39 protein-coding genes and 1 pseudogene are annotated in these 43451 nt (G+C 68.3%); 22 read left to right on the top strand and 18 right to left on the bottom strand.

The genetic code is table 11. The annotated features are described in order from the left end of the window. The 8 genes and pseudogenes from sdhB to LWW96_RS12580 form a co-directional block, all read left to right on the top strand. Positions 1 to 142: pseudogene (gene sdhB, locus LWW96_RS12615) on the top strand (succinate dehydrogenase iron-sulfur subunit); the annotation flags it as partial. 31 nt (positions 143 to 173) lie between these two features. After that, positions 174 to 509 (top strand): succinate dehydrogenase assembly factor 2, encoded by a 336-nt coding sequence (locus LWW96_RS12610; protein WP_291487507.1) that lies wholly within the window; start codon positions 174 to 176, stop codon positions 507 to 509. Between the two features lie 63 nt (positions 510 to 572). After that, complete coding sequence (locus LWW96_RS12605) at positions 573 to 1883, top strand: citrate synthase (protein ID WP_291487504.1); 1311 nt, start codon at positions 573 to 575, stop codon at positions 1881 to 1883. Positions 1884 to 2121: 238 nt separating this feature from the next. Next, the gene (locus tag LWW96_RS12600) at positions 2122 to 2388 is read left to right on the top strand and encodes a metal/formaldehyde-sensitive transcriptional repressor (protein ID WP_291487502.1); all 267 of its coding nucleotides are present in this window, start codon (positions 2122 to 2124) and stop codon (positions 2386 to 2388) included. Positions 2389 to 2448: 60 nt separating this feature from the next. Beyond that, positions 2449 to 3564 carry an S-(hydroxymethyl)glutathione dehydrogenase/class III alcohol dehydrogenase gene (locus LWW96_RS12595; protein WP_291487500.1) on the top strand — a complete coding sequence of 372 codons (1116 nt, stop codon included), beginning with the start codon at positions 2449 to 2451 and terminating at the stop codon, positions 3562 to 3564. A gap of 182 nt (positions 3565 to 3746) precedes the next feature. Then, positions 3747 to 4604, top strand: coding sequence for an S-formylglutathione hydrolase (fghA, locus tag LWW96_RS12590; RefSeq protein WP_291487498.1), 858 nt, complete (start codon positions 3747 to 3749; stop codon positions 4602 to 4604). Between the two features lie 72 nt (positions 4605 to 4676). Beyond that, the gene (locus tag LWW96_RS12585) at positions 4677 to 6395 is read left to right on the top strand and encodes a phosphoethanolamine--lipid A transferase (protein WP_291487496.1); all 1719 of its coding nucleotides are present in this window, start codon (positions 4677 to 4679) and stop codon (positions 6393 to 6395) included. Positions 6396 to 6584: 189 nt separating this feature from the next. Further along, positions 6585 to 7010, top strand: a complete 426-nt coding sequence (locus tag LWW96_RS12580) for a hypothetical protein (protein ID WP_291487494.1) — start codon at positions 6585 to 6587, stop codon at positions 7008 to 7010. A 56-nt stretch (positions 7011 to 7066) separates the two neighbouring features. Here LWW96_RS12580 and LWW96_RS12575 read toward each other — a convergent pair whose 3' ends face one another. Then, positions 7067 to 7984, bottom strand: coding sequence for a LysR family transcriptional regulator (locus LWW96_RS12575; RefSeq protein WP_291487492.1), 918 nt, complete (start codon positions 7982 to 7984; stop codon positions 7067 to 7069). A gap of 111 nt (positions 7985 to 8095) precedes the next feature. Here LWW96_RS12575 and LWW96_RS12570 point away from each other — a divergent pair, with 111 nt between their 5' ends. Together LWW96_RS12570 and LWW96_RS12565 are read left to right on the top strand one after the other, a co-directional pair. Continuing rightward, the gene (locus tag LWW96_RS12570; RefSeq protein WP_291487490.1) at positions 8096 to 9133 is read left to right on the top strand and encodes a sodium-dependent bicarbonate transport family permease; all 1038 of its coding nucleotides are present in this window, start codon (positions 8096 to 8098) and stop codon (positions 9131 to 9133) included. Between the two features lie 260 nt (positions 9134 to 9393). Beyond that, on the top strand, positions 9394 to 11061 hold the full coding sequence (locus tag LWW96_RS12565; protein WP_291487488.1) for an IPTL-CTERM sorting domain-containing protein: 1668 nt from the start codon (positions 9394 to 9396) through the stop codon (positions 11059 to 11061). A gap of 118 nt (positions 11062 to 11179) precedes the next feature. Here the strand turns inward: LWW96_RS12565 and LWW96_RS12560 are convergent, their stop codons facing one another. Next, a complete protein-coding gene (locus LWW96_RS12560; RefSeq protein ID WP_291487486.1) occupies positions 11180 to 12403 on the bottom strand; it encodes a PA0069 family radical SAM protein in 1224 nt (407 codons plus the stop codon). 181 nt (positions 12404 to 12584) lie between these two features. Between LWW96_RS12560 and rnk the strand changes: the two genes are divergently transcribed. Beyond that, the gene (rnk, locus tag LWW96_RS12555; RefSeq protein ID WP_291487484.1) at positions 12585 to 12998 is read left to right on the top strand and encodes a nucleoside diphosphate kinase regulator; all 414 of its coding nucleotides are present in this window, start codon (positions 12585 to 12587) and stop codon (positions 12996 to 12998) included. A gap of 60 nt (positions 12999 to 13058) precedes the next feature. After that, on the top strand, positions 13059 to 13436 hold the full coding sequence (locus LWW96_RS12550; RefSeq protein ID WP_291487483.1) for a hypothetical protein: 378 nt from the start codon (positions 13059 to 13061) through the stop codon (positions 13434 to 13436). A gap of 61 nt (positions 13437 to 13497) precedes the next feature. Here the strand turns inward: LWW96_RS12550 and LWW96_RS12545 are convergent, their stop codons facing one another. Next, positions 13498 to 14616, bottom strand: coding sequence for an acyltransferase family protein (locus tag LWW96_RS12545; RefSeq protein ID WP_291487481.1), 1119 nt, complete (start codon positions 14614 to 14616; stop codon positions 13498 to 13500). Positions 14617 to 14804: 188 nt separating this feature from the next. Here LWW96_RS12545 and LWW96_RS12540 point away from each other — a divergent pair, with 188 nt between their 5' ends. From LWW96_RS12540 to LWW96_RS12530, 3 genes are read left to right on the top strand one after another with little or no spacing between them, the layout of a single operon-like run. Then, entirely contained in the window at positions 14805 to 15407 is a 603-nt protein-coding gene (locus tag LWW96_RS12540) for a GbsR/MarR family transcriptional regulator (protein WP_291487479.1), read from the top strand. A gap of 3 nt (positions 15408 to 15410) precedes the next feature. Continuing rightward, positions 15411 to 16799, top strand: a complete 1389-nt coding sequence (locus LWW96_RS12535) for a cytochrome ubiquinol oxidase subunit I (RefSeq protein WP_291487477.1) — start codon at positions 15411 to 15413, stop codon at positions 16797 to 16799. Then, positions 16787 to 17797, top strand: coding sequence for a cytochrome d ubiquinol oxidase subunit II (locus tag LWW96_RS12530; RefSeq protein ID WP_291487475.1), 1011 nt, complete (start codon positions 16787 to 16789; stop codon positions 17795 to 17797). Before LWW96_RS12535 ends, LWW96_RS12530 begins: the two co-directional genes overlap by 13 nt. A gap of 43 nt (positions 17798 to 17840) precedes the next feature. Here the strand turns inward: LWW96_RS12530 and LWW96_RS12525 are convergent, their stop codons facing one another. The 8 genes from LWW96_RS12525 to LWW96_RS12490 all read right to left on the bottom strand — a co-directional run bounded on the left by LWW96_RS12525 (position 17841) and on the right by LWW96_RS12490 (position 27221). Beyond that, entirely contained in the window at positions 17841 to 18983 is a 1143-nt protein-coding gene (locus LWW96_RS12525) for an ABC transporter substrate-binding protein (protein WP_291487473.1), read from the bottom strand. 179 nt (positions 18984 to 19162) lie between these two features. Continuing rightward, positions 19163 to 20116 carry a nitronate monooxygenase family protein gene (locus LWW96_RS12520; RefSeq protein WP_291487470.1) on the bottom strand — a complete coding sequence of 318 codons (954 nt, stop codon included), beginning with the start codon at positions 20114 to 20116 and terminating at the stop codon, positions 19163 to 19165. Positions 20117 to 20267: 151 nt separating this feature from the next. Next, positions 20268 to 22058 (bottom strand): acyl-CoA dehydrogenase, encoded by a 1791-nt coding sequence (locus tag LWW96_RS12515; RefSeq protein ID WP_291487468.1) that lies wholly within the window; start codon positions 22056 to 22058, stop codon positions 20268 to 20270. A gap of 75 nt (positions 22059 to 22133) precedes the next feature. Continuing rightward, a complete protein-coding gene (locus LWW96_RS12510; RefSeq protein WP_291487466.1) occupies positions 22134 to 23066 on the bottom strand; it encodes an FAD-binding protein in 933 nt (310 codons plus the stop codon). Position 23067: 1 nt separating this feature from the next. Beyond that, on the bottom strand, positions 23068 to 23823 hold the full coding sequence (locus LWW96_RS12505) for an electron transfer flavoprotein subunit beta/FixA family protein (protein WP_291487463.1): 756 nt from the start codon (positions 23821 to 23823) through the stop codon (positions 23068 to 23070). A gap of 167 nt (positions 23824 to 23990) precedes the next feature. Further along, positions 23991 to 25346, bottom strand: a complete 1356-nt coding sequence (locus LWW96_RS12500; RefSeq protein ID WP_291487461.1) for a mechanosensitive ion channel domain-containing protein — start codon at positions 25344 to 25346, stop codon at positions 23991 to 23993. An 11-nt stretch (positions 25347 to 25357) separates the two neighbouring features. Beyond that, entirely contained in the window at positions 25358 to 26152 is a 795-nt protein-coding gene (locus LWW96_RS12495; protein ID WP_291487460.1) for an enoyl-CoA hydratase, read from the bottom strand. Positions 26153 to 26315: 163 nt separating this feature from the next. Beyond that, positions 26316 to 27221: a histone deacetylase family protein gene (locus LWW96_RS12490; RefSeq protein ID WP_291487458.1), complete on the bottom strand. Its 906-nt coding sequence runs from the start codon at positions 27219 to 27221 to the stop codon at positions 26316 to 26318. Between the two features lie 107 nt (positions 27222 to 27328). On the opposite strand from LWW96_RS12490, the gene LWW96_RS12485 reads away from it, so the two are divergent. From LWW96_RS12485 to LWW96_RS12460, 6 genes are all read left to right on the top strand, one after another. Continuing rightward, the gene (locus LWW96_RS12485; RefSeq protein WP_291487510.1) at positions 27329 to 28249 is read left to right on the top strand and encodes a MoxR family ATPase; all 921 of its coding nucleotides are present in this window, start codon (positions 27329 to 27331) and stop codon (positions 28247 to 28249) included. A gap of 32 nt (positions 28250 to 28281) precedes the next feature. Then, positions 28282 to 29286 carry a DUF58 domain-containing protein gene (locus tag LWW96_RS12480; protein WP_291487508.1) on the top strand — a complete coding sequence of 335 codons (1005 nt, stop codon included), beginning with the start codon at positions 28282 to 28284 and terminating at the stop codon, positions 29284 to 29286. A gap of 109 nt (positions 29287 to 29395) precedes the next feature. Then, positions 29396 to 31420 carry a DUF3488 and transglutaminase-like domain-containing protein gene (locus LWW96_RS12475; RefSeq protein WP_291487457.1) on the top strand — a complete coding sequence of 675 codons (2025 nt, stop codon included), beginning with the start codon at positions 29396 to 29398 and terminating at the stop codon, positions 31418 to 31420. Between the two features lie 191 nt (positions 31421 to 31611). Then, a complete protein-coding gene (gene mltB / locus LWW96_RS12470) occupies positions 31612 to 32568 on the top strand; it encodes a lytic murein transglycosylase B (protein ID WP_291487455.1) in 957 nt (318 codons plus the stop codon). Between the two features lie 151 nt (positions 32569 to 32719). After that, positions 32720 to 33706, top strand: a complete 987-nt coding sequence (locus LWW96_RS12465; RefSeq protein ID WP_291487454.1) for an ABC transporter ATP-binding protein — start codon at positions 32720 to 32722, stop codon at positions 33704 to 33706. Then, complete coding sequence (locus LWW96_RS12460) at positions 33703 to 34473, top strand: ABC transporter permease (protein ID WP_291487453.1); 771 nt, start codon at positions 33703 to 33705, stop codon at positions 34471 to 34473. Before LWW96_RS12465 ends, LWW96_RS12460 begins: the two co-directional genes overlap by 4 nt. A gap of 172 nt (positions 34474 to 34645) precedes the next feature. Here LWW96_RS12460 and LWW96_RS12455 read toward each other — a convergent pair whose 3' ends face one another. Continuing rightward, complete coding sequence (locus LWW96_RS12455; protein ID WP_291487452.1) at positions 34646 to 35992, bottom strand: branched-chain amino acid ABC transporter substrate-binding protein; 1347 nt, start codon at positions 35990 to 35992, stop codon at positions 34646 to 34648. Between the two features lie 92 nt (positions 35993 to 36084). Between LWW96_RS12455 and LWW96_RS12450 the strand changes: the two genes are divergently transcribed. After that, positions 36085 to 36477, top strand: coding sequence for an Hsp20/alpha crystallin family protein (locus tag LWW96_RS12450; protein ID WP_291487450.1), 393 nt, complete (start codon positions 36085 to 36087; stop codon positions 36475 to 36477). Positions 36478 to 36615: 138 nt separating this feature from the next. Here LWW96_RS12450 and LWW96_RS12445 read toward each other — a convergent pair whose 3' ends face one another. The 6 genes from LWW96_RS12445 to LWW96_RS12420 all read right to left on the bottom strand — a co-directional run. After that, on the bottom strand, positions 36616 to 37821 hold the full coding sequence (locus LWW96_RS12445) for an ABC transporter permease (protein WP_291487448.1): 1206 nt from the start codon (positions 37819 to 37821) through the stop codon (positions 36616 to 36618). Further along, positions 37821 to 38591, bottom strand: a complete 771-nt coding sequence (locus LWW96_RS12440) for an ABC transporter ATP-binding protein (RefSeq protein ID WP_291487446.1) — start codon at positions 38589 to 38591, stop codon at positions 37821 to 37823. Before LWW96_RS12440 ends, LWW96_RS12445 begins: the two co-directional genes overlap by 1 nt. Continuing rightward, positions 38588 to 39982 carry an efflux RND transporter periplasmic adaptor subunit gene (locus LWW96_RS12435; protein ID WP_291487443.1) on the bottom strand — a complete coding sequence of 465 codons (1395 nt, stop codon included), beginning with the start codon at positions 39980 to 39982 and terminating at the stop codon, positions 38588 to 38590. The genes LWW96_RS12440 and LWW96_RS12435 overlap by 4 nt, the downstream gene beginning before the upstream one ends. A gap of 55 nt (positions 39983 to 40037) precedes the next feature. After that, entirely contained in the window at positions 40038 to 41552 is a 1515-nt protein-coding gene (locus LWW96_RS12430) for an efflux transporter outer membrane subunit (protein WP_291487440.1), read from the bottom strand. A gap of 134 nt (positions 41553 to 41686) precedes the next feature. Continuing rightward, on the bottom strand, positions 41687 to 42739 hold the full coding sequence (gene tsaD, locus LWW96_RS12425) for a tRNA (adenosine(37)-N6)-threonylcarbamoyltransferase complex transferase subunit TsaD (RefSeq protein WP_291487439.1): 1053 nt from the start codon (positions 42737 to 42739) through the stop codon (positions 41687 to 41689). 64 nt (positions 42740 to 42803) lie between these two features. After that, a partial coding sequence (locus LWW96_RS12420; RefSeq protein ID WP_291487437.1) for a methyl-accepting chemotaxis protein occupies positions 42804 to 43451 on the bottom strand: 648 nt, incomplete at its 5' end.

Raw genomic sequence — 43451 nt, 5'->3', positions numbered from 1 at the left:
GCGCCTGGACAACCTGGAAGACCCGTACCGCCTGTTCCGCTGCCACACCATCATGAACTGCGTGGACGTGTGCCCCAAGGGCCTGAACCCCACGATGGCGATTGGCAAGATCAAGGAACTGATGGTGCGCCGCGCCATCTGACCCAGATCAGGCCCGCAACGGCAGGACGGCCATGCAAGCCCCTCTTTCCACTCCCTCTCCCGCTGCACCGCTGGCGGCGGCCTCGCCGCTGCTGGACGAGCGGGAGCTGAGCAAGCTGCGCTGGCGCTGCCGGCGCGGCCTGCTGGAGAACGATCTGTTCATCGAACGGTTCTTCGCCCGCTTCGAGTCCACGCTGACCCAGCGCCATGCGCAAGGGCTGCGCAGCCTGATGGACCTGGCGGACAACGACCTTCTGGACCTGTTGCTGCGGCGGCGCGAGCCCACCGGCGATCAGAGCTCAGAAGAGGCGCACGAAGTGCTCGACATGCTCAGAGATTGCGCCGGCGCGCCACCCCTGCCCGCCTGACGCCCCCAGCGACCCGCGCCCCAGACCGGATTCACATCGGCAACCTACCCAAGGAAAGTAACAATGAAGCTAGCTGACAACAAAGCCACCCTGTCGTTCAGTAACGGCAGCCCCAGCGTGGACCTGCCGGTCTATCAGGGCAGCATCGGCCCGGACGTCATCGACATCCGCAAGCTGTATGCGCAGACGGGCATGTTCACCTACGATCCGGGCTTCCTGTCGACGGCAGCGACCCAGTCCGCCATCACGTACATCGACGGCGACAAGGGCGAACTGCTGTACCGCGGCTACCCCATCGAGCAACTGGCCACGCAGTGCGACTACCTGGACACCTGCTACCTGCTGCTCAACGGCGAACTGCCCAACGACGGCCAGCGCACCGACTTCCACAAGCTCGTGACCAACCACACCATGGTCAACGAGCAGATGCAGTTCTTCCTGCGCGGCTTCCGCCGCGACGCCCACCCCATGGCCGTGCTGACCGGCCTGGTGGGTGCCCTGTCGGCCTTCTACCACGACAGCACGGACATCAACAATCCGCAGCACCGCGAGATCGCCGCCATCCGCCTGATCGCCAAGATGCCCACGCTGGTCGCCATGGCCTACAAGTACGGCATGGGCCAGCCCTACATGTACCCGCAGAACCACCTGAGCTACGCCGGCAACTTCCTGCGCATGATGTTCGGCACGCCCTGCGAAGAGTACAAGGTCAACCCCGTGCTGGAACGCGCGCTGGACCGCATCTTCATCCTGCACGCCGACCACGAGCAGAACGCATCGACCTCCACCGTGCGCCTGTGCGGCTCGTCGGGCACGAATCCGTTTGCCGCCATCGCAGCCGGCGTGGCCTGCCTGTGGGGCCCTGCCCACGGCGGCGCCAACGAAGCGGCCCTGAACATGCTGCATGACATCCAGGCCCAAGGCGGCGTGGAGAAGATCGGCGAGTTCATCAAGCAGGTCAAGGACAAGAACAGCGGCGTCAAGCTCATGGGCTTTGGCCACCGCGTGTACAAGAACTACGACCCCCGCGCCAAGCTCATGCAAGAGACTTGCAATGAAGTGCTGGCCGAGCTGGGCCTGGAAAACGACCCGCTGTTCAAGCTGGCCAAGGAACTGGAGAAGATCGCCCTGGAAGACGAATACTTCGTCTCCCGCAAGCTCTACCCCAACGTGGACTTCTACTCCGGCATCGTGCAGCGCGCCATCGGCATCCCCGTGAACCTGTTCACCGGCATCTTCGCGCTGGCCCGCACCGTGGGCTGGATCGCCCAGCTGAACGAAATGATCGGCGACCCCGAGTACAAGATCGGCCGCCCCCGCCAGCTGTTCAGCGGCTCCGAACGCCGCGACGTGCCCCCGCTGGCCAAGCGCTGATCGCCGCGCAGGGGGACCGACAGTTTTCGCGCCGTCGGCCTCCCAACCCTCCCCAAAGCCCGCAGGCCCTGCCTGCGGGCTTTTTTCATGCGGCCAAGCGATCCATCAGAGGACGTGCATGCTTGTACCCCCCCCTAGTAACCATGGTTTTTTCCACGCTGGCGCACAAGACAAGCGCACTGCTTCGTTATACTGCCGCCCAGTACCCAGCGTTTTGCACGGACGCCGTCCTCCCGCCATGCCCCACACCGCCGAAGACAAGCAACGCGCCATCACGCGCCTGCGCCGCATCAAGGGCCAGGCCGAGGCGCTGGAGCGCGCCGTCGAGGCGGGCAGCGACTGCGCCCCCATCCTGCAACAGTTGGCCGCCCTGCGCGGCGCGGTGCACGGGCTGATGGCCGACCTGCTGGACAGCCACGTGCGCGAGACACTGACCGCCCAGCCGGCGCCCTCGCAGGCCGCCATCGACGAAACGCTGGCGCTGCTGCGCTCGTACCTCAAGTAGCGCCACCCGCCAGCCTGCCCTTTTTTCTCTTTACCGTCCCGACTTCCAAGGAGCCTCCCCATGAAATCCCGTGCCGCCGTCGCCTTCAAAGCCGGAGAACCCCTGCAGATCGTCGAGATCGACGTGGCCCCGCCCAAGAAGGGCGAGGTGCTCATCAAGATCACCGACACCGGCGTGTGCCACACCGATGCCTTCACCCTGAGCGGTGACGACCCCGAAGGCCTGTTCCCCGTGGTGCTGGGCCACGAGGGCGCGGGCATCGTGGTGGAGGTGGGCGAAGGCGTGACCAGCGTGAAGCCTGGCGACCATGTGATCCCGCTGTACACCGCCGAATGCGGCGAATGCCTGTTCTGCAAGAGCGGCAAGACCAACCTGTGCGTGGCCGTGCGCGCCACGCAGGGCAAGGGCGTGATGCCCGACGGCACCACGCGCTTCAGCTACAACGGCCAGCCCGTCTACCACTACATGGGCTGCAGCACCTTCAGCGAATACACCGTGGTGGCCGAGGTGTCGCTGGCCAAGATCCACCCCGACGCCAACCCCGAGCAGGTGTGCCTGCTGGGCTGCGGCGTGACCACGGGCCTGGGCGCCGTCAAGAACACCGCCAAGGTGCAAGAGGGCGACACCGTGGCCGTGTTCGGCCTGGGCGGCATTGGCCTGGCGGTGATCCAGGGCGCCCAGCTGGCCAAGGCCGGCCGCATCATCGCCGTCGACACCAACCCTGCCAAGTTCGACCTGGCCCGGGTGTTCGGCGCCACCGACTGTGTGAACCCCAAGGACCACGACAAGCCCATCCAGCAGGTGATTGTGGAGATGACCGGCTGGGGCGTGGACCACAGCTTCGAGTGCATCGGCAACGTCAACGTGATGCGCGCCGCGCTGGAATGCGCGCACCGCGGCTGGGGCCAGAGCGTGATCATCGGCGTGGCCGGCGCCGGGCAGGAGATCAGCACCCGCCCCTTCCAGCTCGTCACGGGCCGCAAGTGGCTGGGCACGGCGTTCGGCGGCGTCAAGGGCCGCAGCGAGCTGCCCGGCATGGTCGAAGACGCTATGGCCGGCAAGATCCAGCTCGCGCCCTTCGTGACGCACACCATGGGCCTTGCGGACATCAACCACGCCTTTGACCTGATGCACGAGGGCAAGTCCATCCGCTCCGTGGTCAAGTACGCAGCCTGACGCGCAGAGGGCCGCACGGCGTCAAAAAGCATAGCTGCCAGCGCTTGATAATGCTTGTCTTCAGATAGAAAACTCATTGAGAGCCAACAACACCAAGCGCAAGCAGCTATCAAAAGAAGAGTAGTCTCTTTGCCCCCGCTCCCGCCCTCTCCCCCTTGTCCCCTCTTTGGATCGGTATCGCCATGTCCACCCCGTTTGAACTCCTGGGCAGCCACGCCTGCTTTGGCGGCGAGCAGCGTTTTTACCAGCACGCTTCCACCACCATCGGCCTGCCGATGAAGTTTGCTGTGTACCTGCCGCCCCAGGCGCAGCAAGGCCCGGTGCCCGCGGTGCTGTACCTGGCGGGGCTGACCTGCACCGAAGAGACCTTCGTGGTCAAGGCCGGCGCCCAGCGCGTGGCGGCCGAGCTGGGCCTGGCGCTCATCGCGCCCGACACCAGCCCGCGCGGCGCCAACCTGCCCGGCGAGGCCGACAGCTGGGACTTCGGCGTGGGCGCAGGCTTCTACCTCGATGCCACGCAGCAGCCCTGGGCCCGCCACTGGCGCATGGAGAGCTATCTGCTGAACGAACTGCTGCCCCAGGTGGCCGCACAGCTGCCCGTCGACGGCGACCGGCTGGGCATCACCGGCCACTCGATGGGCGGGCATGGCGCGCTGACCCTGGCGCTGCGCCACCCCGGACGGTTCAAGTCGCTGTCGGCCTTCGCGCCCATCTGCGCGCCCACCCAATGCCCGTGGGGCGAAAAGGCGTTCACCGGCTACCTGGGCGCCGACCGCACCGCCTGGATCGAGCACGACGCCACCGTGCTCATGCAGCACCAGCCCGTGGCGCCCTACCCGGCCGGCATCCTCATCGACCAGGGTCTGGCCGACAAATTCCTGCCCGACCAGCTGCACCCGCACCTGCTGGAACAAGCCTGCGCCGCCCTGGGCCAGCCCCTGACCCTGCGCCGCCATGCGGGCTATGACCACGGCTACTATTTCGTGCAGACCTTCATGGCCGACCACCTGCGCCACCATGCTCAAACCCTGGGCCACTGAGGCCGCGGCGCAAAAAACCCTGCCCAGCGCGGGATAATTCGGCCTTAAGCCCCAACCCTGACACTGCGTCCCATGCCTTTGTTCCTGCAGCGCCTGCTGCGCATGCGCCCGGCTGCTGCGGACGCATCCTTCTCTCCCGCCTCGCCCGAAACCGCCCGCCACTGGCACCCCGCCTGGGTGGTGGTGCTCATCAGCGTCTGGCTGGCCACGGCCTGCAACGTGCCGCTGTGGCGCGAAGTGGCCCAGCTGCCCGGCCAGGGCAGCCTGCGCGGCTGGGGCTTCGCCCTGGCCTTCGCGCTCATCGTCGCAGCAGGCAATGCCGCGCTGCTCAGCCTGCTGGCCTGGCGCTGGACGCTCAAGCCCGCCGCCGCCGTGCTGGTGGTGATGGCCGCCTTCGGCGCGTACTTCATGCTGGCCTACGGCATTGCCATCGACGCCAGCATGCTGGTGAACGTGCTGCAGACTGACGTGCGCGAAGCCGGCGACCTGCTCAACTGGCGCATGGCGGCCACCGTGGGTGCCCTGGCCCTGCCGCCCCTGCTGTGGCTCTACCGCCGGCCCGTACAGCGCCTGGGCGCGCTGCGCCATGTGGCGCACAACGGCCTGCTGCTGGCGGGCAGCGTCGTGGTCATCGTGGTGAGCCTGCTGCTGGTGTTCCAGGACTTTGCCTCCACCATGCGCAACCACACCCGGCTGCGCTACCTCATCAACCCGCTCAACAGCGTGTACGCGCTGGGCAACATCGCCACCAAGCCCCTGCGCATGGACACCAGCAAGCTGCTGCCGCTGGGCCGCGACGCGCAACTGGGCGCCAGCTACGCCGGCCAGGCGCTGCCCCCGCTGCTGGTGCTGGTGCTGGGCGAGACGGGGCGCAGCGGCAACTTCGGCCTCAATGGCTACGAGCGCGACACCACCCCGCTGCTCTCGGCCCGCAAGGACCTGGCCAACGCCCGCAATGCCTGGTCGTGCGGCACCAGCACCGCGTCCTCGGTGCCCTGCATGTTCTCGCACCTCGGGCGCACGGGCTACGAGGGGCGCTCCGCCAACTACGAAAGCCTGATCGACGTGCTCCACCATGCCGGCCTGGCCGTGCTGTGGCTGGACAACCAATCCGGCTGCAAGGGCGTGTGCGACCGTGTGGGCGAAACCATCACCGGCAAGCTGGACGACCCCGCCCTGTGTCCGACCCCGGGCGAATGCCTGGACCGCATCATGCTCAAGGACCTGGACGCCCGCATCGCGGCCCTGCCGGCCGAGCAGCGCCAGCGCGGCACCGTGGTGGTGATGCACCAGATGGGCAGCCACGGCCCGGCGTACTCCAAGCGCTCGGCCGCCGAGCACAAGAAATTCCTGCCCGAATGCACCTCCAACGCCCTGCAGGAGTGCGACCGCCAGCAGGTGGTGAACGCCTACGACAACAGCATCGTCGAAACCGACGCCTTTCTGGATGGCGTGCTCCAATGGCTCTCAACGCAAGAGGGTAAAGCGCAGACAGCTATGATTTATGTAGCAGACCATGGTGAATCCCTGGGCGAGAACAACCTGTACCTGCATGGCCTGCCCTACAGCGTCGCGCCCGACGTGCAAAAGCACGTGCCCTGGATCACCTGGCTGTCGTCCGGCATGCAGACCCGTGCCGGCACGCCCACCGACTGCCTGCAGCGCGACCTGGCCGAGCGGCGCATCACGCACGACCACTATTTCCACTCCGTGCTGGGGCTGATGGACGTGAAGACCAGCGCCTACAACGCCGAGCTGGACCTGTTTGGCGCCTGCCGGAACAAGGGGTAGCGCGGCCTGGGGGCGGTCGGTGGGCGCGCCCGCCGCCAAGCCCACCTTCCGGCAGCGGCGCGCCCCCATGCTTCCCCCAATGCGCGCCTTTCGCGGCGGGCAGAAACTCGGCCATTGGACACTTCAACCGATGGATGGCCGCGTACCCGGCGCTTGTCGAGGGCCGGCCTTGCAAGGAGCTCGCAGACCATGTACGGCGCAATTTTCTTCACCGTGGCGCTCCTGGTGACCACGGCGTACTTCCTGATGGGCGGCGTTCCCCTGCTCACGCTCAAGCACGACATTCCGCTGGATGCCCGGTTTGTCCGCAGCTTCTTCAACGTGTACTACCGGGTGGCCCTGTGCGCCTCGCTCGGCGCGTGCATCAGCTACATGGTCTGGGGACGCTACGTGTTTGCCCTGGGCGCCGCACTGTTCGCCGCTGTCACGGCTGTCTTGCGTCCGCACCTGGTGTCGGCGATGGAACGGCTGGGCGGGAAGATCGAAGCCTGCGAGACATCGGCCATACGGAACTTCCGGCGAGTGCACTCGGCGGCGCTGGCCATCAACGTCGTGCAGCTGGTTTTCATCGTCTGGGGCATTCTTCGGCTGTCCCAGGAACTCACGCCTCGGTGAGCGGCCAGCCGGGGCTGGAGACGCCCCGCCCGCCACGGTCATGCCCGGGCTTTCCTTCAGCTGTTCGGGCGGTAGCCCGCTCCCGCAGACCATTCCTTCGCCTCCGCCATCAGGTGCTCGCGGAACACCTCCGCAATGGGTGACAGCTGCTTGCCCTTGGGCCAGACCAGGTGCCACTGCGACTGGATGGGAAAGCCCTGCACGTTCAGGATGCTCAAGCCCGCGGGGTGAGGCCCGAGGGCGTGGCGCGAGAGGATGGACACGCCCAGTTGCCCTTCCACCGATTCCTTGATGGCCTCGTTGCTGCCCAGCTCCAGCACGGAGCCCGGCACAAACGCCATGCGGCGCAGGTGCGCGTCGGTGGCCATGCGGGTGCCCGAGCCCTTTTCGCGCAGGATGAAGCGCTCGCCCTGCAGCTGGGCCAGGGTGGTGCGCTTGCTGGCGGCGAGCGGGTGGCCCGCGGGGGCGATGACCACCAGCGGGTTGGGCATGAGGATCTGGTCTTCCAGCGGCAGGTCGCGCGGCGGCATGGACATGACGTACAGATCGTCCTGGTTGCTCCGCAGGCGGTCGATGACGTGGTCGCGGTTGAGCACTTCCAGCGAGATGTCGATGTGCGGGTGCAGCTTGCAGAAGCTGCCCAGCAGGCGGGGCACGAAATACTTGGCCGTGCTGACCACCGCCACCTTGAGACGGCCGCGGGTGAGCCCCTTGGCGCCCGCAACCCGCTGCTCGAACACATCCCATTCGGTGGCGATGGCGCGCGCCGTCCGCGCCAGGGCCAGCCCCGCCTCGGTCAGGTGCACGCGACGGGACACCACTTCGTACAGCGGCAGGCCCACGGCCTGCGTGACCTCGCGCAGCTGCATGGACGCCGTGGGTTGCGTGACGTGCATGACCCGGGCGGCCGCGCTCACGCTGCCGGTCTCGGCCAGTGCCAAAAAGAGGCGAAGCTGGCGAAAGGTGATGTTCATAGATTTTATCTATACATTGCCACGTTCGAATCGATTTTACTTGCGCACCAGGGATGCCTACCATGGCTTCTTCAAACCACTTGACGCAGTTGCGGAGAAGAAAGAAGAGCCATGCAAAGCCTGCTGGACCCGGCGATCCTGTTTTTTGCCCTGGGCGTGTTCGCGGGGGTGGTGCGTTCCAACCTGGAGATGCCCGCCGCCATTTCCCGGTTCCTGTCGATCTACCTGTTGATGGCGCTGGGGCTGAAGGGGGGCTTCGCGCTCGCGGCTTCGGGCTTCACGGCCAGCGTCGCGAGCAGCCTGGGGCTGGCTGTGCTGCTGGCGGTGGTGGTGCCGCTGGCGGGGTTTGCCGTGCTGCGCCGCGTGCTCTCGGGTTTCAACGCCGCGGCCGTGGCGGCCACCTATGGCTCGGTCAGCGCGGTGACGTTTGTGACGGCCACGCAGTATCTGGAGTCGCAACACATTGCCTATGGTGGCTACATGGCGGCTGCGATGGCGCTGATGGAGTCGCCCGCCATCCTTCTGGCCGTGCTGCTGGCCAACGCGTTGCGGCAAAAGCAGGCCCTGGCCACCGGTGCCCCGCCCTTCGTGGCGATCACGGGGTCCGGCGCCGCCACCCTGGGTGGGCAAGGTCCGGGCAAGGGAGGGCCGCACCTGTCGATAGGCAAGATCCTGCACGAGTCGTTTACCGATGGCACACAGCTGTTGCTGCTGGGCGCCATGGTGATCGGCATGGCCACGGGCGATGCGGGCAAGGCGGCCATGCAGCCGTTTTCTGGCGACCTGTTCAAAGGCATGCTGTGCCTGTTCTTGCTGGACATGGGCCTCGCCACCGCCCGCAACCTGCCCGCGGTGCGGCAGCAGTCGCCCTGGCTTGTGGCCTATGCGGTACTGGGCCCCATCTGCCATGCCACGCTGGCCCTGGGCCTGGCCTGGCTGCTGCAAGTGCCGGCCGGCGATGCGACGCTGCTGATGGTGCTGGCGGCCAGCGCGTCCTACATCGCCGTCCCGGCCGTGGTGCGGTATGCCATTCCGGAAGCCCATCCGTCGCTGTACGTCAGCCTGTCGCTGGGGGTGACATTTCCGCTCAACATCGTGCTGGGGATTCCGCTGTACACGCAGGTGGTGCAGGGAGTTTGGGCGGGTTGAGGGGCCGCAAGGGCTCGTCTGTTCACCACACTCCTGTTCGCAGGTGGGTGGGCCACAGGACGGAACGTGGAATGCTGAATGCGGACATTTAAAAGTTGCAGAAAGCTTTTCCTGCAGATAACTTCCTGCCCAGCAAGTTGCTGGCGGTACTTCGTCTCAGTTCAGTTCAGTTCACTCCGCCCCCGCACATCTTGCTGCCCGGGCCTCCGGCAAGCGCTGCCGAGAGTGCTATTCCACTCCCTCGCTGCACGACTGATCGCATGTCTCGAATCTCGTCACTTCCGCTTGTGCTCACCGCACTGCTCGGCTTTGCCGCTCAGAGCCAGGCCCAGACCGTTCTTTACCAGGAAAATTTCGGAACTGCCTGCTCTCCTCCTGCGGCCGTGCCAGCGCCTTTGACCACACACAATGTTGATGGGCGCACACCAGACGCCATGGTTTCCTATGTCAACAATGCGTGGATCGTGCGCGATGACTTTGGACGCGAAATCGGTAACTGCGCCGCTTTCAGCACCTCCTGGTATGTCCCGTCTGGCACTGCGGATGACTGGCTGGTCCTCCCACCGGTCGCCGCAACGGCCGGCACGCGACTGTCTTGGAGAGCGGTCACTTACGACCCCGACTTCCGCGACGGCTATGAAGTTCGCCTTTCCACTGGAGGCAGCAATCCGAGCGACTTCACGGCCGTGCTGCTGACAGTTGGGCAAGAAGAAGCGACCTGGACCCCACACGAGTTGTCACTGGCTGCGTATGCTGGCCAGACAGTGCGCATCGCGTTTCGCAACAACTCCAACGACAAATTTCTGTTGCTGCTGGACGATCTGCTGATTCAGGACCTTCCAACAGGGACCTGCGGCGCAGCGCAAGGCGGACTCTTTTCATCGGCGCCGGCAGCCGATCTCTGCGGTGCAGGGACGGCATCCGCCGTCACGACAAACCTGGCGACCTACAGTTGGACCTGTGGCGGCGCAGGGATGGCGGCTGCGAGTTGTTCCGCAGACAAGGGCTATGACGTGGTCTTGACCGCCTCGCCGCCCGGTGGCGGTTCTGCGGCATGTGCCAGCAACCCGGTCATCCACGGCGGCACGACGACCTGTACACCCGCGGCATCCCCGGGCTATTCATTCACCGACTGGTCGGGCGACTGTTCCGGATCGACCTGCGTGCTGGGCAACGTCACCAGTGCGCACAGTGTCCAGGCCAATTTCGCGCTGAACACTTATGGCATCGGTACCGAAGTGCTGCCTCCTGGGGCAGGCACCGTGAGTTGCACCAACAACCCCGTGACTCATGGGGGCAGCACGGCCTGTACCTACACCCCCCATCCAGGCTACACGTTCACCCACTGGAGCGGGGATTGCTCCGGTGCCACCTGCAGCATTGCCGCAGTGACCAGTCCCAAATCGGTGACTGCCAACTTCATCACCCAGTCGCAGACTCTCAGCACCCCGCACGGGGACGTGGTCCTGGCGGTCGGCGGAACCTGGAGTATCACCAGCACCCACCAGACACCTGCAGCCGCCCCTCCCCCCGGCGAGAGCGCCTATCCGTATGGACAAATGGGATTCCGGGCTGAGGGGCCCGCGGGCGGGTCTGTGACCGTGACACTCACCTTCCCATCCCCGATCCCGCCGGGGTCGAAGTTGCTCAAGTACACGGGTAGCACCTGGGTGGCATGGCCGACGACGCCTGTCGGTCCGAATGCGCTGAGCTTTACTGTCAGCGATGCACAGAATGTGGGCAGCACAGGAGCCTCCACGGGGGACATCAACGCAGCGCCGGGAATCATTGATGACCCAGTGGCGCTGGCGGTTCCATTGGGAGCTGGAGCGGCAGCGATCCCTGTGCTGTCTCCGTGGGCCCTCATGGCGCTGTCTTCTCTTGTCGGGATTTGCGGATTTGCCTGGATGCGACGACGCGAAACCTGACCAGGCAAACCGTCCGGGGGCCGTTGGCGCATGCGGCCGGGGCAGCTCTGCTGGCCCCCTCGGTGGCAGCGCACGACTCTGCGCCTTGTGGCGCGGCGCACCCAGACGCTGGCGGTGGTCAAAACAGGCTGCTCTGGCCCCGCAGGTGCCCGGGCCGAAACAGCCCCAGGTCCAGTTCCTCGCGCTCGCGGTTCAGCCCCAGGCGCCGGCAGGTGGCGGCAAACCGCTGGCGCAGCAGGTCGGCCCACAGGCCGCTGCCTTTCATGCGGGTGGCAAAGTCGCTCTGGTAGGCCTTGCCAGCCGTGCGTTCCGACGGGCTGAGGTTGTGCAGGTCCTGCACGCGCGCCATCACGCGAGCGGCGCGCTGCGGGTAGTGCACCTGCAGCCATTCCTGGAACAAGGCGTTCAGCTCCCAGGGCAGCCGCAGCACGGTGTAGAAGGCAGTGCGGGCGCCGGCTTCGCGGGCGGCCTCCAGCACCTGCTCCATGTCTTCGGTGACGAAAGGAATCTGCGGCGCCACGCTCACCCCCACCGGCACCCCGGCCTCGGCCAGTGCGCGAATGGTCCGCAGGCGCCGGTACGGCGCTGCAGCGCGGGGCTCCATGCGCCGCGCCAGGTCGGCATCCAGCGTGGTGATGGTGACGTACACGGCGGCCAGCCGCTGCGCGGCCAGCGGGGACAGCAGGTCCAGGTCGCGCTCCACCCCGCTGGATTTGGTGATGAGCGAGAAAGGGTGCCGCGCTTCGCGCATCACCTCAATGACAGCGCGGGTCAGGCGCAGGTCGCGCTCCACCGGCTGGTAGCAGTCGGTGGCGGAGCCGATGTTGATCAACCGGGGCACATAGCGCGGCTGCGCCAGCTCCTGCCGCAGGATGTGGGCAATGTTGTGCTTGGCGACGATCTGCGTCTCGAAGTCCAGCCCGGGCGAGAAGTTGAGGTAGCTGTGGGTGGGCCGCGCGTAGCAGTAGATGCAGCCGTGCTCGCAGCCCCGGTACGGGTTGACCGACGATTCGAAAAAGATGTCCGGCGAGTCGTTGGACGTGATTGCGCTGCGGGCGGTCTCCAGGTGCACGCGCGTGGCCGGTGCGGGCGCGCCATCCTCGTCGTCCGGCGGCGGCGCGCTGCCATACGGGGCGCCGCTGGCGTCCTCGGCATGGGGTGGCACGGGGCCGGGCGCGGTGCGGCCCCAGCCGTCGTCCAGGGCCTCGCGCTGGTCCCGGGCAAACCGGTGGGGCATGGCGCTGGCTGCCCCCCGGCCCCGCACCGTCTGCAGGGGAATGCGGACGGGTTCGGGTTCGGCCGGAAGGTCGGAGCGGTCGGTCGTGGTGGCAGGGCGCGGCATGGACGCAGGGCGAGGGAAGCCAAATTAAACTGTACATATATACAGTATCACAATCGCGCGCAGGCGTCCATCTGCCACCGCGCGGCGGGGGGCCGGCAGGGTCCATAGACCGCGCGTGGCAGTGCGACATTGCCGATCGTCTACAGTCCCGCGCTTTGCCCCCCATCCGAAGAGGTACCCCATGGCGCGCAAGCCGCAAATCACCCTGTCATCGCTCGACGTAGAACGCATTGAAGCCCTGCTGGCCGCCCTCCCCGCCAGCGTGTTCCCGGGCAAGGCCGATCTGCAGGCAGAGCTTGACCGGGCGGATGTGGTGGCGCCCGAAGAGATACCGCCCAACGTGGTCACCATGAACTCCACCGTGCAGTTCTCCATGCTGGAAACGGGCAAGGAGTTCTGCCTGACGCTGGTGTACCCGCGCGACGCCGACGGCACGGCGGACCGCATCTCCGTGCTGGCCCCCGTGGGCAGCGCGCTGCTGGGCCTGGCCGTGGGCGACGAGCTGGCTTGGCCGGGGCCTGGCGGAAAGTCGATGACGGTGCGCGTGAAGGACATCCTGTTCCAGCCCGAAAGCGCCGGAGAACTGCACCGCTGAAGCGGCGCGGCCGTGGGGGGTTGGCGCGCAGCCGCGTGTGCCGCGACAATGGCCTCCGCCATGAACACGCCGCCCCCCGAGACCCCGCAGCCGCCCGAGGCCTTCGACCCCGACTCGACCGTCGCCTTCCAGCGGCGCATGGAGCGCGCTCCCGAGTGGTTCTGCTCGTTCCTGGCCGGCAACAGCCGGGAAAAAAGCCGACTCAAGCGCGAGATGGCCACCCTGCGGGGATCGGTGGTCTGGCTGGTACAGCAGCGCCGGCAGGGCAACTGGGACGCGGCCGAGCGGACCCATCTGCGGGAAGTGATGCGCTCAGCGTCCTCCGTGAGCCCCTATCTGCTGGTCTGGGTGGTCCCGGGGTCCATGCTCATCCTGCCGTTCATGGCCTGGTTCCTGGACCGCCAGCGCAAACGGCGCGAGCGCAAACAGCTGGATTGACGGCGCGCCTCCGACGCTGCGCACGCGCCGGGCCCGCACGGAAGCGGGCAACCGCAGTGGCTCAGGCCCAGTTGCTGGACAGCGCCACGAGCATGCCCGCGCCCACCAGCCCCGCCTGCCACCGCAGCGCGGTGGACCAGGATGGCACATGCTGCTCCACGCGCAGATAGAGCTGGCGCCCCGCCGCGAGCGAGAGGCCAAAGGCCAGCAGCATCCCCAGCGCATTGAGTTCCTGCGACGCGGGCCACAAGTGGCTGACCACGGCGTTGACCAGCAGGCACACGGCAAAGTGCACGAGGAACACGGAGTACGACATGCGCCCGATCTCCACCAGGGGAGCAAAGCCGCGCACCGCCTTCAGCGACTCCGAGCGCAGGGCGGCCACCAGGCACAGCGCCGTCACCAGCGCCACCAGAATGCGCCCGCGGAAGTCCAGCGCCAGCGCCATGCCCCCCAGCAGCAGCATCACCGCCGTCCAGGCCCAGGGCCGGGACGAGTGCACCGCCCAGTAGGCCAGCATGCCCAGGCCGTAGGCGCCAAAAAAGTAGACCGCCCACATGTCCAGCCCGGGCAGGCGGTTGAAGATCCAGAGCGACGCCGCCACGCCCACCACAACCAGCGTCTGTATCAGACGGGTCGCGTGCTGGCGGACCCAGGCCCCCGGGCACGCCCGGACTGCGGCCCAGATCAGCACGCCCAGGGCAAACAGCTGGAAGTCAATGGCCACGTACCACACCCCGGCGGACAGCGCCCCCGCGCCCACGATGTCCTGCAGCAGGAGGGCGTTGGCCAGCAGCTGCGACAGCGTGGGCTCGTCCGGCACGGAGGGGTGCGCCAGGAACGGCCGCACCAGCGCCGCCACCAGCACCGTCAGCAGCAAGGCCACGGCGTACGGCACCACCAGGCGGACAAACCGCTTGGCCACGGCATTGCCCGCGTGCCCGAAGCGGGGCACGCCCTGGGGCGCCAGGCTGGCGGTGGCCAGGTAGCCGCCCAGCACCAGAAACACCTGCACGGCCATGCGCCCGTAGTCATAGAGCCAGCCGATCAGCCCGGGTGCCAGCGGCTGGGCGATGTCGGACATCGGTCCGTAAAAAGCCAGGTGGTGCCAGACGATGGTGACGCATGCCAGGCCCTTGACCATGTCGATCAAGGGCATTCGGGAAGGTGTGGAGGACATCGCGGAGCGGGCGGCGGGCAGGAGCTGCGGCAGCCGTACTTCAGGAAAAACCCCTATTGTCGCCCGGTCTTGCCATTTTGGGGAGTCCCCGTGTGCGCCCCCGGCCCGAACGGTGTTTATTCCCCGTAATTTTCTGAAATTTCAGTAATTACTGAAATTTCAGAAAATTTGGCGCACAATGCCGCTTCATGACCTACATCAACCCTTTGCCACCTTTGAACCGCCAATTCGTGGCGCACTTTGGCGAGATGGGCAGCCGCTGGGGCGTGAACCGCACGGTGGGCCAGATCTACGCGCTGCTGTTCCTGTCGCCACGCCCGATGGCCGCCGACGAGATCGCGGACACGCTGGCGTTCTCCCGCTCGAACGTGAGCATGGGGCTCAAGGAGCTGCAGGCCTGGCGGCTGGTCAAGCTCAGCCACCAGCCCGGGGACCGGCGCGAATACTTCGAGGCGCCGCAGGACATCTGGGAGATTTTCCGCGTGCTTGCCGAGGAGCGCCGGCGCCGCGAGGTCGAGCCCACGCTGTCGATGCTGCGCATGGCCCTGCTTGAAAAGGCCGCAACGGACGAAGAGCGCCACGCCCAGGAACGGATGCGCCAGATGCACGATCTCATCGACCGGCTGATGGCCTGGTTCGACGACGTGCAGCGCCTGGCACCCGACACCGCGCTGCAACTGATGGGCATGGGCGCCGCAGTGGCCCGGGTGCTGGAGTTCAAGGACCGCGTGACCGGCAAGGCCGCAGGGGCAAGCACCGCCGCCCCTGCCGCCAGCACCCCGGGGGCCTGACCCATGGACACCTTCACCCTGTCGCGCCTTCAGTTCGCGGCCAACATCAGCTTTCACATCCTGTTCCCGACCATCACGATCGCGCTGTGCTGGTTCCTGGTGTTCTTCCGGCTGCGGCATACGGCCACCCAGGGCACGCCGGCCGCGCAGGGCTGGGAGCAGGCCTACTACTTCTGGACCAAGGTGTTCGCGCTCACCTTCGCCCTGGGCGTGGTCTCCGGCATCACCATGAGCTTCCAGTTCGGGACCAACTGGCCCGGCTTCATGGAGCATGCGGGCAACATCGCCGGGCCGCTGCTGGGCTACGAGGTGCTCACGGCGTTTTTCCTGGAGGCGACGTTCCTGGGCATCATGCTGTTCGGGCGCCAGCGCGTGTCCGAGCGCATGCACCTGGTCGCCACGCTCATGGTGGCGCTGGGCACCACGCTCTCGGCCTTCTGGATCCTGAGCCTGAACTCGTGGATGCAGACGCCCGCGGGCTACGAGATCATTGATGGCAAGTTCCACGCGGTGGACTGGCTGGCCATCGTGTTCAACCCCTCTTTCCCCTACCGCCTGGGCCACAAGCTGCTGGCGTCCACCCTCACCGCCGGGTTCCTGATCGCGGGCGTGAGCGCCTGGCAGCTTGTGAAGGGCGCAGCCAACGACGGAACGCGCCGGGCCTTGCGCACCGCCATCACGGCCGTGGCCATTGCGATACCGCTGCAGATCTTCATGGGAGACCTGCACGGCCTGAACACGCTGGCGCATCAGCCCGCCAAGATCGCCGCCATTGAAGGCATCTGGCACACCGAAAAAAGCGCGCCGCTCACGCTGTTCGGCTGGCCCAACGAAAAGGAAGGGCGCACCGACTACGCCCTGCAGATTCCGCACGCGGCCAGCCTGATCCTGGCGCACGATAGCAACGCGGAGCTGAAGGGACTGAACGAGTTTCCGGGCGCCCATCCGCCCGTGGCACCCGTGTTCTGGGGCTTCCGCGTGATGGTCGGCATGGGCCTGTTGATGCTGGCCGTGGCCTGGACGAGCGCGTGGCTGCTGCACCGCCATCGCACGCGCGACCTGGCCACCCTGCCCCGCGCCCTGCTGTACACGCTGGTGGGCATGACGTTCTCGGGCTGGGTCGCCACCCTGGCCGGTTGGTACGTGACCGAAATAGGCCGCCAGCCGTACCTGGTCTATGGCCTGCTCCGCACGGCCGATGCCGTGGCCGCGCACGCCCCCGCCATGGTCGCGGGCACGCTGGCGGCCTACCTCACCGTGTACGTGCTGCTGCTGGCCGCCTACGTCGGCGTCATCAAGTACATGGCCGAACACCCGGCGGTGCCAGCCCCCGCCGTTCCCGGGCGCGAGCACGGCCCAACCACCCCCGAGGAGGCACCATGGAAGCAATGAACTGGGCCACTGCCCTGCCGCTGGTCTTCATGGCCGTGATGGGCCTGGCACTGCTGGCCTATGTGGTCCTGGACGGCTACGACCTGGGCGTCGGCATTCTGCTGCCCTTTGCCACCGATGCGGAGAAGGACGTCATGGTGTCCAGCATCGGCCCGTTCTGGGACGCCAACGAGACCTGGCTGGTGCTGGGCGTGGGCGTGCTGCTGGTGTGCTTTCCCATCGCGCACGGCGTGGTGCTCTCGGCCCTGTACCTGCCGGTGGCGGTGATGCTGGTGGGGCTGGTGCTGCGCGGCGTGGCCTTCGACTTCCGGGTCAAGGCCCGGGATGCGCACAAGACCACCTGGAACCGCCTCTTCGCCGCAGGCTCGCTGGTGGCCACGCTGGCGCAGGGATGGATGCTGGGGGCCTACATCACGGGGTTCCAGAACGATCTCTGGGGGCTGCTGTTTTCCACCGGCATCGCCATCACCCTTCCGGCCGCCTACGCCATGCTTGGCGCCGGCTGGCTGCTGATGAAGACCGATGGCGCCCTGCAGCGCAAGGCCGCACGCTGGGGCCAGGGCGCACTGTGGCCCATGGGGTTCGCGCTCATGGGCATCTCGCTGGCCACGCCGCTGGTCAGCCAGACGGTGTTTGCCAAATGGTTTGCGCTGCCGGAGCTGTTTGCGCTACTGCCCATTCCGCTGGCCTGCGTGGCGGCTTTCTTTGCCATCCGCCATGTGCTGGTCACGCCGCGGGTGGTGAACGCGGGCTACGGCTGGGTCGTGTTTGCCGCCACGGTGCTGATCTTCGTGCTGGCCTTCTTCGGACTGGCCTACAGCATCTATCCCTACATCGTGATCGACCGGCTGACCGTGTGGCAGGCGGCCAGCGCCACCGAGTCGCTGGTGGTGGTGGGCATCGGCGTGGCCATCACGCTGCCCGCGATCATTGCCTATACGGTCTTCATGTACCGGGTGTTCTGGGGCAAGGCGCGCGAACTGACGTACGGGCTTTGACAAGGGGCGCGGTCCAACGGCCGCGGCGCCCCAGGAGGCACGTTCAATACCGCAAGCTGCCCTCGGCGTCCACGATGGCCAGCTCCACATAGCTGGACCCGTTGTGGCTCTTGGGCGAGTACTTGACGCTGAAGCGGCCGAACGCAATCTCGCCAGCGTCCTCCAGCGTCTTGGTGAACGATTCGGTGGTCAGGTTGCGCCCCGTGCGGCGCAGCCCCTCCACCAGCAGCCGCGCGTGCACGAAGCCTTCAAACTGCGATGCCGACGGCTGGGCCGCAGGCGACTTGGCGCGCAGCAGGGCCAGGTATTCCGCCACCACCGGCACGGTGGTGTTGCGCAGCGACGGCATGATCTGCGCCAGGATGATGCCGCGCGCCTTGTCCTTGAGGTCGCGCTGGATCACGTCCATGCTGGCCACCGAGAAGCCATAGAAGGCCGGCCGCGCCGCGGTGGCCTGCACCGCCTTGACGTAGCTGGTGAAGGTGGCGCCCGCGGTCGCCAGGATCACGGCCTGGGGCTGCGCGGCTTCGGTAGCGCGGGCCGCGGCGGTGAAGTCGGGCTGCTTGGCATCCACCTTGATCTCCGCCACAAAGGCCAGCTTTTCTTCGTCCGAGGCCTTTTTCAGCTCGGCCAGCAGCGTCTTGCCCAGGCCGTCGTCCGGGTAGAACACCGCCACGCGGGTGATGCCCTGCTGGCGCAGCTGCGAGACGATCTTGGTCGCCTCCGCGGCGTAGCCCGCGCGGACGTGGAACACATAGGGGTTGAAGGTTTCGCGGAACGCCGAGGCGCCGGTGACCGGCCCGAACAGCAGCGTGCGGTGCTCCTTGACCAGCGGCAGGATGGCCGCCGTCTGGGCCGTGCCGGTGCTGTGGAAGATCATGAAGACCTTGTCGTTCTCCAGCAGCTGCCGCGTGTTCTCCACCGCCTTTTGCGTGTCGAACCCGTCGTCCAGCGTGGTGTAGCGGATCATGCGGCCGTGCACGCCCCCCTGGGCATTGACCGCATCGAACAGAAGCCGCGAACCCTCGCCGTACTGCGCCGTCTGCGGCCCCAGCGGCCCGGACAGCACGGCCGAGGCGCCCAGCCGGATCTCGTCGGCGGTCACGCCCTCGTTGCGGGCCAGGGCCAGGCCTGCGGCGCCCAGGGCGCCCACGGCCAGCGCCAACGCCAGTAGCTTGCGAAGCATTGCGAATTCCCCCAAGGATGGTTGAACCGGCACGCCTCGCCGCAAAGCCCGGCGCCCAGTTAGTTATGGGTCATCATCGCTTTGCAGGGGCCGTACCGTCTATTGGGGGTTTGCCCTGTCGCGCTGAATTGACAGCGGGGGCAGGGCCTGCCACCCGCGCGCCGTGCGGCCGGCGGGGCTCAGAGCTTCAGGCGCGCGCGGGCCGCCTCGTACTCGGCGCGGAATTTGCCCACCAGTTCGGCCGTGCTGGTCACTGCGTTGATCGCGCCAATGCCCTGGCCGCAGCCCCAGATGTCCTTCCACGCCTTTTGCGCACCGCCGCCGAAGTTCATCTTGCTCGGGTCCGATTCGGGCAGGTTGTCCGGGTCCAGCCCCGCCGCGCGGATGGAGGGCGCCAGGTAGTTGCCGTGCACGCCGGTGAACAGGTTGCTGTACACGATGTCGTCCGAGTTGCTGTCCACAATGGCCTGCTTGTACGCATCCACGGCCCGCGCCTCGTGCGTGGCGATGAAGGCCGAGCCGATGTAGGCAAAGTCCGCACCCATGGCCTGGGCGGCCAGGATGGCGCCGCCCGAGGCAATGGAGCCCGACAGCGCCAGCGGGCCGTCAAACCACTGGCGGATTTCCTGAATCAGCGCAAACGGGCTCTTGGTGCCCGCGTGGCCGCCCGCGCCCGCCGCCACGGCGATCAGCCCGTCCGCGCCCTTCTCGATCGCCTTGTGCGCGAACTTGTTGTTGATGATGTCGTGCAGCACCACGCCGCCCCAGCCGTGCACGGCCTGGTTCACGTCTTCGCGCGCGCCCAGGCTGGTGATGATGATCGGCACCTTGTACTTGGCGCAGACCTGCATGTCGTGCTCCAGCCGGTCGTTGCTCTTGTGCACGATCTGGTTGATGGCGAAGGGCGCCGCCGGCTTGTCGGGGTTCGCTTTGTTGTAGGCCGCAAGGGTCTCGGTGATCTCGGCCAGCCATTCGTCCAGCAGCTCGGCAGGACGCGCATTGAGGGCGGGCATGGAGCCCACCACGCCGGCCTTGCACTGCTCGATCACGAGCTTGGGATTGCTGATGATGAACAGCGGCGAGCCGATGACGGGCAGCGACAGATTTTGCAACACGGGGGGCAGTTTGGACATGGTGACGACTTCCAGGACAGGTTTTGAATGAAATAGCCCTCTAGCGCTTATCCATCAAGCGCGAGCAGCTATTATTTTTATAGTAAGGCCTGCACCCTGCACAGGCCTTGTCTCACTCCTCAAAAGACGGGGGACGCCCGTTCAGAACGCTTCAGAAGGCTTCCAGCGCCAGCTCGGTCACGCTGGCCGCGCCTTCCACGATGCTGTCGCGCAGGCCGGGCGCCTTCACCAGGATGTGCTCGGCATAGAACTGGGCCGTGGTGATTTTTGCGCGCATGAAGGCCGCATCCTGTCCCTTTTGCAACAGGTCCTGGGCCACCAGCAGGCTGCGCGCCAGCTGCCAGCCGGCCACCACATTGCCCGCGAGCATCAGGTAGGGCACGCTGCCCGCGAACACAGCATTGGGGCTGGCCTTGGTGCCGCCGGCCACGAAGTCGATCACGTCCACCAGCGCCTTGCGCGCGGCCGCCAGGCGCTTGGCCACCGCCTGCGCGGCGGGGGTGCCGCTGGCCAACAGCTCGCCTTCGGTCTTCTCGATCTGCGCGGCAATGCCCTTGGCCACCTGGCCGCCGTCGCGCGCCGTCTTGCGGCCGACCAGGTCGTTGGCCTGGATGGCGGTGGTGCCTTCGTAGATGGTGAGGATCTTGGCGTCGCGGTAGTACTGTGCGGCGCCGGTTTCTTCGATAAAGCCCATGCCGCCGTGCACCTGCACGCCCAGGCTCGTGACCTCCTGGCTCATCTCGGTGCTGTAGCCCTTGACCAGCGGCACCATGAATTCGTAGAAGGCCTGGTTCTGCTTGCGCGTGTCGGCATCGGGGTGGTGGTGCGCGGCGTCGAACGCGGCGGCGGCCACGGTGGACATGGCGCGGCAACCCTCGGTGTAGGCGCGCATGGTCATGAGCATGCGCTTCACGTCGGGGTGGTGGATGATGGGCGCGCTGGCGGCGATGCTGCCGTCCACCGGGCGGCTTTGCACGCGGTCCTTCGCGTACTGCACGGCCTTCTGGTACGCGCGCTCGGCAATCGCGATGCCCTGCATGCCCACGGCGTAGCGGGCGGCGTTCATCAGGATGAACATGTATTCAAGGCCGCGGTTTTCTTCACCGACGAGGTAGCCCACGGCGCCGCCATGGTCGCCAAACTGCAGCACCGCCGTGGGCGATGCCTTGATGCCCAGCTTGTGCTCGATGCTCACGCAGTGCGCGTCGTTGCGCGCACCCAGCGTGCCATCCTTGTTCACTAAAAACTTGGGCACCACGAACAGGCTGATGCCCTTGACGCCTTCGGGCGCGCCCTGCACACGGGCCAGCACCAGGTGCACGATGTTCTCGGCCATGTCGTGCTCACCGTAGGTGATGAAGATCTTGGTGCCGAAGACCTTGTAGGTGCCATCGGGCTGGGGTTCGGCGCGGGTGCGCACCAGGGCCAGGTCCGAGCCCGCCTGGGGTTCGGTCAGGTTCATGGTGCCGGTCCACTCCCCGGTGACCAGCTTCTCCAGGTACGTGGCCTTGAGCTCGTCGCTGCCGGCGGTGAGCAACGCCTCGATGGCGCCGTCGGTCAGCAGCGGGCACAGCGCGAAGCTCATGTTGGCGCTGTTGGTCATCTCGATGCAGGCCGCGCCGATCGTCTTGGGCAGGCCCTGGCCACCAAAGTCGGCCGGGTGCTGCAGGCCCTGCCAGCCGCCCTCGGCGTACTGGCGGAAGGCTTGCTTGAACCCGGGGGTGGTGGTGACCACGCCGTTGTTCCAGCTCGACGGGTTCTTGTCGCCTTCCCAATTGAGCGGGGCCAGCACACCCTCGTTGAACTTCGCGCACTCTTCCAGCACAGCGGCGGCGGTGTCCAGGCCGGCGTCTTCAAAGCCGGGAATCTGCGCGATCTGTTCGATGTTGGCCAGGTGCTCGATGTCGAACAGCATGTCCTTGACGGGGGCGGTGTAGCTCATGGGGGTCTCCGAGAAAGCAGAAATTCGTCAAAAAAAAGGCATCGCAAGCGATGCCTTTGTGCAAGCCGCAGGGCCTTACAGGGCCTTGACCAGTTCCGGCACGGCCGTGAACAGATCGGCTTCCAGGCCGTAGTCGGCCACGCTGAAGATTGGGGCCTCCGGGTCCTTGTTGATCGCCACGATCACCTTGGAGTCCTTCATGCCCGCCAAGTGCTGGATGGCGCCCGAGATGCCCGCGGCGATGTACAGCTGCGGCGCCACGATCTTGCCGGTCTGGCCCACTTGCAGGTCGTTGGGGGCGTAGCCCGCATCCACCGCGGCGCGGCTGGCGCCGATGGCGGCGCCCAGCTTGTCGGCCAGCGGGGTGATGACTTCGTCGAACTTTTCCTTGCTGCCCAGGGCCCGGCCGCCGGAGACGATGATCTTGGCGGCGGTGAGTTCGGGGCGGTCGCTCTTGGCGATTTCGCTGCCCACGTAGCTGCTCTTGCCGGCGTCGGCGGCTGCGGCGGCGGTTTCCACGGCGGCGCTGCCACCGGTAGCGGCTGCGGCGTCAAAGCCGGTGGTGCGCACGGTGATGACCTTCACGGCATCGGCGGACTGCACGGTGGCGATGGCGTTGCCAGCGTAGATGGGGCGCTCGAAGGTGTCGGCACTCACCACCTTGGTGATGTCGCTGATCTGGGCGACGTCCAGCTTGGCGGCCACGCGGGGGGCCACGTTCTTGCCGCCAGCGGTGGCGGGGAAGACGATGTGGCTGTAGTTGGACGCAATGGCCAGCACTTGGGCGGCCACGTTCTCGGCCAAGCCGTGTTCCAGGCCGGCTGCGTCGGCGTGGATCACCTTGCTCACGCCAGCGATCTGGGCTGCGGCCTGTGCTGCAGCGCCGGCATTGTGGCCGGCCACCAGCACGTGCACGTCGCCACCACAGGCGGCTGCAGCGGTGACGGTGTTCAGCGTGGCGCCCTTGATGGACGCGTTGTCGTGTTCAGCAATAACGAGTACCGACATCTCAGATCACCTTTGCTTCGTTCTTGAGTTTTTCGACCAGGGCGGCAACGTCGGCCACCTTCACGCCAGCACCGCGCTTGGCGGGTTCGCTCACCTTGAGGGTCTTCAGCCGGGGCGCCACGTCCACGCCGAGGTCTTCGGGCTTGACGGTGTCGAGCTGCTTCTTCTTGGCCTTCATGATGTTGGGCAAGGTCACGTAGCGGGGCTCGTTCAGGCGCAGGTCGGTGGTGATGACGGCGGGCAGCGTCAGGGCCAGGGTTTCCAGGCCGCCGTCGATTTCGCGGGTCACGTTGACCTTGTCAGCGGCCAGCTCGACCTTGCTGGCGTTGGTGGCCTGGGGCAGCTCGGCCAGGGCGGCGAGCATCTGGCCCACCTGGTTGGCGTCATCGTCGATGGCTTGCTTGCCCAGGATGATGAGCTGGGGCTGTTCCTTGTCCACCAGGGCCTTCAGGAGCTTGGCCACGGCCAGGGGCTGCAGGTCCAGGTCGGCCGGGGTTTCCACCAGGATGGCACGGTCGGCGCCGATGGCCATGGCGGTGCGCAGGGTTTCCTGGCACTGGGCCACGCCGCAAGAGACTGCGATGACTTCGGTCACCAGGCCCTTCTCCTTCAGGCGCACGGCCTCTTCGACGGCGATTTCGTCAAAGGGGTTCATGCTCATCTTCACGTTGGCGATGTCCACACCCGTGTTGTCCGACTTCACGCGGACCTTCACGTTGTAGTCCACCACGCGCTTGACAGGGACCAAGACCTTCATTGCAGCGGCTCCTCGATAGAGTTGGTTGAATTGACGTTTACGTAAACTGAAACATTCTATGCCGCACTGCAGCGAAACCGCTACGGAGCCGGGGCACAGACCACACGATTGCAAAAAAAGAACGATCGTGCTTTTTCTGAATTATAGGGCAGCGCGTCGCCCCGGTGTCAGGCCGCGCTGTCGCCTGCGGCACCCTGCCGGGCGGACGCCTGGGCTGGCGCGGCGGCCAACGCTTCGGCCAGGGTGGGCGCAGCGCCGTCGACCTGCACGTGCATGACCCGCTGCGGATAAGGGATTTCGATGCGGTGGGCGCGCAAGGCCTTGAGGATGGCGCGGTTGATGTCCGAGCGCAGGCCCAGCGAACCGTTCTCGGGGTCCGCGATCCAGAAGCCCACCGTGAACTCCAGCCCGTCGGCACCAAAGGCCGACAGCGATGCGCTGGGAGCGGGGTCGCGCAGGACGCGCGGGCTGGCCAGGGCCGCTTCGGTGAGCAGCTGCGCGACCTGGTCCACATCGCTTTCGTAGGCCACGCTCACGGTGGTGGACATCCACACGCGGGGGTCGGACAGCGACAGGTTCTCCACGCGCTGGGTGATAAGCAGCTCGTTGGGCACGATGGATTCGCGCCCCGCGGGCGAGCGGATCACGGTGTAGCGGGCGTTGATCTGGGTGATGCGGCCTTCAAAGCTGTCCAGCCGTACGTTGTCCCCGATGCGCATGCTGCGCTCGGCCAGGATGACGAAACCGCTCACGTAGTTGGCCGCCAGCTTCTGCAGGCCGAAGCCGATGCCCACGCCCACCGCGCCGCCCAGCACCGACAGCGCCGTGAGGTCGATGCCCGCCGCCGACATCGCCGCGATGAGCCCCACGAAGACCAGCACGGCCCGCAGTGCGTTGCTGATGGCCTTGCGCAGCGAGAGCTCGCCGCCCGTGGCCGAGCGCAGCAGCCGCGCCTCGATGGCGGCCGACACCCACAGCGCCACCAGCAGCACTGCGCCGGCGGTGAGCGCGCCTTCGATCATGGTGCGCACGGACAGCGTGGACGCCCCCACCTTCCAGGTGATGCGGTCCAGCTCGTCCAGCACGCGGGGCAGCAGCCCCGTGACCCACAGCACCATGGTCAGCCAGGCCAGCCAGGAGATGGAGCGTTCGATGGGCCGCACCCAGGCGGAACGGGGAAACGCCGCCTGCAGCACCTTGGCGCCCAGGCGGATCACCACCAGCGAGGTGAGCACGGGAATGATGACCTTGAACGCAGCCACCGGCCACCAGGTGAGGATCAGCGTGCGCGCCAGATAGCCCAGGCCCAGCAGCACCAGCGGAAACAGTGCACCGTCCAGCACGCGCTCGCCGAACAGGATCGAGCGCGGATCGCGCTGGTCCAGGGCGCGGCGCAGCACGGACACCGCACCCCATGCGAGCGCCGCGCACAACGCCAGCGCGCCCAGCTCGATCAGCACCGAGGGCTGCACGAACGCGGCCAGCCAGCCGCCCACGTCCTCCAGCATGGGCGTGGAATCCATGCGCACCGCCATCAGGGTTGCTTCCAGGCGGGGCGGCGCTTCTCGGCGAAGGCGCGGGCGCCCTCCTGCGCGGTTTCATGGACCATGTTGGCGGCCATGGTCTGGCCCGCCAGCTGGTAGGCGGCGTCCAGCCCCAGCTCGCGCTGCTGGTACACCAGGGCCTTGCCCATGGCCACCGCCACGCGCGGCTTCTGCAGGATGGACTGCACCAGCGCCTCCACCTCGGCGTCCAGCGCAGCGGCCGGCACCACGCGGTTCACCAGCCCCTCCTCGCGCGCCGTGGCGGCGTCGATGAAGTCGCCGGTGAGCAGCATCTCCATGGCCCGCTTGGCGGGCACGTTGCGCACCAGCGGCACGCTGGGCGTGGCGCAGAACAGGCCGTAGTGGATGCCGCTGGTGGCAAACGTGGCCGTGTCGGCCGCCACCGCCAGGTCGCACTGCGCCACCAGCTGGCAGCCGGCCGCCGTGGCCATGCCGTGCACGCGCGCAATCACGGGCACGCTGAGCTTGTGGATGCTGAGCATCACGCGGCTGCACTGGGCGAACAGCTGCTGGTAATACGCCAGCTCAGGGTTGGCCGCCATGTCCTTGAGGTTGTGCCCCGCGCAGAACGCCTTGCCGGCCGCAGCCAGCACGACCACCCGCGCCGTGTCGTCCCGCGCCACCCCGTCCAGCGCCTGCTGCAGCGCCGCCAGCATCTCGGTGCCCAGCGCGTTGAAGCGCGAGGGGTCGTTCAGGGTGAGCGTGACCACGCCCCGCGCGTCGCGGGCCACCTGCAGCAGGGAATCGGTGCTTGAACTTGTCATGTCTTTCTCTCGTACTTCTGACCTCGGCACATCCGCAGAAACTGGCGCGGCCCCGTGGGGGCCGCCGCGCAAGGGCCGCCCCGCCGCGCTGGCGGCGTCCCCCTTCCGCAGCGCGCAGCGATGCAAGAGAAGGGGGAAGCGGCGAAGCCGCTCAGGGGGATGCTCACAAGTCCGCCAGGATCCGCAAATGCGCCTCCACGCTGCGCGACAGCGGCCCCATCACGTAGCCGCCTTCCAGGCACGACACGATGCGCCCCTTGGCAAAGCGCCGCGCCACGTCCTTCACCCGCTGCGTGATCCAGGCGTAATCCTGCTCGGTCATGCCCAGCTGGCCCATGTCGTCCTCGCGGTGGCCGTCAAAACCGGCGCTCACAAAGATCATCTCGGGCTTGAAGGCCTCCAGCCGGGGCATCCACATCATCTCGATGATCTCGCGGATGTCCATGCCGCGGGTGTAGGCCGGTACGGGCACGTTCACCATGTTGGGGGCCGGGTTCTGGTCGCCGCTGTAGGGGAAGAACGGGTGCTGAAAGATGCTGACCATCAACGCGCGCTCGTCGTTCGCCAGGATGTCCTCGGTGCCGTTGCCGTGGTGCACGTCAAAGTCCACGATCGCCACGCGCTCCAGGTTGTAGCGCTGCAGCGCGTACTTGGCGGCCACGGCCACGTTGTTGAAGAAGCAAAAGCCCATGGCCTTGTCGCGGCAGGCGTGGTGGCCGGGCGGGCGCACCGCGCAGAAGGCGTTTTCCACCTCGCCCGCCATCACGGCGTCGGTGGCGGCCAATGCGGCGCCGGCCGCACGCAGCGACGCCTTCCAGGTGTGGGCATTGATGGACGTATCGGTGTCGATCTGCGCATGGGCGGGGCCGCCCGCCAGCAGCTCTTCGTTGAGCCGGTCGGACAGGCCGCGCAGCGCCGCGATGTGCATGCGGCCATGGGCCAGCTCGATGTCGGCCAGCGAGGCCTCGGGGGCCTCGTAGCGCTCCAGCGCGTCGGCCACGCCCGTGGCCAGCAAACGGTCTTCAATCGCGTCCAGCCGCTCGGGGCACTCCGGGTGTCCCGGGCCCATCTCGTGCTTCCAACAATCCCGGTGGGTGAAATAGCCCGTTTTGCTCACAGTCTTGCCCCCGCTTGTCCCATTTCTTGGAATTTTTCGGATAACGTCGCGCCATGATGATGAACACACAGCACAAGATCAAATCGCTTCTGGATCAGCTTAACACGGTGATTGTGGGCAAAGAGGCCCAGGTCCAGGACTGTGTGGCCTGCCTGCTGGCGGGGGGGCACCTGCTGATCGAGGACGTGCCCGGCGTGGGCAAGACCACGTTGGCGCATGCGCTGTCGCGCACCTTCGGGCTGCAGTTCTCGCGCGTGCAGTTCACCGCCGACCTGATGCCCAGCGACCTCACGGGCGTGTCGGTGTACGAGCGCGGCAAGGAAGCCTTCGTGTTCCACCCCGGCCCCGTGTTCGCCCAGGTGCTGCTGGCCGACGAGATCAACCGCGCCAGCCCCAAGACGCAAAGCGCGCTGCTGGAGGCCATGGAGGAAAAGCAGGTGTCGGTGGAGGGCGAAACGCGCGCCCTGCCCCACCCCTTCTTCGTGATCGCCACGCAGAACCCGCACGACCAGCTGGGCACGTTTGCGCTGCCCGAATCGCAGCTGGACCGCTTCCTCATGCGCATCTCCATCGGCTACCCCGACCGCGCGGCCGAGCGCCTGCTGCTGGCCGGCACCGACCGCCGCGACATGGTGGACAGCATGCTGCCGCTGCTGTCGGACGACGAGCTGGCCGAGCTGCAGCGCCAGGTGCAGGCGGTGCACACGGCCGAGCCGCTGCTGAACTATGTGCAGGACCTGATCGCCGCCACGCGCTCGGGCCGCTGGTTCCTGCAAGGCCTGTCGCCGCGCGCGGGCATTGCGCTGGTGCGCGCGGCCAAGGCCCAGGCGCTGATCAGCGGGCGCGACTACGTGGCCCCCGACGACGTGCAGGCCGTGCTGCCCCAGACCATCGCCCACCGCCTGGTGCCCGTGGGCGACGCCGGCCGCGGCGCGGTGGAGCAGGTGCGCGCCATGGTGGACGCCACCCCGCTGCCGTGACCGCGCCCTCCGAACCGGCCGCGGCGCCGGCCCTGTCCCGCGCCGCCGCTGCGATCAACCCGCTGGCGCTGCTGCGGCGGCGCTTTCAGCGCTGGTGGCAGGCCCGGCTGCCCCTGAGCGACACCCTGGTGCTCACGCAGCGCAATGTCTACATCCTGCCCACGGGCGCAGGCTGGATGCTGGCGCTGACCCTGGCGGTGCTGCTGGTCGCCTCGATCAACTTCCAGCTCAACCTGGGCTATCTGCTCACCTTCCTGCTGGCGGGCAGCGCGGTGATCGGCATGCACCTGTGCCATGCCAACCTGCGGGGGCTGACGCTGCACCTGAAGGCCCCCGAGCCCCACTTCATGGGCACCAGCACGGCGTTCGAGGTGCAGCTGTCCAGCGAACGCGCCACGCCGCGCTACGGCGTTGCGCTGGCCGTGCACGGCGCGGGCCGCAAAGAGCCGCACCACTGGGCCTGGACCGACGTGCCCGCCCAGGGCCAGACCAGCGTGCAGGTGGCCTTCCGGCCCGAGCGACGGGGCCTGCACAGGGTGCCCACCCTCACGGCCGAAACCCGCTTTCCGCTGGGCACCTTCCGCGTGTGGACCTACTGGCGCCCGGCCGCCCAGGTGCTGGTGTACCCGGCGCCCGAAACCCCCGCCCCGCCGCTGCCGCCCGGCGAGCCGCGCGCCAGCGGCACGGGCAGCGCTTTGTCGCAAGGCATTGGCGAGTTTGACGGCGTGCGGGCCTACCGCCGCGGCGATCCGCTCAAGCTGGTGGTCTGGAAGAAGGCCGCCAAGTCGCTGGCCACGGGCACCGACGACCTGGTGAGCCGCGATGCCCAGCAGGCCCAGCGGCACGAGCTGTGGCTGGACCCCGCCCGCACCGGACTGGCCGACCCCGAGGCCCGCATCTCCCGCCTCACCGCCTGGGTGCTGCAGGCCGACCGGCTGGGCCTGGACTACGGCCTGCGCCTGCCGGGGGCCGAGATCGCTCCCGACAGCGGCGCCGCCCACCGCCGGCGCTGCCTGGAGGCGCTCGCACTGTGCTGATTCGTATCAAAATGCCTTCCAGCGCTTGCTGCATAAGCGCAAGAAGCTATCTTTTTAATAGCAAACTCACGGCCAGCCATCCCCACCCTCACGGCATGACCTTCCCGCAATGACCCTGCGACAGACCCTTGCCTCTCTGCCCCGCGAAGCGCGCGACACGCTGTTTTTGCTGTTCGTGATCGCCTGGGTGATCGCGCCCCAGATGGCCCATCTGCCGCCATGGACCAGCGCGCTGGCGGGCGGCCTGCTGCTGTGGCGTGGCGTGCTGGCGTGGCGGGGCCGTCCCCTGCCCGGCCGCTGGACGGTGGGCGCCCTGCTGACGGTGGCCGTGGTCGGCACGCTGGTCACGCACCGCACCATCCTCGGGCGCGACGCGGGGGTGACGCTGATCGTGGTGCTGCTCGCCCTCAAGATGCTGGAGCTGCGCGCGCGCCGCGACGCCATGGTCGTGTTCTTCCTGGGCTTCTTCACGATGCTCAGCAACTTCTTCTTCTCGCAATCGCTGGTCACGGCGGCGGCCATGCTGGTGGCGTTGCTGGGGCTGCTCACGGCGCTGGTCAACGCCCACATGCCGGTGGGGCGGCCGCCGCTGGCCCAGACGTTCCGCATTGCCGGCAGCATGGCGCTGCTGGGCGCCCCCATCATGGTGGCGCTGTTCATGCTGTTCCCCCGCATCGCGCCGCTGTGGGGCATGCCCAGCGACGCCATGAAGGGCAGCACCGGCTTGTCGGGCGCGATGAAGGTGGGCTCCATCGCGGAACTGGCCCTCAACGACGCGGTGGCCCTGCGCGTGCGGTTCGAAGGCGCGGCGCAGGACATTCCGCAGCAGTCGGCCATGTACTTCCGCGGCCCCGTGCTCTCGGGATTCGACGGGCGGGAATGGCAGGCGGAGCCGTTCCGCGAAGACAGCGCACTGGCCGCGCGGATCGGCCTGCCCGCCAACCTGCAGGTACAGGGCCCGGCCGTGCGCTACGAAGTGACGATGGAGCCGCAAAAGCGCCCCTGGCTCATGGTGCTGGAAGCCACCCCCAACGCCCCCGAGCTGCCCAACATGCAGGCCTACATGACGCAGGACCTGCAGTGGATGACCAGCCGCCCCATCATGGACGTGATGCGCTACCGCGCCGAGAGCTACCCCACGTTCCGCCACGGCCCCGAGACCGCCGTGCGGCAGCTGCACGTGCACGAGGAACTGCCGCCCGGCTTCAACCCCCGCACCCTGGCGCTGGCCGCGCAGATGCGCGCCGACCCCGCGCTCAGCGCCGGGGGCACGCCGGCGCTGGTCAACGCGGCCCTGCAGCGGCTGCGCACCGGCGGCTACACCTACACGCTGGAGCCCGGCGTCTACGGCGAGCACACGGCGGACGAATTCTGGTTCGACCGCAAGGAAGGCTTTTGCGAGCACATCGCTTCGGCCTTCGTGGTGCTGATGCGCGCCCTGGACATCCCGGCCCGCATCGTCACCGGCTACCAGGGCGGCGAGATGAACTACTTCGACGGCTACTGGACCGTCCGCCAGAGCGATGCCCACGCCTGGGCCGAAGTCTGGATGGAGGGCCGCGGCTGGGTGCGGGTAGACCCCACGGGCGCCGTTTCGCCCGGCCGCGTGGGCCAGTTCCAGCGGCTGCGTGCCCCGCAGGGCGCCTTTGCCGCTGCCATGGGCACCCTCAGCCCCGGCCTGGCGCAGAACCTGCGGGCCGCCTGGGAGGCCGTCAACAACCGCTGGAACCAGTGGGTGCTCAACTACACGCAAACCCGGCAGATGGACCTGCTCAAGGCGCTGGGCTTTGAATCCCCCAGCTGGCAGGACCTCACCACCGTGATGGGTTTCCTCGTGATTGCCGCGGCCCTGGGCGGCATTGCCTGGAACCTGTGGGAGCGCAGCCAGCACGACCCCTGGCTGCGGCTGCTGGCCCGCACGCGCGAGCGCCTGGCCCGCGCCGGCCTGGAGCTGCCCGCCACGATGCCCCCACGCGCCATGGCCGCCCAGGTGCAGGCCCGGTTTGGCGCCGGCGCCGCCACGCTGGCCGACTGGCTGCTGCGCCTGGAACGGCTGCGCTACGCTCCCCACCCGGACACCGAACTGGCCGCCCTGCGGCGCGAATTCCGCGGGCTGCCCTGGCCGAAAAAATGACACCGCGGCGCCAGCGGGCCGGCTCCTGGCCTCCCGCGCCGCCCCCAATGAAGAAGACTGTGGAACTGACCGTGAAAAAGCCTGCCCAACGGGCTGCAATTGCTCTTTTTTTGATAGCTTCTTGCGCAATACCCGCCTTCGCAAACCCCAAAAAAGGCCCCAAAACCGGCGCTGCGCCCGCCCGCGCGGCGGTGTACTACGCCGCCCGCCCTGAGGCCCTGGAATTCGCCGACGACCTGGCCGCGCGCCGCAACCTGGACCGCGAGTGGGTGCGCCAGGCCATCGGCCAGGCGCAGTTTCTGCCGCAGATCCCGCGGCTCATGCTGCCGCCGCCCAAGGGCGCGCCCAAGAACTGGCGGGCCTACCGCAGCCGGTTTGTCGAACCGGTGCGCATCCGCGCGGGCCTGCGGTTCTGGGAAGAGAACCAGGCCGCCCTGGAGCGCGCCGAGCGCGAGTACGGCGTGCCCGCCGAGATCATCGTGGGCATCCTCGGCGTGGAAACCATCTATGGCCAGCAGATGGGCAATTTCCGGGTGATGGACGCGCTGGCCACGCTGGCATTCGACTTCCCCGCCGCGCACCCGCGGGCCGCCGAGCGGGCCGCCTTCTTCCGCCGCGAGCTGGAGCAGTTCCTGAGCCTCTCCGACCGCAGCAACACCGACCCGTTCGGGCCGCGCGGCAGCTACGCGGGCGCCATGGGCCTGGGGCAGTTCATGCCGTCCAGCTGGGTGCGCTACGCCGTGGACTTTGACGGCGACGGCCGCATCGACCTGTTCCACAGCGCGGCCGATGCCATTGGCTCGGTGGCCCACTATTTCCAGGGCCACGGCTGGGTCCCCGGCATGCCCACGCACTACGCGGTGCAGTTTGACAACGCCCGGCTGCAGCTGGACGCGCTGCTGGCCCCCGACATCCTGCCCACTTTCAGCGCCGCCAGCCTGCAGGCCCAGGGCGTGGTGCTGGACGACGCCGCCGCCCGCCACACCGGACCGCTGGCGCTGGTGGAGCTGCAAAACGGCGGCGACGCCCCCAGCTACGTGGCCGGCACGGAGAACTTCTACGCCATCACGCGCTACAACTGGTCCAGCTACTACGCCATGGCCGTGATCGAGCTGGGCCGCGAAGTGGCGGCCGCCCGCGCACGCTGATCCGCCGACGCGCGCCGCCCCCGCAGCGGCCAGCCCCGCGCCGCGGCGGGGATTGGCGCCCTCCCACGGCGTGAGAGCGCAAGTCACGCCACAATGCGGCGCTTCGGCCGCGTGCGCGGCAGTCCTCCTCCCCAACCCCACCCTTTCGCCCATGCCAGCAGCAGCACCACCGCCCACCGCCTCCTCCCCGGACGCCATCGTTCGCGTGCGCGGCGTCAGCAAGACCTACGCGGGCGGGTTTCAGGCGCTCAAGCACATCGACCTGGACATCCGGCGCGGCGAGATCTTTGCCCTGCTCGGCCCCAATGGCGCGGGCAAGACCACGCTGATCAGCGTGATCTGCGGCATGAGCAATGCCACGGCCGGCACCATCACCGCCGACGGCCACGACACCGTGCGCGACTGGCGGGCCGCGCGCGCAGCCATCGGCCTGGTGCCGCAGGAGCTGCACACCGACGCGTTCGAGACCGTGTGGGCCACCGTCACCTTCAGCCGCGGGCTGTTCGGCAAGGCGCCGGACCCGGCGTACATCGAAAGGATCCTCAGGGACCTGTCGCTGTGGGACAAGAAGGACACCAAGATCCTGGCCCTCTCGGGCGGCATGAAACGCCGCGTGCTGATCGCCAAGGCCCTCTCGCACGAGCCCAAGATCCTCTTCCTGGACGAGCCCAGCGCGGGCGTGGACGTGGAGCTGCGCCACGACATGTGGCGCCTGGTGCGCAAGCTGCGCGACGCCGGCACCACCATCATCCTGACCACGCACTACCTGGAAGAAGCCGAGGACATGGCCGACCGTATCGGCGTGATCCGCAAGGGCGAGCTGATCGTGGTGGAAGACAAGGCCGTGCTGATGCGCAAGCTGGGCAAGAAGCAGCTTGCGATCACGCTGCAGCAGCCGCTGCAACAGGTGCCCGCCGCGCTGGCCCGCTGGCCGCTGGCGCTCAGCCAGGGCGGCGCCACGCTCACCTACACCTTCGACTCGCAGCAGGAAGACACGGGCATTGCCGCGCTGCTGCGCGCCCTGCAAGAGCACGGCATCGACTTCAAGGACCTGCACTCCAGCGAAAGCTCGCTGGAAGACATCTTCGTGAGCCTGGTGCACCAGGCCCCCGCCGAACGAAAGGCAGACCCCGCATGAACGGCCCCAACCTGCATGGCGTGCTCGCCATCTATCGCTTCGAGATGCACCGTGCGTTCCGCACCTGGATGCAGAGCCTCATCGCCCCCGTGCTCACCACGGCGCTGTACTTCATCGTCTTCGGCTCGGCCATCGGCTCGCGCATGGGCGACATCGGCGGCGTGAGCTATGGCGCCTACATCATCCCCGGCCTGCTCATGCTGTCGCTGCTGTCCGAGAGCATCTCCAACTCCGCCTTCGGCATCTACATGCCCAAGTGGTCGGGCACCATCTACGAACTGCTGAGCGCGCCGGTGAACTGGGTGGAGGCGCTGCTGGGCTACGTGGGCGCGGCGGCCAGCAAGTCGCTGCTGGTGTCGGTGCTCATCCTGGCCACCGCCCGCGTGTTCGTGCCGTACCAGGTGGCCCACCCGGTGTGGATGGTGGGCTTCCTGGTGCTCACCGCCGTCACGTTCTGCCTGTTCGGCTTCATCATCGGCCTGTGGGCCGACAGCTTTCAAAAGCTGCAGGTCATCCCGCTGCTGGTCATCACGCCGCTCACCTTCCTGGGCGGCGCGTTCTACAGCATCAACATGCTGCCGCCGCTGTGGCAGGCGGTGTCGTTGTTCAACCCGGTGGTCTACCTCATCAGCGGCCTGCGCTGGGCCTTCTACGGCCAGGCGGACGTGCACATCGGCGTGAGCACGGGCATGACGCTGGTGTTCATGGCGCTGTGCCTGGCCGTGGTGTGGTGGGTGTTCAAGACCGGGCACCGCATCCGGCGCTGAGTTCTTTCCGAACCATCCGTTCGGGCTGAGCTTGTCGAAGCCTTGCGCAGCGCTTCGACAAGCTCGGCGTGAACGGTTCGGAGCCGCATCTCGCATCGCCATCACGCACAGGCCGTTCGGGCTGAGCCTGTCGAAGCCTTGCGCAGCTTCGACAAGCTCAGCGGCCGAAGGCTCAATAGCGCTGCATCTGGCAGCTGTGCGGCTGCTGGGCCTTGGCGGCCGGAATCTGCCGCACCACGCGGAAGCCGTAGCCCGAGCCTTCCACGTCGAACTTGACGCCCGGCGCGCCCTTCTTGTCCATCACGCCCACCACCAGCGCCTGCTGGAACTGGTGGTCCGCCGCGCGCATGCTGCCGCCCTGGCCGGACAGCTGCACCTGCGCGCTCTCCAGCTGCCGCGCCACCACCGTCGCCTCGGTGCTGCCCACGCGTTCGATGGACTGGGCCAGCGCCTCCACCATCAGCTGCATGCGCATGTGGACGTAGTCGTCCTGCGGCTTGGGAAAGCGCGTGCGGAAGGATTGGTAGAACGACTCGCTCTGCGCGCCGGGCACGTTGGGCAGCCAGTCGGCCACGGCCACCACCTTGCCGATGCCGGCGTCGCCCATGGCCGCCGGGGCACCCAGCGCATTGCCGTAGAAGGTGTAGAAGCTGCCCTCGTACCCCACCTCGCGCGCGGCCTTGACCAGCAGGGTGAGGTCGTTGCCCCAGTTGCCGGTGACGACCGCCTGCGCGCCGCTGGTCTTGATCTTCACGGCGTAGGGCGCGAAGTCCTTCACGCGGCCGATGGGGTGCAGCTCTTCGCCCACGATGGCAACGTCGGGCCGCTGCGCCCCCAACTGCTTGCGCGCCTCGCGCAGCACGGCCTGGCCGAAGCTGTAGTCCTGGCCGATCAGGTACACGCTCTTCAAGGCCTTGTCCTCGCGCATCACCTCCATGAGCGCGGCCATGCGCATGTCGGCATGCGCGTCAAAGCGGAAGTGCCAGAAGCTGCACTTCTCGTTGGTCAGGATCGGGTCCACCGCCGAGTAGTTCAGAAAGACCACGCGCTTGCCCGGCTCGCGCTCGTTGTGCTTGTTGATGGCCTCGATCAGCACCGCAGCCGTGGCCGAGGAGTTGCCTTGCAGGATGACCTGCGCGCCATCGTCGATGGCCGCGCGCAGGGCCGACAGCGCTTCCTCGTTCTGGCCCTTGCTGTCGTAGCGCTCGAGCACCAGCGGGCGCGGGCCGCCCGCCGCCGCGGGCAGCTGCACGCCGCCACGCGCGTTCACGCGCTCCATGGCCCAGAACACATTGCGGTAGACGGCCTCGCCGGTGTTCGCAAAGGCACCCGACAGGCTTTCGATCAGCGCGACCTTGATGGGCTTGCCCTGCGCCACCGCAGCCCCGGGCGCCGCGGCCCGGGCCGGGCCGGCCGGCAGGGTAAGCAACGCGCAGGCCAGCGCGGCGGACGCTGCCAAAACGGTGTGACGTAATGCCGCAGCGCCAGTTTTCAAGCCCACGGAACGCAATTTATTCATGCCACTTTTTCCCTTGAAATGCACCGTGGCCGTACACACCTCCTTGGCATGCGGCGACCACGTCGAGAGCCGCGCAGTGTATAGGAGTCCCCATGATCTTCGCCCCCGTGATCCGCCGCGCCGCGTATGCCCAAGCCCCCCGTTCTGCCGACATGGCGCTGCAGCGTTTTTTGATGGGTGCCCTGGCGCAACCCGCTGCCGCAGCACCTGCCGCCGGCTGCACCGTCACGCAGGATGAAAAGGCCACCACGCTGCAACTGGATGTGCCGGGCCTCACCCGAGAGCAGCTCACGATCAGCATCGAAGGCGCCGTGGTGCGCGTGCAAAGCGTGGAAGGCGCCCCGCGCCAGGTGCAGCGCGCCTGGGAGCTGGCCGCCGAGGTGGACGCCAGCGCCAGCACCGCCAAGCTGGAAAACGGTGTGCTCACCCTGACGCTGGCCCGCGTGGAGCCCGCCAGCAAGGCCACCACGCTGACGATTCACTGAGCAAGCGCCCCGCGCGCCCGCAGGGCACCTGCCGTGCGGGCACCGAGGTAGCTATCTTTTCAATAGCTTCCAGCGCCCGCCCCGCAAGGGCTGCGGGCTTTTTTTATTTAGATTTCCTTCTGCGCGCTGGCCGCTGGCTCATTCATGCCGCAGCGCATCGATGGGGTCCATGCGGGCCGCACGGCGGGCGGGGAAATAGCCGAAGACCACCCCGATCCCGGCCGAGAACAGGAACGACAGCAGGTTGACGCCCGGGTTGAACAGGTAGGGCACGCCCATCAGGCCCGACAGCGCCAGCGACGCGCCCATGGCCAGCACGATGCCGATGAGCCCGCCCAAGGCGGCCAGCACCACGGCCTCGATCAGGAACTGCAGCAGCACCTCGCGCTCCAGCGCGCCAATGGCCAGGCGCAGGCCGATCTCGCGGGTGCGCTCCGTCACGCTCACCAGCATGATGTTCATGATGCCGATACCGCCTACCAGCAGGCTCACGGCGGCCACCGCGCCCAGCAGCGTGGTCAGCACCTTGGTGGTGCCCGACAGGGTGTCGGCCAGCTGCTTGGTGTCCAGCACGTTGAAGTTGTCCTCGTCGGAGTCCGAGAGCTTGCGCAGCTCGCGCAGCAGCTGGGTCAGGCTCGCCTTCACCCGCTCGGGTTCGCTGCCGTCCTGCATGGACACCAGCAGCGTGTTCACCCGCGTGTTGCCCGTCACCCGGCGCTGCAGCGTCTTGAGCGGCACCAGCACCGTGTCGTCCTGGTCGTTGCCGAACGCGCCCTGCCCCTTGGACGCGAGCACGCCCACCACCTCGCACGAGAACGCCTTCACGCGCAGCTGGCCGCCCAGGGCCTCCTCGCTGCCAAACAGCTCGCGCCGCACGGTCTCGCCGATCAGGCAGACGGCAGCGCCCGCGCGCAACTCTGCGTCGGTGAAGACGCGGCCGGTGCGCAGCGTCCAGTTGCCGGTCTGCAGCCAGGCATTGGTGCTGCCGATGACGCTGGTGGACCAGTTGCGCCCGCCCACCACCACGGTGGCGGCCGTGCGCGCTTCGGGTGCCACGGCCAGGATGCCGCCGATCTGCTGGGCGATCACGTCGGCGTCGGTGTCCTTGAAAGCCGGCGCCCCCGTGCCGCCGCCGGGCCCCAGGCGCTGCCCGGGCCGCACCTGCAGCAGGTTGGTGCCCAGGCCCGAGATCTGGTTCTGGATGGCCAGCGTGGCGCCGTTGCCCAGCGTGACCATGGTGATCACGGCGCTCACGCCGATCACGATGCCCAGGATGGTGAGGAACGACCGCATGAGGTTGCGCCGGATCGAGCGCAGCGCCAGGAGCAGGGTGTTGAGCAGCATCAGGCACCTCCCGTCCGCGCAGCCGCGGCCGGCGCATCCGTCGTGCCCGCGCGCAGTCCCGCCGGGGCGGGGTTGGGCGCGTCACTGTCCACCACACCGTCCACAAAGCGCACGATGCGCCGCGCGTACTGCGCCATGTCCGGCTCGTGCGTGACCATCAGCACGGTGATGCCCTGGTCGGCATTGAGGTGCCACAGCAGCTCCATGATCTCGTGGCTGCGCTGGGTGTCGAGGTTGCCCGTGGGCTCGTCGGCCAGCAGCACGTCGGGCTCGGTGACGATGGCGCGTGCGATGGCCACGCGCTGCTGCTGCCCGCCCGACAGCTCGGCGGGGGTGTGGTGTTCCCAGCCCTGGAGCCCCACGGCCGCCAGCGCGCGCGCCGCCGCCGCGTGGCGCGCCGCGGCCGACTCGCCCCGGTACAGCAGGGGCAGCTCCACGTTCTCTTGCGCCGAGGTGCGTGCCAGCAGGTTGAAGCCCTGGAACACAAAGCCGAAGTAGCGCCGCCGCAGCCGCGCCCGCTCGTCGCGCGAGAGCGACTCCACGTGCACGCCCTTGAACAGGTACTCGCCGGTGGTGGGCCGGTCCAGGCAGCCCAGCGTGTTCATGGCCGTGGACTTGCCCGAGCCGCTGGGGCCCATGATGGCCACGAAGTCGCCCTGCGCAATGTCCAGATCCACCCCCTTGAGCGCCTGGAAGGCCAGCGCGCCCTCGCCGTAGACCTTGGTCACGCCGCGCAGGCGGATCAGCGGAACGTCGCCCGGCGCGCTCATGGCTTGGCGCCGGCGGTGCGCTGGTCCGTGATCACGGCCATGCCGGGGGCCAGGCCCTCGCCCGTGACCTCGGTGTGGCGGCCGTCGCTGATGCCCACCTGCACCGCCACGGGCTGGGGCGCGCCGTCCTGCAGCACCCAGATCTGGCGCAGCTTGCCTGCGGCGTCGCCCGCCTCGGCCCCGTTGCCCGGCTTGCGCGGGCCCGAGCCGGTGCGCGGCATGCGCGGCATGAGCTGGGACATGATGCCGCCCCCGCTGCCCGACGACGCGGGCGGGCGGGCGCCCCCGGCAGCTGCCGGCGCACCCGCCCCGGCAGCGCCGGCGGGGGTGAAGCGCAGCGCAGTGTTGGGCACCAGCAGCACGTCCTTGCGTTCGGTGGAGGTGATGGTGGCCGCGGCCGTCATGCCCGGGCGCAGGCTCAGGTCGGCGTTGTTCACGTCCAGCCAGGTGATGTAGGTGACCACGTTGTCGGTCTTGGTGGAGCCGAACGACACGCGCGTGACGGTGGCCGGGTAACGGCGCGACGGGTAGGCGCTGACGGTGAAGCTGGCGTCCTGCCCCACTTTCACCGAGCCGACATCGGCCTCGTCCACATTCACGTCCAAGCGCAGCCGGGTCAGGTCTTCGGCCACCGTGAGCAGCGTGACGGCCTGCAGCGACGCCGCCACGGCGTTGCCCGGCTCCACCGAGCGGGCCAGCACCACGCCATCGATGGGCGAGCGGATCGAGGCCTTGGACAGGTTGGTCTCGTCGGTGGACAGGGCGGCGCGGGCGTCCTGCACCGAGGCGCGGGCGCTGGCCTCGTCGGCCCGGGCGCGGTCCAGCGTGGCGCGGCCGGTGTCCAGCTCGGCGGCCGAGGGCACCTTGCCGCCCGACAGCCGGGCCACTTCCTCCAGCCGCCCCAGGTTGGCCTGGGCCTCCTGAGTGGTCGCCGCGGCCTGGGCCAGGCGCGCCTGCGCCGAGGCCAGCGAGGCCCGCGAGCGCAGCACTTGCGCGTCGAGCTTGGCGGTGTCCAGCTCCACCAGCAGCTGGCCCTTGCGGACCTTGTCGTTCACGTCCACCAGCACATTGCGCACCGTGCCGGACAGCTCGCTGCCGATGGTCACGGAGCGCGTAGGCTGCAGCGTGCCGTTGGCCGCCACGGTGAGCGTGAGGTGGCCCCTGCGCAGCGCCTCGGTCACGTAGCTGGGTGCGGCGTGGGCGCTCTGGCGGCTTTGCCAGGCGTACCCGCCCGCCGCGGCCAGGCCGAGCGCGGCTACGCCCAGCCACAGTGACCGGCGCTGCCACCAGCGGCGCGGGCGGTCGGCGCCCAGCAGGGCGTTCAGATCGGCAGGGGCAGCAGGGGCTGCAGAAGCCGAGGGAGATGCCGGAGACGGTTCGGTGTGGGGCATGGCGGTGAATCGGGGTCAATGAAAGGCCGGGCAACGGAAAGACCGGAGGGACGGCTCAGGGCCCCGCCAGGGCCTCTGCCGGCTGCGCCTGCCAGCCGCCGCCCAGCGCCTTGTACAGGCGCACATGGTCGGCCGCGACACTGGTGGCGGTGATGGACTGGCTCTCCTGCGTGGACAGCAGCGTGCGCTGGGTCTCCAGCACGGACTGGAAGTCGATGAGGCCGCTGCGGTAGCGCTGCTGGGCCAGCAGCGCCGCATTGCCGGCGGCCTCGGCGGCGGCCTGCAGCCGGGTGAGCCGCTCGCGGTCCCCCTGCAGCGCGGCCAGGGCGTTTTCCACGTCCTGCAGCGCGGTGAGCACGGCGGCTTCGTACGCCACGCGGGCCTGTTCCAGCGCGGCTTCCTGCACGCGCACCTGGGCCCGCGCGGCGCCGCCGTCCAGCAGCGGCACGGACACGCTGCCCAGCAACGCGCTGGTGACCGCACCGCCCCCCGTGAGCGCGCCCAGGGTGAGGGCCCGCAGCCCCACCGAGCCGCTGAGGGAGAAGCTGGGGTAGCGCGCAGCGTCGGCCTGCGACACGCGCTGCAGCGCTGCGGCAATGCGCTGCTCGGCCGCACGCACGTCGGGCCGCTGGCGCAGGGTTTCGGCCGGAATCGCCAGCGCCAGCGCGGCGCCGGGCTGGGGCACGGGGGCGGCAGCGGCCAGCGCCCCATCCAGCGCGCCGGGGGCCTGCCCCGTCAGCACCGCCAGGGCGTAGCGCGACTGCGCGAGGCTCGCTTCGAGCGTGGGAATCTGCGCGGCCGTCTGCTCCGCCGCCGCGCGCGCCTGCTCGGACACCAGCGAGGTGGCCAGCCCGGCCTGCAGGCGCCATTGCGCGATCTGCAGTGTCTCCTGCTGGCTGGCCAGGTTGCTGCGCGCAATGGCCAGGCGCTGCTGCAAGCCGCGCAGCTCTAGGTAGTTCACCGCCACTTCGGCAGCCAGCGAAACCTGCACGTCGGCCAGGCTGGCCTCGGCGGCGCGCGCATCGGCTTCGCTGGCGCGCACGCCGCTGCCCAGTCGGCCGAACACGTCGGGCTCCCAACTGGCGTCAAACCCGGCCTGGAAGCTGTTGCCCGTGCTGTTGGCCGCGCGGCTGCGCTGCGCCGAGGCGGACGCGCGCACACCGGGCTGCAGGCCGGCGGCTTGCACGTCCACCTGCGCACGCGCCTGCTGCAGCGCCGCCCGGGCCGCGCGCACACTGGTGTTGGCCGCCAGCGCCTGGTCCACCAACGCGGTGAGGTCCGGATCGCCAAACCTTTGCCACCACTGCGCCAGCGGCGTGGCGGCAGCCCCATCGGCGGCGCCCTGCCCCGCCGGGCCTGCGGCCGCCCATGCCGGGGGCACCGCCAGCGCGGGCACCCCGCTGCCGGTGGGCGCCAGGCTGGCGCAGCCCGACAACGCGAGGCCCAGCCCCCACCCCAGTGCCGGGGCCCATCCTTGCCCCAGCCGGGTGAAGGCCCGCCGCATCAGCGTGGCAGCACCGCCGTCACGCGGGGCGGGCAAAAGGGAGGCAAGCCGGGGGAATGGACGCATGGCAAGGCACGGCGCAAGGAATGGAATGCCCCGATTGTGAAGACCCCCGCGGGGACGCGGGTACCCCAACGGTCAAGCCCAGGTAAAGAAATGCTGCAGCGCACACACCGGCGGTGCCGCAGCGCGCACGGCGCTCACACCGTGATGGCGTCCAGCGGCCAGCGCGGCTTCACGTCAAAAGCGTAGTCGGTGTTGGCCTGCTGCTGCCCGGCCTGCAGGCGCATGGCGGCGGCCATGGCGATCATGGCCCCGTTGTCGGTGCACAGGTGCAGCTCCGGGTAGTGCACGCGCACCTGGCGTTGCGCGCAGGCGGCATTGAGCTGCGCGCGCAGGCGGCGGTTGGCCCCCACGCCGCCAGCGACCACCACGCGCCGCAGGCCGGTCTGCAGGAGCGCGGCCAGTGTCTTTTTCACCAGCACCTCCACGATGGCCGCTTCGGTGCTGGCGGCCAGGTCGGCCTTGTGCTGCTCCAACCCGTCGCCCAGCTTCTTCGCCTGGGTGAGGACCGCCGTCTTCAGGCCCGCAAAGGAAAAGTCCAGGTCGCCGCTGTGCAGCAGCGGCCGGGGCAGCTTGAACGCGGTGGCGTCGCCGTGCTCCCCCAGCCGGGACAACGCCGGCCCGCCGGGGTAGCCCAGGCCCATGAGCTTGGCCGACTTGTCGAAGGCCTCGCCGGCCGCATCGTCAATGGTCTCGCCCAGGATCTCGTAGCGGCCCACGCCGTCCACCCGCATCAGCTGGGTATGCCCGCCCGACACCAGCAACGCGACAAACGGGAACTCGGGCGGGTCCGCGCTCAGGAACGGCGACAGCAGGTGGCCCTCCAGGTGGTGCACGCCCAGCACCGGCTTGCCCAATGCGGCGCCCAGCGCGCAGGCCACGCCCGCCCCCACCAGCAGCGCCCCGGCCAGCCCGGGGCCGCGCGTGTACGCCACCACGTCCACGGCGGCCAGCGGCTCGCCCGCATCGTGCAGCACCTGCGTGGCCAGCGGCAGCACGCGGCGGATGTGGTCGCGGCTGGCGAGTTCCGGCACCACGCCGCCATAGGCCTGGTGCATCTCGATCTGGCTGTGCAAGGCATGCGCCAGCAATGCGGGCACCCCGCTGCCCTGCGACTGCACCAGCGCCACGCCGGTTTCGTCGCACGAAGATTCGATGCCCAGCACCAACAGGTTTTTTTGCACTTCCATGGTGGGCGCAAGTGTAGGGCTTGCGCCCGACCCTCCAGAAGGCATCGGGTTGGTTCACCCCGCCTCAGTGCTGCGACAAAGCCTTTTGTCCTGCGCCCGCGAGCGCCGCAGGCGCCATGGACTGTGCGGAGGCCACGGACACTGCGGGAGCCGTACGCCGCATCTCACTGCCCTGCTGGAGTCGGAACGTGGCGGCCAGGTGCGCCAGATTGCGCGCCTGTTCCTGCAGCGCGCTGGATGCGGCCGAGGTCTCCTCCACCAGTGCGGCGTTTTGCTGGGTCACCCCATCAAGGTGTGCCACGGCCTGGTTGATCTGGCCCAGCCCCATGGACTGCTCGCGGCTGGCGGAGGCGATCTCGTCCACGATGTCGGCCACGCGTTGAATACCGCTGACGATCTCCTGCATGGTCGCGCCCGCCTGGGCGACCTGCCCGCTACCGACCTCGACCTTGGCCACCGAGTCGGAAATCAGCGCCTTGACCTCCTTGGCCGCCTCGGCGCTGCGCTGCGCCAGGCTGCGCACCTCGCTGGCCACCACGGCAAAGCCCCGGCCCTGCTCGCCCGCGCGGGCCGCCTCCACGGCGGCATTGAGCGCGAGGATGTTGGTCTGGAAGGCAATGCCGTCGATCACGCTGGTGATGTCGGCAATGCGGCGCGACGACAGCGCAATGCCGTCCATGGTGCCCACCACGCGGTCCACCGCCTCGCGCCC

Origin of the sequence: Acidovorax sp. (assembly GCF_021287135.1) — a bacterium.
Classification (GTDB): Bacteria; Pseudomonadota; Gammaproteobacteria; order Burkholderiales; family Burkholderiaceae_C; genus Acidovorax.
Note: the sequence above shows the minus strand (reverse complement) of the source record. Positions and strands in the feature narration are given on the sequence as shown.

Bases quoted from the DNA above. Each gene is read 5' to 3' on its own strand.
- LWW96_RS12610 (WP_291487507.1), top strand. From the start codon at position 174: ATGCAAGCCCCTCTTTCCACTCCCTCTCCCGCTGCACCGCTGGCGGCG.
- LWW96_RS12605 (WP_291487504.1), top strand. From the start codon at position 573: ATGAAGCTAGCTGACAACAAAGCCACCCTGTCGTTCAGTAACGGCAGC.
- LWW96_RS12600 (WP_291487502.1), top strand. From the start codon at position 2,122: ATGCCCCACACCGCCGAAGACAAGCAACGCGCCATCACGCGCCTGCGC.
- LWW96_RS12595 (WP_291487500.1), top strand. From the start codon at position 2,449: ATGAAATCCCGTGCCGCCGTCGCCTTCAAAGCCGGAGAACCCCTGCAG.
- fghA (WP_291487498.1), top strand. From the start codon at position 3,747: ATGTCCACCCCGTTTGAACTCCTGGGCAGCCACGCCTGCTTTGGCGGC.
- LWW96_RS12585 (WP_291487496.1), top strand. From the start codon at position 4,677: ATGCCTTTGTTCCTGCAGCGCCTGCTGCGCATGCGCCCGGCTGCTGCG.
- LWW96_RS12580 (WP_291487494.1), top strand. From the start codon at position 6,585: ATGTACGGCGCAATTTTCTTCACCGTGGCGCTCCTGGTGACCACGGCG.
- LWW96_RS12575 (WP_291487492.1), bottom strand. From the start codon at position 7,984: ATGAACATCACCTTTCGCCAGCTTCGCCTCTTTTTGGCACTGGCCGAG.
- LWW96_RS12570 (WP_291487490.1), top strand. From the start codon at position 8,096: ATGCAAAGCCTGCTGGACCCGGCGATCCTGTTTTTTGCCCTGGGCGTG.
- LWW96_RS12565 (WP_291487488.1), top strand. From the start codon at position 9,394: ATGTCTCGAATCTCGTCACTTCCGCTTGTGCTCACCGCACTGCTCGGC.
- LWW96_RS12560 (WP_291487486.1), bottom strand. From the start codon at position 12,403: ATGCCGCGCCCTGCCACCACGACCGACCGCTCCGACCTTCCGGCCGAA.
- rnk (WP_291487484.1), top strand. From the start codon at position 12,585: ATGGCGCGCAAGCCGCAAATCACCCTGTCATCGCTCGACGTAGAACGC.
- LWW96_RS12550 (WP_291487483.1), top strand. From the start codon at position 13,059: ATGAACACGCCGCCCCCCGAGACCCCGCAGCCGCCCGAGGCCTTCGAC.
- LWW96_RS12545 (WP_291487481.1), bottom strand. From the start codon at position 14,616: ATGTCCTCCACACCTTCCCGAATGCCCTTGATCGACATGGTCAAGGGC.
- LWW96_RS12540 (WP_291487479.1), top strand. From the start codon at position 14,805: ATGACCTACATCAACCCTTTGCCACCTTTGAACCGCCAATTCGTGGCG.
- LWW96_RS12535 (WP_291487477.1), top strand. From the start codon at position 15,411: ATGGACACCTTCACCCTGTCGCGCCTTCAGTTCGCGGCCAACATCAGC.
- LWW96_RS12530 (WP_291487475.1), top strand. From the start codon at position 16,787: ATGGAAGCAATGAACTGGGCCACTGCCCTGCCGCTGGTCTTCATGGCC.
- LWW96_RS12525 (WP_291487473.1), bottom strand. From the start codon at position 18,983: ATGCTTCGCAAGCTACTGGCGTTGGCGCTGGCCGTGGGCGCCCTGGGC.
- LWW96_RS12520 (WP_291487470.1), bottom strand. From the start codon at position 20,116: ATGTCCAAACTGCCCCCCGTGTTGCAAAATCTGTCGCTGCCCGTCATC.
- LWW96_RS12515 (WP_291487468.1), bottom strand. From the start codon at position 22,058: ATGAGCTACACCGCCCCCGTCAAGGACATGCTGTTCGACATCGAGCAC.
- LWW96_RS12510 (WP_291487466.1), bottom strand. From the start codon at position 23,066: ATGTCGGTACTCGTTATTGCTGAACACGACAACGCGTCCATCAAGGGC.
- LWW96_RS12505 (WP_291487463.1), bottom strand. From the start codon at position 23,823: ATGAAGGTCTTGGTCCCTGTCAAGCGCGTGGTGGACTACAACGTGAAG.
- LWW96_RS12500 (WP_291487461.1), bottom strand. From the start codon at position 25,346: ATGGATTCCACGCCCATGCTGGAGGACGTGGGCGGCTGGCTGGCCGCG.
- LWW96_RS12495 (WP_291487460.1), bottom strand. From the start codon at position 26,152: ATGACAAGTTCAAGCACCGATTCCCTGCTGCAGGTGGCCCGCGACGCG.
- LWW96_RS12490 (WP_291487458.1), bottom strand. From the start codon at position 27,221: ATGGGCCCGGGACACCCGGAGTGCCCCGAGCGGCTGGACGCGATTGAA.
- LWW96_RS12485 (WP_291487510.1), top strand. From the start codon at position 27,329: ATGAACACACAGCACAAGATCAAATCGCTTCTGGATCAGCTTAACACG.
- LWW96_RS12475 (WP_291487457.1), top strand. From the start codon at position 29,396: ATGACCCTGCGACAGACCCTTGCCTCTCTGCCCCGCGAAGCGCGCGAC.
- LWW96_RS12465 (WP_291487454.1), top strand. From the start codon at position 32,720: ATGCCAGCAGCAGCACCACCGCCCACCGCCTCCTCCCCGGACGCCATC.
- LWW96_RS12460 (WP_291487453.1), top strand. From the start codon at position 33,703: ATGAACGGCCCCAACCTGCATGGCGTGCTCGCCATCTATCGCTTCGAG.
- LWW96_RS12455 (WP_291487452.1), bottom strand. From the start codon at position 35,992: ATGAATAAATTGCGTTCCGTGGGCTTGAAAACTGGCGCTGCGGCATTA.
- LWW96_RS12450 (WP_291487450.1), top strand. From the start codon at position 36,085: ATGATCTTCGCCCCCGTGATCCGCCGCGCCGCGTATGCCCAAGCCCCC.
- LWW96_RS12445 (WP_291487448.1), bottom strand. From the start codon at position 37,821: ATGCTGCTCAACACCCTGCTCCTGGCGCTGCGCTCGATCCGGCGCAAC.
- LWW96_RS12440 (WP_291487446.1), bottom strand. From the start codon at position 38,591: ATGAGCGCGCCGGGCGACGTTCCGCTGATCCGCCTGCGCGGCGTGACC.
- LWW96_RS12435 (WP_291487443.1), bottom strand. From the start codon at position 39,982: ATGCCCCACACCGAACCGTCTCCGGCATCTCCCTCGGCTTCTGCAGCC.
- LWW96_RS12430 (WP_291487440.1), bottom strand. From the start codon at position 41,552: ATGCGTCCATTCCCCCGGCTTGCCTCCCTTTTGCCCGCCCCGCGTGAC.
- tsaD (WP_291487439.1), bottom strand. From the start codon at position 42,739: ATGGAAGTGCAAAAAAACCTGTTGGTGCTGGGCATCGAATCTTCGTGC.